The 49,600-nt window shown below is 70.2% G+C and carries 37 protein-coding genes (1 of these 37 running past the window's edge); 22 read left to right on the top strand and 15 right to left on the bottom strand.

Annotation, left to right across the window (positions count from 1 at the left end; translation table 11 throughout):
* From AB0F98_RS18480 to sodN, 3 genes are all read right to left on the bottom strand, one after another.
* Nucleotides 1-410 (bottom strand): thiamine pyrophosphate-dependent enzyme (locus AB0F98_RS18480; protein ID WP_357736584.1); only part of this gene is annotated, 410 nt, incomplete at its 3' end.
* Nucleotides 403-2,250 carry a 2-oxoacid:acceptor oxidoreductase subunit alpha gene (locus tag AB0F98_RS18475; RefSeq protein WP_357736581.1) on the bottom strand — a complete coding sequence of 616 codons (1,848 nt, stop codon included), beginning with the start codon at nt 2,248-2,250 and terminating at the stop codon, nt 403-405. The genes AB0F98_RS18480 and AB0F98_RS18475, both read right to left, overlap by 8 nt.
* A gap of 157 nt (nt 2,251-2,407) precedes the next feature.
* Entirely contained in the window at nt 2,408-2,812 is a 405-nt protein-coding gene (gene sodN / locus AB0F98_RS18470) for a superoxide dismutase, Ni (RefSeq protein ID WP_357736578.1), read from the bottom strand.
* A 349-nt stretch (nt 2,813-3,161) separates the two neighbouring features.
* On the opposite strand from sodN, the gene AB0F98_RS18465 reads away from it, so the two are divergent.
* Nucleotides 3,162-4,484, top strand: a complete 1,323-nt coding sequence (locus AB0F98_RS18465; protein WP_357736575.1) for a radical SAM protein — start codon at nt 3,162-3,164, stop codon at nt 4,482-4,484.
* Between the two features lie 115 nt (nt 4,485-4,599).
* Here the strand turns inward: AB0F98_RS18465 and AB0F98_RS18460 are convergent, their stop codons facing one another.
* A complete protein-coding gene (locus tag AB0F98_RS18460) occupies nt 4,600-5,298 on the bottom strand; it encodes a hypothetical protein (protein ID WP_357736572.1) in 699 nt (232 codons plus the stop codon).
* 264 nt (nt 5,299-5,562) lie between these two features.
* On the opposite strand from AB0F98_RS18460, the gene AB0F98_RS18455 reads away from it, so the two are divergent.
* From AB0F98_RS18455 to AB0F98_RS18440, 4 genes are all read left to right on the top strand, one after another.
* Nucleotides 5,563-6,678: an exo-alpha-sialidase gene (locus AB0F98_RS18455; protein WP_357736569.1), complete on the top strand. Its 1,116-nt coding sequence runs from the start codon at nt 5,563-5,565 to the stop codon at nt 6,676-6,678.
* Nucleotides 6,675-6,983, top strand: coding sequence for a MoaD/ThiS family protein (locus AB0F98_RS18450; protein WP_357736566.1), 309 nt, complete (start codon nt 6,675-6,677; stop codon nt 6,981-6,983). Before AB0F98_RS18455 ends, AB0F98_RS18450 begins: the two co-directional genes overlap by 4 nt.
* A 288-nt stretch (nt 6,984-7,271) precedes the next feature.
* Nucleotides 7,272-7,892, top strand: coding sequence for a TetR family transcriptional regulator (locus AB0F98_RS18445; RefSeq protein WP_357736563.1), 621 nt, complete (start codon nt 7,272-7,274; stop codon nt 7,890-7,892).
* A 176-nt stretch (nt 7,893-8,068) separates the two neighbouring features.
* Nucleotides 8,069-9,097 carry a phosphatase PAP2 family protein gene (locus tag AB0F98_RS18440; protein ID WP_357736560.1) on the top strand — a complete coding sequence of 343 codons (1,029 nt, stop codon included), beginning with the start codon at nt 8,069-8,071 and terminating at the stop codon, nt 9,095-9,097.
* 48 nt (nt 9,098-9,145) lie between these two features.
* Here AB0F98_RS18440 and AB0F98_RS18435 read toward each other — a convergent pair whose 3' ends face one another.
* Nucleotides 9,146-9,865, bottom strand: a complete 720-nt coding sequence (locus AB0F98_RS18435) for an SMI1/KNR4 family protein (protein WP_357736556.1) — start codon at nt 9,863-9,865, stop codon at nt 9,146-9,148.
* Between the two features lie 215 nt (nt 9,866-10,080).
* A complete protein-coding gene (locus AB0F98_RS18430; RefSeq protein ID WP_357736553.1) occupies nt 10,081-10,977 on the bottom strand; it encodes a LysR family transcriptional regulator in 897 nt (298 codons plus the stop codon).
* An 80-nt stretch (nt 10,978-11,057) separates the two neighbouring features.
* Between AB0F98_RS18430 and AB0F98_RS18425 the strand changes: the two genes are divergently transcribed.
* From AB0F98_RS18425 to AB0F98_RS18395, 7 genes are all read left to right on the top strand, one after another.
* Entirely contained in the window at nt 11,058-12,281 is a 1,224-nt protein-coding gene (locus AB0F98_RS18425) for an MFS transporter (protein WP_357736550.1), read from the top strand.
* 29 nt (nt 12,282-12,310) lie between these two features.
* Complete coding sequence (locus tag AB0F98_RS18420; RefSeq protein WP_357736547.1) at nt 12,311-13,684, top strand: amidohydrolase family protein; 1,374 nt, start codon at nt 12,311-12,313, stop codon at nt 13,682-13,684.
* 260 nt (nt 13,685-13,944) lie between these two features.
* Complete coding sequence (locus AB0F98_RS18415; protein ID WP_357736544.1) at nt 13,945-17,289, top strand: GH92 family glycosyl hydrolase; 3,345 nt, start codon at nt 13,945-13,947, stop codon at nt 17,287-17,289.
* A gap of 268 nt (nt 17,290-17,557) precedes the next feature.
* Nucleotides 17,558-17,860, top strand: a complete 303-nt coding sequence (locus AB0F98_RS18410) for a hypothetical protein (RefSeq protein ID WP_357736539.1) — start codon at nt 17,558-17,560, stop codon at nt 17,858-17,860.
* The gene (locus AB0F98_RS18405) at nt 17,857-19,494 is read left to right on the top strand and encodes an amidase (RefSeq protein ID WP_357736536.1); all 1,638 of its coding nucleotides are present in this window, start codon (nt 17,857-17,859) and stop codon (nt 19,492-19,494) included. The genes AB0F98_RS18410 and AB0F98_RS18405 overlap by 4 nt, the downstream gene beginning before the upstream one ends.
* A 272-nt stretch (nt 19,495-19,766) precedes the next feature.
* Complete coding sequence (locus AB0F98_RS18400; protein WP_357736533.1) at nt 19,767-22,355, top strand: M14 metallopeptidase family protein; 2,589 nt, start codon at nt 19,767-19,769, stop codon at nt 22,353-22,355.
* 108 nt (nt 22,356-22,463) lie between these two features.
* Nucleotides 22,464-23,420, top strand: a complete 957-nt coding sequence (locus AB0F98_RS18395; RefSeq protein WP_357736530.1) for a cation diffusion facilitator family transporter — start codon at nt 22,464-22,466, stop codon at nt 23,418-23,420.
* Between the two features lie 116 nt (nt 23,421-23,536).
* On the opposite strand, the gene AB0F98_RS18390 is transcribed toward AB0F98_RS18395, so the two are convergent.
* The 4 genes from AB0F98_RS18390 to AB0F98_RS18375 all read right to left on the bottom strand — a co-directional run bounded on the left by AB0F98_RS18390 (nt 23,537) and on the right by AB0F98_RS18375 (nt 28,549).
* Nucleotides 23,537-24,022, bottom strand: coding sequence for an Hsp20/alpha crystallin family protein (locus AB0F98_RS18390; protein ID WP_357736526.1), 486 nt, complete (start codon nt 24,020-24,022; stop codon nt 23,537-23,539).
* A 96-nt stretch (nt 24,023-24,118) separates the two neighbouring features.
* Nucleotides 24,119-25,597, bottom strand: a complete 1,479-nt coding sequence (locus tag AB0F98_RS18385) for a hypothetical protein (RefSeq protein ID WP_357736523.1) — start codon at nt 25,595-25,597, stop codon at nt 24,119-24,121.
* On the bottom strand, nt 25,594-26,112 hold the full coding sequence (locus AB0F98_RS18380) for a SigE family RNA polymerase sigma factor (protein WP_357736520.1): 519 nt from the start codon (nt 26,110-26,112) through the stop codon (nt 25,594-25,596). Before AB0F98_RS18380 ends, AB0F98_RS18385 begins: the two co-directional genes overlap by 4 nt.
* Nucleotides 26,113-26,512: 400 nt before the next feature.
* Nucleotides 26,513-28,549 (bottom strand): hypothetical protein, encoded by a 2,037-nt coding sequence (locus AB0F98_RS18375; protein ID WP_357736517.1) that lies wholly within the window; start codon nt 28,547-28,549, stop codon nt 26,513-26,515.
* Nucleotides 28,550-28,900: 351 nt separating this feature from the next.
* On the opposite strand from AB0F98_RS18375, the gene AB0F98_RS18370 reads away from it, so the two are divergent.
* The 4 genes from AB0F98_RS18370 to AB0F98_RS18355 all read left to right on the top strand — a co-directional run bounded on the left by AB0F98_RS18370 (nt 28,901) and on the right by AB0F98_RS18355 (nt 33,713).
* Nucleotides 28,901-30,961 carry a M6 family metalloprotease domain-containing protein gene (locus tag AB0F98_RS18370; protein WP_357736514.1) on the top strand — a complete coding sequence of 687 codons (2,061 nt, stop codon included), beginning with the start codon at nt 28,901-28,903 and terminating at the stop codon, nt 30,959-30,961.
* 124 nt (nt 30,962-31,085) lie between these two features.
* Nucleotides 31,086-31,517, top strand: a complete 432-nt coding sequence (locus AB0F98_RS18365) for a hypothetical protein (RefSeq protein WP_357736512.1) — start codon at nt 31,086-31,088, stop codon at nt 31,515-31,517.
* On the top strand, nt 31,514-32,113 hold the full coding sequence (locus tag AB0F98_RS18360) for a TlpA disulfide reductase family protein (RefSeq protein ID WP_357736509.1): 600 nt from the start codon (nt 31,514-31,516) through the stop codon (nt 32,111-32,113). The genes AB0F98_RS18365 and AB0F98_RS18360 overlap by 4 nt, the downstream gene beginning before the upstream one ends.
* A 424-nt stretch (nt 32,114-32,537) precedes the next feature.
* A complete protein-coding gene (locus AB0F98_RS18355) occupies nt 32,538-33,713 on the top strand; it encodes a glycoside hydrolase family 3 N-terminal domain-containing protein (RefSeq protein ID WP_357736506.1) in 1,176 nt (391 codons plus the stop codon).
* Between the two features lie 198 nt (nt 33,714-33,911).
* Here AB0F98_RS18355 and AB0F98_RS18350 read toward each other — a convergent pair whose 3' ends face one another.
* Nucleotides 33,912-34,415 (bottom strand): hypothetical protein, encoded by a 504-nt coding sequence (locus tag AB0F98_RS18350; RefSeq protein WP_357736502.1) that lies wholly within the window; start codon nt 34,413-34,415, stop codon nt 33,912-33,914.
* Nucleotides 34,416-34,616: 201 nt separating this feature from the next.
* Between AB0F98_RS18350 and AB0F98_RS18345 the strand changes: the two genes are divergently transcribed.
* Nucleotides 34,617-36,068, top strand: coding sequence for a hypothetical protein (locus AB0F98_RS18345; RefSeq protein ID WP_357736499.1), 1,452 nt, complete (start codon nt 34,617-34,619; stop codon nt 36,066-36,068).
* A gap of 168 nt (nt 36,069-36,236) precedes the next feature.
* Here the strand turns inward: AB0F98_RS18345 and AB0F98_RS18340 are convergent, their stop codons facing one another.
* Complete coding sequence (locus AB0F98_RS18340) at nt 36,237-37,490, bottom strand: RICIN domain-containing protein (protein ID WP_357736496.1); 1,254 nt, start codon at nt 37,488-37,490, stop codon at nt 36,237-36,239.
* Nucleotides 37,491-37,691: 201 nt separating this feature from the next.
* Here AB0F98_RS18340 and ggt point away from each other — a divergent pair, with 201 nt between their 5' ends.
* Nucleotides 37,692-39,497, top strand: a complete 1,806-nt coding sequence (gene ggt / locus AB0F98_RS18335) for a gamma-glutamyltransferase (protein ID WP_357736493.1) — start codon at nt 37,692-37,694, stop codon at nt 39,495-39,497.
* A 212-nt stretch (nt 39,498-39,709) separates the two neighbouring features.
* On the opposite strand, the gene AB0F98_RS18330 is transcribed toward ggt, so the two are convergent.
* The 3 genes from AB0F98_RS18330 to AB0F98_RS18320 all read right to left on the bottom strand — a co-directional run bounded on the left by AB0F98_RS18330 (nt 39,710) and on the right by AB0F98_RS18320 (nt 44,676).
* Entirely contained in the window at nt 39,710-41,110 is a 1,401-nt protein-coding gene (locus tag AB0F98_RS18330) for an aldehyde dehydrogenase family protein (RefSeq protein ID WP_357736490.1), read from the bottom strand.
* A 371-nt stretch (nt 41,111-41,481) separates the two neighbouring features.
* Nucleotides 41,482-44,175 carry an AAA family ATPase gene (locus tag AB0F98_RS18325; protein WP_357736487.1) on the bottom strand — a complete coding sequence of 898 codons (2,694 nt, stop codon included), beginning with the start codon at nt 44,173-44,175 and terminating at the stop codon, nt 41,482-41,484.
* Nucleotides 44,176-44,475: 300 nt separating this feature from the next.
* Nucleotides 44,476-44,676 carry a hypothetical protein gene (locus AB0F98_RS18320; protein ID WP_357736484.1) on the bottom strand — a complete coding sequence of 67 codons (201 nt, stop codon included), beginning with the start codon at nt 44,674-44,676 and terminating at the stop codon, nt 44,476-44,478.
* 343 nt (nt 44,677-45,019) lie between these two features.
* On the opposite strand from AB0F98_RS18320, the gene AB0F98_RS18315 reads away from it, so the two are divergent.
* The 4 genes in view from AB0F98_RS18315 to AB0F98_RS18300 are tightly spaced (at most 46 nt apart) and all read left to right on the top strand, a layout consistent with a single transcriptional unit that may run on beyond the window.
* The gene (locus AB0F98_RS18315) at nt 45,020-46,369 is read left to right on the top strand and encodes an alpha/beta fold hydrolase (RefSeq protein ID WP_357736482.1); all 1,350 of its coding nucleotides are present in this window, start codon (nt 45,020-45,022) and stop codon (nt 46,367-46,369) included.
* Nucleotides 46,362-47,690: an aminopeptidase P family protein gene (locus AB0F98_RS18310; protein WP_357736478.1), complete on the top strand. Its 1,329-nt coding sequence runs from the start codon at nt 46,362-46,364 to the stop codon at nt 47,688-47,690. Before AB0F98_RS18315 ends, AB0F98_RS18310 begins: the two co-directional genes overlap by 8 nt.
* Before the next feature lie 46 nt (nt 47,691-47,736).
* The gene (locus AB0F98_RS18305) at nt 47,737-48,642 is read left to right on the top strand and encodes a dihydrodipicolinate synthase family protein (RefSeq protein ID WP_357736475.1); all 906 of its coding nucleotides are present in this window, start codon (nt 47,737-47,739) and stop codon (nt 48,640-48,642) included.
* Nucleotides 48,639-49,600: the 5' portion of a proline racemase family protein gene (locus AB0F98_RS18300; RefSeq protein WP_357736472.1), read on the top strand. 40 nt of this gene lie beyond the right edge of the window; the window shows 962 of its 1,002 coding nt (coding positions 1-962); the start codon lies at nt 48,639-48,641; the stop codon falls past the right edge of the window. The genes AB0F98_RS18305 and AB0F98_RS18300 overlap by 4 nt, the downstream gene beginning before the upstream one ends.

Raw genomic sequence — 49,600 nt, 5'->3', positions numbered from 1 at the left:
TTGGTCAATCCGTAGATCCGGTTGTTGAACAGCAGGATCTTGAGGTTGACGTTCCGCCGGAGCGCGTGGATCAGGTGGTTACCACCGATCGAGAGGGCGTCGCCGTCGCCGGTGACGACCCAGACGGACAGGTCCGGGCGGGAGACGGACAGGCCCGTGGCGATGGCGGGCGCACGGCCATGGATTGAGTGCATCCCGTAGGTGTTCATGTAGTACGGGAAGCGGGACGAGCAGCCGATGCCGGAGACGAACACGGTCCGCTCGCGCGGGATGTTCAGCTCCGGCATGAACTGTTGGATGGCGGCCAGGATGGCGTAGTCACCGCAACCCGGGCACCAGCGCACCTCCTGGTCGGACTTGAAGTCCTTGCCGGTGAGCTTCACGGGCGTGACGGGAATCGAGCTAGACATTCTTGACCACGTCCTCGAGCAGGTTCTCCAGGGTCGCGGCCGTGAACGGCAGGCCGCTGACCTGGTTGAAGGGCACCGCGTCGACCAGATACCTCGCCCGGACCACACGGGCCAGCTGACCGAGATTCATCTCCGGGACGACCACCTTGTCGTACTGGGCCAGCACCTCGCCGAGGTTCGCCGGCAGCGGCGCGAGGTGTCGCAGGTGTGCCTGCGCGACCGGCAGTCCTCGCTCCCGCAGCGCCCGGCACGCGGCGCCGATCGGGCCGTACGTCGAGCCCCAGCCGAGCACCAGCACCCGCGCGTCGCCGTCCGGATCCTCGACCTCGACGTCCGGCACCACGATCGCGTCGATGCGCTCCTGGCGGGTACGGACCATGAAATCGTGGTTGGCCGGGTCGTACGAGATGTCGCCGGTCTTGTCGGCCTTCTCCAGCCCGCCGATCCGGTGCTCCAGACCGGGGGTGCCGGGGACGGCCCACGGCCGGGCGAGGGTCCGCGGGTCGCGGAGATAGGGCAGGAAGGTCTTCCCGTCCTCGCCGTTCGGTTCGGTGGCGAACTCGACCCGCAGGTCGGGCAGCTCGTCCACGGCCGGCAGCAGCCACGGCTCGGAGCCGTTGGCGACGTAGTTGTCCGACAGCAGGATCACCGGGGTGCGGTAGGTGAGCGCCATCCGGGCGGCTTCCAGGGCCGCGTAGAAGCAGTCCGACGGTGACTTCGGCGCGACCACCGCGAGCGGAGCTTCGCCGTGCCGGCCGTAGAGGGCCATGTTCAGGTCGGCCTGCTCGGTCTTCGTGGGCATGCCGGTCGACGGACCCGCGCGCTGCACGTCGACGATCACCAGGGGCAGCTCCAACGCCACCGCCAGGGAGATGGTCTCGCTCTTCAACGCCACCCCGGGCCCGGAGGTCGTGGTCACGCCCAGGGCGCCGCCGTACGACGCGCCGAGCGCCGCGCCGACCGCTGCGATCTCGTCCTCGGCCTGCATGGTGGTGACGCCGAACCTCTTGTGCTTGGCGAGTTCGTGCAGGATGTCCGAGGCCGGGGTGATCGGGTACGCGCCGAGGAAGACCGGTAGCTTCGACCGCACTCCGGCGGCGACCAGCCCGAGCGCGAGCGCCTGGTTGCCGGTGATGTTGCGGTACGTGCCGGGGCGCATCCGGGCCGGCTTCACCTCGTACCGCACCGCGAAGGCCTCAGTGGTCTCCCCGTAGTTCCAGCCGGCCCTGAACGCCGCCTTGTTCGCCCCGACCAGGTCCGGACGCCTGCCGAACTTGCGCTCCAGGAATCGCAGCGTCGACTCGTACGGCCGTGAGTACATCCAGCAGAGCAGCCCGAGCGCGAACATGTTCTTGGCCCGCTCGGCGTCCTTCTTCGCCACCCCGGCGTCGGCCAGCGCGCCGACCGTCATCGACGTGAGCGCCACCGGGTGCACCGAGTACCGGGCGAGCGAGCCGTCGTCGAGCGGACTGGTCGCATAGCCGACCTTGGCCAGACTGCGTTTGGTGAACTCATCGGTGTTCACGATGATGGCCGCCCCCGGTGGCAGGTCGGCCAGGTTCGCCTTCAACGCGGCCGGATTCATCGCCACCAACACGTTCGGCGCGTCACCGGGAGTCAGGACGTCATGGTCGGCGAAGTGCACCTGAAAGCTCGACACGCCCGGCAGCGTCCCGGCGGGCGCGCGGATCTCCGCCGGGAAGTTGGGCAACGTCGAGATGTCGTTGCCCAGTTGCGCCGTCTCCGACGTGAACCGGTCGCCGGTCAACTGCATGCCGTCACCGGAGTCACCGGCGAACCGGATGACCACCCGGTCGAGTTGACGGATCTGCTTGGTCACGTCGATGGACCCTTCTGGTCGAACGGGAGGGGTGGCATTCGCTGATGCGGTTCGCGGGTGAGGCACCGCACACGAGAGGGGACGGTGCCTCACCCACGGGTCGCCGCGGTGGCGGCTCGGGTGCGGCCGCGATGGCACGCCCCTGTCGCCACGCGGATCAGGCCTGCTTGGTCTCCCAGAAGATCTCCGAGATCTCGTTGATCTTCGCGAGCAGCCGGGTCGCGACCTCCGGATCCGCGGAGCCCTTCGCCCCGCCGGCACCGGCCAGCTTGGTGGCCTCGTTGAAGAGACCGTGCAGCTGCGGGTACTTCTCGAAATGCGGCGCCTTGAAGTAGTCGGTCCACAGCACCCAGAGGTGGTGCTTGACCAACTCGGCCCGCTGCTCCTTGATGATCAAGGCGCGGGTGCGGAATTCCGGGTCCTCGTTGGCCTGGTACTTCTCACAGATGGCCTTGATCGACTCGGCCTCGATCCGCGCCTGGGCCGGGTCGTAGACACCACACGGCAGATCGCAGTGAGCGCTCGCCGTGGTGCGGGGGGTGAAGAAACGTGCCAGTCGCATCCGACTCATTCTCCTTCCGGTGACGGTGCAGACGATGTCAGTTCCGGCAGCGGGCGATGCGCTCGGGGGTCGTGGTGGACGAGCCGCCCGCCGCTGCCTCGGACCGCGCGTCGACGTCGGTCCCGACACCGGTGAGCACACAGGCGTCAGCACCGGTAGGTGGTCGACGGCACGACGCTAAGACCTGAACCCCACTTCAGGTCAACCACTCGTGAACTGGCTCTCAACGCCGCAGGTGGCCGCGAGGGGAGTGCTACGGTTTGCCCCCTCGAATACCGGGCCGCCGGAAACCTGAAGTCCGCCGCACGAACCCGCTGGCGCATCCGTGCACGACGTACTGGGAGGGCGCATGTCGTCGCGTACCGATCTCATCGAAGACCTCATGGGACGCTTTCCTCACGTGCCGCGCGAGGCGGTCATCAAGGAGGACCTGCTGCGTGGCGGCCTGGCCTTCGACGACTCGGCGCTGACGGAGAACGAGGGCGGTGACGTCAAGCCGAAGTCGTACTTCATCTTCTCGTTCGACCACCGGACGCTCCCGGAGCTGGGTGCGGCCGCGCTGCGCCGCCCGCCGGAGGAGATCGTGCTCACCGGCGGCCCGTACGAGCTGCGCCGCACGGTCGTGTCGGTCCGCACCAACCCTGACTCGCCGTACCGGGTGAAGCCCGATGACGACGGGAGGCTGAAGCTCTTCCTCGACGGGCGCGCGATCGCCGAGGTGGGCCTTCCTCCGATGCCGGACTACTACCGGCACACGCTCGCCAACGGCAAGTCGGTGATGGAGGTCGCGCCGACGATCCAGTGGGGCTACCTCATCTACCTGACCGCCTTCCGGGTCTGCCAGTACTTCGGCGCGAAGGAGGAGTGCCAGTACTGCGACATCAATCACAACTGGCGCCAGCACAAGCAGGCCGGCCGCCCGTACACCGGGGTCAAGCCGGTCGACGAGGTCCTCGAAGCGCTGGCCATCATCGACAAGTACGACACGGCCCGCGCGTCGAAGGCGTACACGCTGACCGGCGGCAGCATCACCTCGAAGGTCGACGGGCTGGCCGAGGCCGACTTCTACGGCCGCTACGCCCAGGCGATCGAGGAGCGGTTCCCGGGCCGGTGGATCGGCAAGGTGGTCGCCCAGGCGCTGCCGCGGGCCGACGTGCAGCGCTTCCACGACTACGGGATCAGGATCTACCACCCGAACTACGAGGTGTGGGACAAGCGTCTCTTCGAGCTGTACTGCCCGGGCAAGGAGCGGTACGTGGGCCGGGAGGAGTGGCACCGGCGCATCCTCGAATCCGCCGAGGTCTTCGGGCCGCGTAACGTCATCCCGAACTTCGTCGCCGGAGTGGAGATGGCTGCCCCGCACGGCTTCACCAGTGTCGACGAGGCGATCGACTCGACCGCCGAGGGCCTGCAGTACTTCATGTCCCGTGGAATCACCCCCCGGTTCACCACCTGGTGCCCGGAGCCGACCACCCCGCTCGGCCGCAGCAACCCGCAGGGCGCGCCGCTCGAGTACCACATCCGGCTGCTGGAGATCTACCGCGCGACGATGGAGGCGAACGGCCTGTCCAGCCCGCCCGGATACGGCCCCGCCGGCCCCGGCCGGGCCGTCTTCTCGGTGAGCTCGTTCATGGACAGCCTGCCCGCCGAGCCGGCGGCGACCGAAGGCTGAGCCCGCCGAGTACGACTTCACCGGGTGGGGCTACACCCCACCCGGTGGCCGGGAGCCGCTCTCCTCGATCCCTCCGAACCCGACGCCGACTCTTCGGCAACGCGGCGGGATCGCGCTAAGGGGTGGTTCGGCTCGGCCCGGTGACCCCGCCGGTGTCGATGGCACCGGGACCGGCACCGTGGCCGGTGCTCTCCGCCGCCGCGGCTCGTTCCAGCCATTCCCGCCCACGCAGGTTGCCCAGGGCCAGGGCGCAGAAGATCAGGATCGTCACGGCAACCATGCGTGGAGCCGTCTCTGCCAGTTCACGGGGAGGCGTGCTGCCATGGTTGCGGGAAATTGCCACCACTGCGGGATGCAGCGCCAATGAGACAAGCGCTGGTATCACGGAAATCATCCCGAGCCATCGGAATGGTCTCCTGACGGTCAACCATGCCGCGGACAAGCGTCCCACTCCGACTACGAGAAGCAGGCTGACCGGCAACGCCACGGTTGTGGACAACCGCAGGTTGGTGGCGATGGCGTGATCAGGAGAACCGCCGGGGGGAATCACCGGCACGAACCCGGCGACGAGTCCGGCCACCAGGGACACGGCGATGTGGGTCAGGACGGCCAGCGCGAGCACGCGACGTGTCAGCTTCGAACGCGGTACGCGCTCCACTGCCTGCGCCGAACCGTTGCGCCCGGCGCGCCACAGCAGCAGTACGGCCGCCAAGGCCGCAGCCGTAGGCGCCCAGAACGCTGCACCGCTGTCGGATATGCCAGCTTGATTCAGGATGAAGTAGACGCTCAGCAGGAGAAACAGGGCTGGCCACACAGCCGCAGTATCGTGCGGGCATCCCGGCATCTCAATGCCTTCGTCGTGCCGGCCGCCCGCCTGCTGCGGAGTCCCGCCAGGCCGTGGTGGGGAAGACCGTGCTCACACCGGCGGGCCGCGCCGAACGTCTTCCGACACGCCGTCGGGCACATGGACACCAGTTCGTCGTACCCGGAGAGTACGACTGACGGTGACCGATGAGCTTCGGCGTGGTGACGGGTCCTCACCCGACGGCACCGCCGAACCGAACGGAAGGATTCGAGCATGACTGGCGTACGGGTGCTCGTGGGCACACGCAAGGGCGCGTTCGTGCTGACGTCGGACGGCGGGCGCGGCGACTGGACGGTCGAGGGGCCACACTTCGGTGGCTGGGAGATCTACCACCTGACCGGGTCTCCGGTCGATCCGAACCGGCTCTACGCCTCCCAGTCCGGCGGCTGGTTCGGTCAGTTGATCCAGCGCTCGGACGACGGCGGCAAGAGCTGGAACCCGGTCGGCAACGACTTCGCCTATGCGGGTGAGGTCGGTGAGCATCTCTGGTTCGACGGGACCCCACGTCCGTGGGAGTTCAAGCGCGTCTGGCACCTGGAGCCGTCCCGCGACGACCCCGACACGGTGTACGCGGGCGCCGAGGACGCGGCCCTCTACCTCTCCACCGATGGCGGCCTCAAGTGGACCGAGCTCACCGCGCTCCGCACCCACCCGACCGGGCCGTCGTGGCAGCCCGGCGCGGGCGGCCTGTGCCTGCACACGATCATCCTGGATCCGACGCGTCCGGGCCGGATCTACACCGCCATCTCGGCGGCGGGCGCGTTCCGCAGCGACGACGGCGGCGACAGTTGGCTGCCGATCAACAAGGGCCTGCGCTCCGGGGAGATCCCCGATCAGGACGCCGAGGTCGGGCACTGCGTGCACCACATCACCCAGCACCCGTCGCGGCCGGACACCCTGTTCATGCAGAAGCACTGGGACGTGATGCGCAGTGACGACGCGGGGGCGAACTGGCGCGAGGTCAGCGGCAACCTGCCGTCGGACTTCGGCTTCCCGATCGCCGTGCACCCGCACGAGCCGGAGACGATCTTCGTCGTACCGATCAAGAGCGACTCCGAGCACTACCCGCCGGAGGGCAAGCTGCGCGTCTACCGCAGCCGCACCGGCGGCGACGAGTGGGAGCCGCTGACCAAGGGGCTGCCGCAGTCCGACTGCTACGTCAACGTGCTGCGTGACGCGATGGCGGTCGACATGCTCGACCCGGGTGGGATCTACTTCGGCACCACCGGCGGCCAGGTCTACCACTCGGCCGACGGTGGCGACAGTTGGGCGTCGATCGTCCGGGACCTGCCGCCCGTGCTCTCCGTGGAAGCCCAGGTGCTGCCGTGATCCGGGTGCTCCTCCCGGCCCACCTGAAGAACCTGGCGCACGTCACCGGAGAGGTGCGTCTCGAGGGGGTGACCGGGCCGGCCGGCGCGGTCACCCAGCGTTCGGTGCTGGACGCTCTCGAGGCGCGGTACCCGATGCTGCTCGGGACCATCCGTGACCGGCACAGCGGCAAGCGCCGCGCGTTCGTCCGCTTCTACGCCTGCGAGGAGGACCTCTCCAACGAATCGCCCGACGCGCCGCTGCCCGAGGAGGTCGTCGCCGGCAAGGAGCCGTTCATCGTCCTCGGCGCGATGGCCGGGGGATAGCGCAGCCGACCTGCTCGGGCCGGGGCAGTCCCCGGCCCGACCGGGTTTCCCCGCGGCGTGGTGCCCCGGACGGGTGTCGACGTGGCGGGCGGGTCTCAGAGATCGTCGCAGGTGTGCCGCCGAGCGTTCCGTTCCGCGGCGGCATGCCACCAGCCCGGTGCGGTGGGCCCGCTGGCGTTCGCGATCAGGCCGGCGGCAGCGCGGTAGCGATCATGAGTGTGACTCATTGCACGATTTTTCCGACTTGGAAACTTTGCCGCCTGAGAAAGCCGCGCGGATAGTTGTCGCGTGACCTCGGATCTTGGCCTGCGTGAGCGGAAGAAGCTCGCGACCCGCATCGCGCTCAGCGATGCGGCGTGGTCGCTGATGACCGAGCGTGGGATCGAGGCGGTGACCGCCGAAGCTGTCGCCGCAGCGGTGGACGTCTCACCCCGGACCTTCCGCAACTACTTCGCGAGTCGCGAAGAGGCGATCCTCGACGGGATCCTGCTGCGCGCGAACTCGCTGGTCGAGGCGTTGCGCGCCCGACCCGCCGACGAGCCGGTGTGGGACTCGCTCGCGCACGTCCTGCCCGACATGATCATGAAAGTGCTCGGCGAGCGGGAGCGCGACGTCGCGACGCTGGTGCGCGTCTGCTCCGAGAACCCGGCGATGTCCGCGCAGCAACTGGCGGTGTTCGGTCGTGTCGAGCGGCTCATCGCCGAGGTCATCGCCGAGCGGACCGGCGCCGACATCGAGCGCGACCTCGCTCCGCACCTGCTGGCCACCGTTCCCGGCACGACCATGCGGGCGGTGCTCACGTTCTGGGCCGGCGGGGTCACCGAGGCCACCCTTCCCGACCTCGTCCGGACGAGCATCGCGCAGCTGCGCGACGGTCTTCCCCTCGGCCGTGCCGCACCGGTCGCCTGAGCCGGGCGGGGAGCGACCAGGCCGACGTGATCACACCACCTCGCCGGCTGCTCCAGACCGAGCCGAACGCCGTGAGCGCGTCCCCGCCTGACCAGCCCCCGACCGAAGGGCAGCCGCCGCTCACCGGCGAATCCGACCCTCTCCCTGCCCATCCCTCGTCGCGCGAAAGGAACACCGTGGGTGCCGACGACCGCGGGAAGCGACCGCACGCCCTCCGGGAACTGCTGCTCGTGGCCGCCCTGTTCCTGGCGTACAAGATCACCCGGCTGTTCGTCGTCGGGGACCTCTCCACGGCGTACGACAACGCCACGCACGTCTGGGCGTTCGAACGCGCGTTGCGACTGCCCGACGAGGCGTCGCTGCAGCGGGCCGTCCTGTCACACGGTGACCTGGTCCGCGCGGCGAACATGTTCTACGCCTCGGTGCACTTTCCGGCAACCGGGGCGCTGCTGCTGTACACGTACCTGTTCCGGCCCGCCGTGTACCGGTGGGCGCGGACAATCCTCGCGGCGCTGTGCGGCGCGGGGTTCGCCATCCAGGCGCTCGTACCCATGGCGCCACCGCGCCTGCTCTCCGCGACCGGCATGCTGGACACGGGACAGCTGATGGGACCGCGGGCGTACGGCGACCCCGCCACCGACACCCTCTCCAACCAGTACGCCGCCATGCCCTCCCTGCACGTCGGGTGGGCCACCGTGGTCGCGATCGTGCTGATCGCCGCCGGCCGCAGCCGGTGGCGCTGGCTCTGGCTGCTGCATCCGCTGGTGACCCTCACCGTCGTGGTGCTCACCGGGAACCACTACTGGCTCGACGCTGCGGCGGCGCTGGCCCTGCTCGGCGTGATCCTGCTGCTGGTGCCGCGACCGCAGGCAGCGTCTGTCGGCGTGGCCACGGCGAGAACGGTCGGAAGCCGCGTGCCGGCGGCGGCCGCTGTCCCTGTCGCGGGAACCCGGCTCCTGCCGGACGAGAACCTGCGTGGCGGCTTCTGGGTCACCTCACCCGCTCGGCAACCCGGGCGATGGCAGGGCAGCGACGGCCTGGTTGGCGGCGTGCGCGCAGATGATCGAGCTGCGCCGAGCATGGACCTACCGGCGCTCGCCGAACTCGTCCGTCGGGACGGCCTGCGGCGCGTCGACGCGCGGCACGGCGAACTGGTGCAGGACGTCGTCGCCGGAGAACCCGAGCACCGCCAGCGCCTCGGGTAGTGCGGTCGGCGCCCGAGTCGCGGGGACCGGCGGGTGGGCCTCAGGCCGTCAGAGGTGCGGATTACGGGCCTCAACGCCCTTTAGCCACGCGGGACGCGTTGCCCAGAGGTCGGACGTCATGCCCCATTCGCACGCCGGTCCGAGGCCCTGATCGATCGTGAGGGTCGACCTGCCGGGATCAGCCGCGAACAGTTCCAGATCCTCGGCGTAGCGGACGAGCAACTGCGCCCAGGACGGCGCCAGCACTTCCCACGAGGAGCATTCGATGTCGACCCGAACCACCTGTCCGGGCGTCCCTCCCGGCGCCGGATCGAAGTCGAGCAGCCAGTGCACGTCGCCGTTCATGTCGCCCACGACGACCGCGCCCGCCGTACCCACGATCGGTCGCACCGGCCCGTTGAGGTAGATCATCTCTTTGTCGACCAGGTACGCCCAGACCTGCGGATCGTCCCAGTCCGGCTCCGGATGATGGTTGTCGCGCCACATCCGGGTCCTCTCGATGATCCGTTCGGTGTCGTAGAGCCAGTTCAGCGGCACCGGGCTGGGCTGACCCGACCCGGGGTAGGTCCACGTGGTTCCGTTGTGAAGGCGGAGACTGGCGTGCAGATCCGGGGGCAGTGGCCGGGCCAGGGCGGCCTCCACCGCATTGATCTCCTCGACCTCGGCCGGTGCGGCAAGGTGCCGCAGGGAAGCCGGCAGCACGTCACGCAGACTGTCCTCGATCCGTTTCCACGCCTCGGTGACGCGTTCGGCCTCAGCTGCTGTCACGGCGCGAAGTCTAGACATCGTCGCCATTCTCGGGTGCCCTCTCCCGTTGCCGACGGGTCGCGCTCCATCGTCAGCAGTCCGGGCCGGTGGAGCGCGGGTATCGATGGTCGTGGCTCGGCTGCGGGCGGTGCTACCAACCGACCGGAACCGTCTGGAACCGGGTGGATCCGAGAGGAGTGTGCGGGCCGGGACGGTCGCGCCGACGGGCGGGACGCCTACGAGACCGGCCGGCCGCCGGTGATCGACTGAGCGATCCGCAGGAACTGCTGGGCGACCGGGCCGAGTGGGCGATCGGCGGCGGCGATCGCGATCTGGTACGTCGGCGGGTTGTGTCGCACCCGGAGGAACCGCAGGTCGGCGTTCTGATCGGCGACGGACGCCGGGACGAAGGCGACCCCGAGCCGGAGGCGTACCAGGTCGAGGATCGTCGACATGTCGTTCATCTGGATTGTGCTGCGGCGATTCACGCCCGCCGAGGCGAACGCCTGATCCACCGCACACCGGACGCCCCAGCCCGGCGGGAACTCGATGAACGACTCGTCGGCCAGGTCCGCGAGGTCGACGCCGTTGCGGCCGGTCAGAGGATGGTCGGGTGGGCAGGCCAGGACGACCTCCTCGGTCGAGAGCACCTGTCGGCGGATCCCCGGCTCCGAACCGGGGGTGATGACCACGGCCAGTTCCAGCGAACCGTCCCGGATGCGCTCCAGGTGATCGAGCGAGCCGCCGCCACCGGGGGCGGTCAACGAGATCTCCACGAGCGGGTACTCGGCGCGGAACGCGGCGATCGCCTCGCGGACCCGGCCTGGCGTGAGGCCGTGCAGGATGCCGAGGCGCAGGGTGCCGCGCAGCCCCTGCCCGACCTGGGCGACCAGCTCGCGGGCGGCCTCGACGGAGGCGAGGATCCGGGCGGCCTCGGGGCGCAGGGCTCGCCCGGCCTCGGTCAACTCGACCCGTTGGGTCGTCCGATCGAACAGCGGCGTACCGAGGTCCCGCTCCAGCGCGCGTACCGTGGTGGAGACGGCGGACTGGGCCACGCGCAGGCGCTCCGCGGCCCGGGTGAAGCTGCGCTCCTCGGCGACGGTCAGGAAGACCTCGAGCTTTCGGATGTCCACCCGACCATCATCTCAAATTCAGATAACCGGATCCGATATTGATATTGGATCCGGATGAGTGACCGGATCAGACTCGTCGCATGCCTCGCACCACCACCCACCGGGTCGGGTTCGCGCTGGTCGCCACCGCGTACGGCGCGACGATGGCGGCGGGCTCCGTGCCGACCCCGCTCTACGTTCTCTATCAGCACCGCGACCACTTCGGTACGGCGATGGTCAGCCTCGTCTTCGCCGTCTACGTCGTCGGTGTGGTGGCCGGACTGCTGCTCGCCGGAGCCCGCGCCGAACGCGTCGGACGCCGTCCGGTGCTCGCGGCCGCGCTGGCAGTGCAGCTGCTGGCCTGCGTCGTCTTCGTGATCTGGCCGGCGCTGCCGGGCATACTGCTCGGTCGGGTGCTGTCCGGCCTGTCGATCGGGCTGCTCTCCGGCCCCGCCACCGCCTATCTGATCGAACTGCACCGCCGGGCCCGACCCGAGGCGGCCGCGGCGAACGCCGAAGTCGTGGCGACCGCCGCCAACCTGGGCGGCATCGCGGCCGGTCCGCTGGTCTCCGGCGCGCTCGCCGAGTGGGCGCCGGCCCCGCTGGAGCTGCCCTACGTGATCACCGGCGTGGTGCTGGCACTGGCGGCGTTCCTGGTGGCCGTCGTACCGGAGACCAAACAGCCGGTGGTCCGGCCCTGGTCGCGGCCGCTCGCCCTGGCGTCCGAGCGGCGCCTGCTCTTCGTGGCCTCCTGCCTCGGCGGCCTGGTGGCGTTCGCGATGTTCGGTCTGTTCAGCGCGCTCAGTCCGTCGTTCCTCGCCGGCACCCTGGGACACCGGTCGCACGCCCTTGCCGGTCTCGTCGCCTTCATCGGGCTCGGCGCGGGCGCCGTCGCCCAACTCGGCCTGCGCCGGCTGGCGCCGCGCCCGGCGATGCGCGCCGTCGTTGTGGCGATGCCGGTCGGTCTCGGTCTCGTCGTCGCCGGGGTGTGGACGGCGCTGCTCATCCCCTTCGTCGTGGGCGGCGCGCTCACCGGCGCCGCCGCCGGGCTGCTCTTCCGGGCCTGCCTCACCACGGTCGTGCAGCTCAGTCCGGTGGACCGGCGAGCCGGCACCCTCGCTACCTTGTTCGTCACCAGTTACGCAGGTTTGTCCATCCCGGTCATCGGGCTCGGCGCCGCCAGCCAGCTCGCCGGAGCGCGCGGTGCCCTGGCCGGGTTCGCGGCGCTGGCGCTGGTCGGGCTCGCCGCCGTCGCCGCGGTCCGGCTGCGGCCGGAGCCACCGGCGCGCCCCTCAGCCGGCCTGGCGGCCGGCACCGCGCGATAGCACCCGCCCTTCACATCTGGAGTTCCTCCGTGTCCAGCATCCTCATCCGTAACGCCCACGTGATCAGCCTCGACGACGAGATCGGCGATCTGCCGCGTGCGGACATCCGAATCGACGACGGCGCCATCACCGCCATCGGTCTCGACCTCGACGCCACCGGCGCCACCGTCATCGACGCGGTCGGGAAGGTCGCCCTGCCCGGCCTCGTGGACTCCCACCGGCACGTCTGGCAGGGCGCCATCGGCGGCGCCGGCGGCAAGGTCTCCCTCGGCGGTTACTTCGGCATCGTCCTCGCCGGTCTGCTCGACAAGTACCAGCCCGACGACGTCTACGCGGGTGTCCTCTGGGGCGCGTTGCAGGCCCTCAACGCCGGCATCACGACGGTCGCCGACTGGTCCCACATCGGCACCACCCCCGCGCACGCCGACGAGAACGTCCGCGCGCTGCAGGATTCCGGCATCCGGGCGCTCTACCTCTACGGCCCGCCCGTCGGCCAGGGCGTGATGCGCTGGTTCCACGAGAGCACCGAACGGCACCCCGAGGACGTACGCCGGATGCGTGACCTGCTCGCCGACGACCGGGCCCGGGTCACCATGGGCCTGGCCCTGCGCGGACCGGAGTTCGCCACTCCGGAGACCACCGAGTACGACTTCAATCTGGCCCGGGACCTGGGTGTGCCGATCAGCATCCACTCCGGCATCCCCGGCTATCTGCGCAAGTACCGGACCATCGAGACCCTCGACGGTCTCGGGCTGCTCGGTCCGGACGTGCACCACGCGCACGGAGCGCAGTTCAGCGACGCCGACCTCGCCCGCATCTCCGCCACCGGCGGGGCCGTCACGCCCTGCCCGACCATCGACATGTCGATGGCGATGGGAACCTTTCCGCTCGTCGGCCGGGCACTCGAACACGGCCTGCTTCCCGCACTGGGCACCGACACCGTCGCCGGGGCCGGCACCGACCTGTTCAGCGAGATGCGGTTGGCGCTCGCCGCGGAGCGTGGGCGGGCGAACGCGGCGGCGCTGGCCCGCGACGAGCCGCCCGCGACGGTCGACCTCGACCAGCGGGACGTGCTGCGCTTCGCCACCGTCGCGGGCGCCGAGGCCTGGGGCTTGTCGGATCGCATCGGCACCCTCCGGCCCGGGAAGCGGGCGGACCTGATCCTCGTCGACGTGTCGCGGCCCCACCTCGGCCCGCTGAACGAGCCGGTCACCACGATCGTGCTCAACGCCGGTCCCAGTGACGTCGACACCGTGCTGGTCGACGGGGTGGTGGTGAAGCGCGGCGGTCGGCTCGTCGGCCCGGTCGCCGAGCGGGCGCGGCAGCTCATCGAGGAGTCCCGCCGCCGGGTGTTCGACCGGGCGAAGCTCGTCGACGTCCTGGGCCCCTCCTGGGCCGCCTGAGCCGGGGCGGTAACCGGGGCGCGGGCGGCACCGCCCACCGCCCCGGTGACCGCGTCCTCCGGCCGGCCTCGGCGACTGATTCACATTTCGGGTCGAAAGGATCTTGACACGTCGCCGGGAAAGGCAGAGCATCCTTCGTTGGCTTCCGACAACGTTGTCAGAACGGCGCGGGGCAGCCCTCCGGTGTGGACAGCGCACCGGCGCAGAGCTGTCTTCGTCGTGCTCACAGCGCGGGTCCGTCAACTGAAGGGCAAGCACAAGTGTCAGACCCACTGGCGCGTGCGGCGCAGACCGCAAGACGCCGAACCATCGCCGGGATCGCGACCGCGGCCGTAGCCGTACTGGCGACCGCCGCCGCGGGCACCCCCGCCGCGGCCGCCCCGGCCCCACACCTGGTCAACGACCCCGTCTCCTACGTCAACCCGCTGATCGGCTCCACGAACCTGGGCAACACCTACCCGGGCGCGGTACGTCCCTTCGGCATGCTGTCGTGGAGTCCGCAAACCACCCGCGGAAACCAGGTCTCCACTCCCGCACCCGGGGGCTACGAGTACGGCGCGACCCGGATTCGTGGCTTCAGCCTGACCCACCTCAACGGCGTCGGCTGCAACGGCGGTGCCGGCGACATCCCGATCATGCCGTACGTGGGTGACGTCGACTCGTCACCCACGATCGACACCTCCGACGCGAAGTACGCGAGCAACTTCTCGCACGCCAACGAGACGGCGCGGGCCGGCTACTACCGGGTGGCGCTCGACAGCGGCGCGTCTGCGGAACTGACCACCACCGACCGCACCGGATCGGGCCGGTTCGGGTTCCCGGCCGACCAGCCCGCCAGCATGCTGTTCCGCACCGCCAACTCGGAGACCGGCAGCACCGACGCCACCGTGCAGGTGGACGCGGAGGCCCGGACCGTCACCGGTTCGGTCACCGCGGGCAACTTCTGCGGCCCGCAGAGCCCGAACAACCGCAAGGGCACGTACACCCTGCACTTCACCGCGCACTTCGACCAGCCGTTCGCCCGGTTCGGCACCTGGCAGGACGGCACCGTGACGTCGGGCAGCTCCTCCGCCTCGGGTGGCACCGGTGTCACCAGCGGCTTCCCGACCGCGGGTAAGGGCTCCGGCGCCTACGTCACCTTCGCCGACGGTACGACTCAGGTCGGCGTCAAGGTGGCCGTCTCCTACGTCAGCCTGGACAACGCCGAGGCCAACCTGCGGGCGGAGAACCCGCAGGAGAAGACCTTCGACACGGTCCGCGCGGAGGCCACCAAGTCGTGGCAGCGGGAGCTGAACAAAATCAAGGTCGGTGGTGGCAGCGCCGACCAGCTCAGCAGCTTCTACACCGCGCTGTACCACTCCATGCTGGAGCCCACGATCGCCAGCGACGTCGACGGCCGTTACCTCGGCGCCGACGGCAAGCCCCACCAGTTGGCCAAGGGCCAGAAGGTGCAGTACGGCACCTTCTCCGGCTGGGACCAGTACCGCGCCCAGGTGCAGCTGATGACCCTGATCAACCCGAAGGCCGGCAGTGACTATGCCCAGTCGCTGTTCAACTACGCGTCGCAGCGCGACGGCGAGTGGGACCGCTGGCTGCTGATCAACGGCAAGACGGCCGTCATGTCGGGTGACCCGTCGGCTCCGGCGCTCGCCGGGATCTACGCCTTCGGTGGTCGGGACTTCGACGTCAAGGGCGCCCTTCGCTCGCTGATCACCGCCGCGACGGTGCCGACCGCGAACGACTCGGACAGCGCCGGCTGCAACGTCGCGTGTGTCGGGCAGCGTCCCGCCCTGGACAAGTACCTCGAGCTGGGCTACGTACCGGCCGACGGCTGCTCCTGCTGGGGTGGTGCGGCCGAGACGCTGGAGGACGCCGTCGCCGACTTCGGCCTGGCCGAACTGGCCGGACGCCTCGGCGACCACGCGAACCAGAAGGCGTTCCTCGACCGTTCGGGGAACTGGAGCAACGTGTTCGACCTGACCGCCACCCCGCAGGGCGGCTACCTGCGGGCCCGCAAGTCCGACGGCGCGTGGGCGGAGCAGTCGTTCAGCCCCGCCACCGAGAACGGGTTCGTCGAGGGCAGCAGCGCCCGCTACACGTGGATGGTGTACTCCGACGTGGCCGGTCTGGCCCGCGCGATGGGTGGGAACAAGGCAGCCGAGCAGCGGCTCGACTCCTTCTTCCGTACGCCGGACGGCAGCTTCGACTTCTCCGCCCGGGACCTCACGCGGTTCGACCCGACCAACGAGCCGGACATGAACGCGCCGTACGTCTACAACTACCTGGGCGTCCCGCACAAGACGCAGGAGACGGTCCGGGCGGTGCTCGACCAGCTCTGGGGCAACACCCCGGGCGGGATCCCCGGCAACGACGACGCCGGCACCATGTCGTCGTGGTACGTCTTCTCCGCGCTGGGCCTGTACCCGCAGAACCCCAGCCGCGCCGACCTGGTGCTCTCCGCGCCGCTCTTCACCCGCGCGGTGATCAACAGCGGACCCGGCCGGGACATCACCATCAACGCTCCCGCCGCCTCGGCGAAGAACATGTACATCCAGTCGGTGCGGGTCGACGGCAAGAAGTCGACCAAGACCTGGGTTCCCGCCTCGCTCGTCGAGAAGGGCGGCAAGGTGGACTTCGAGCTCGGTAGCAAGCCGAACCTCGCCTGGGGCACCTCGCCCGCGGACGCGCCGCCGTCGTTCGGGCACGGCCGTCCGTACCTGACCGGTATCAGCCCGCAGGCCATGAAGGTGGAGCCGGGCGGCAAGGCGGACACGACGTACCAGGTGCAGGCACTCACCGGCGACCGGACCGAGGTTCGCTGGCACGTGACCGCGCCCGCCGGGCTGAACGTGACGCCCGCCGACGGTGAAGTCGCGCTCTCCGGCGACGGCTCGGCCACCCGGGCGCTCACCGTCTCGCCCGACGCCGGCATGAAGCCCGGTGCCTACTCGATCTCGGTGACCGCCACCACCGCGTCCGGCGAGGCGCTGCCCGCGGTGACGCTTCCGATCACGGTTGCCGTACGGGACAGCGTGCTGTGGAACCTGAACAGCAACGGCATCTCGGCCGACGACACCAACCCGCAGGCCAACTTCGACACCGGCGGCTGGAGCTACTCGGCCACGGCGCTGGAGGCGGCCGGGGTGCGGCCCGGCTCCACCGTCTCGGTGAACGGGTTCGACTTCACCTGGCCGAACGTGGCTCCCGGCGACCCCGACAACATCGTCGTCGGCGGTGGCGGGCAGGTACTCAGCGTCATCCCGGCCGAGGGCGACACCAAGCTGAGCGTGCTGGGCAGCGCCGCTTTCGAGGCCACGAGCGGCACGGTGACGCTCACGTACACCGACGGCACCACCCAGCAGGCGGAGATCGGCTTCAGTGACTGGACGTTGGGCGGCGGCAGCCAGCAGCCCTCCTTCGGCAACCTGACGGCCGTGCGGACCGCGTACCGCGACTACATGGGCAGCGGCATCGACCCGGTGACCACGTACGTCTTCGCGACCGCGCCCATCGAGCTGCTGCCGGGCAAGCAACTGGCCAGCCTGACGCTCCCGGCCAACACCAACGGTGGCGTCATGCACGTCTTCGGCGTGGCGACGGCCTGACCGGAGTCGGAACGACAGGACGTCTGACTGTCGAACGGTGAGCACACGCCGGCGCTGCCCGGCAGGTGCCGCCGGTTGAGGCGAGGGCCTGTTCCGCCCCACGGGGTGGAGCAGGCCCTCGCGCGTCGGCGGGGGAGGGGAGCCGTCGAGCGGAGACTCAAATATTCCTCAATTTCCATGTCGACGGCGCTTCCAGATCATCGGGGCGGGCCTAGGTTCAGATCACTTCGCGCAACGGCAGATCGCCATGCATCACTTGGGAGAGCCAATGGCCCCTACGCCACCGACCGACGCAGAGCTCAACATCCTGATCAGGGCCCGGCTCGCCGCTCTCGGTATCGATCTGGACCAGCTTCCGTCAGGCACCACCCCCGATCCGGAGACCGGTTCACCGGGCCAGGACTCCGTGCTCGCGTCGCTGCGCTCGTTCCTGCGGGGCACCGTGGCCACGCTGGCCGCCTACCAGCTGCCCGTCCCCGGCGCCACCGATCCCGACGCCGCCAAGGCGCTGTCGCAGCAGCAGGTGCCCGTCCTGTACCCCTCGAACAGCACGGAATGGCGGAAGGCATGACTGGCGGACCACTCGACCGCTCGATCGACCGCAGGGCGTTCCTGGCCCGCGCCGCCGCGCTGGCAGCCGCCTCCGCCGCCGGCGTCACCGTCGCACTGCCGTCGGTGGCGACGGCAAGCGGCCCCCGGGCGACCGGCCCGGCGGCGGGGAAGGGGAGGCCGGCGCTGGACCGGCCCAACGCCTACGTGAAGCCCCGGCCGGAGGCGCTCGCCGACCCGACCGAATGCACGATCGCCGAAGCGGCCTGGCTCATCCGCGCCGGCAAGCTCACCCCGCAACGTCTGGTCGAGGCGATGCTGGAGCGCATCTCCACGTACGACGGCGTCTACCAGGCGTTCAACCTGGTACTCGCCGACGCGGCCATCGCCGCGGCGCGGGACGCCGCCCGGCGGCCCCGGCAGGGCGCGCTGCACGGCATCCCCCTGGCCATCAAGGACAACTACTACACCGAAGGGGTACGCACCACCGCGAACTCCTTCCTCTTCGAGAACTTCGTACCGCCCTACGACGCCACCGCGGTGACGCGCCTGAAGACGGGCGGCGCGATCCTGCTGGGCAAGACCCAGATGGGCCCACTGGCCACCACCCGGGCCACCACGCCGGCCGGTGTGATCACCACGGTGAACGCCTGGGCGCCGGCCAACCGCAACGTCGACCCCGGTGGGTCGTCCACGGGCACCGCCACGGCGGTCGCCGCCCGGATGGCCACCTCGGGAATCGGCACGCAGACCGGCGGCTCGATCACCTCACCCTCCAACGCCCAGAACCTGACCGGCCTCAAGCCGACCATGGGTCGCGTCTCGGCGGCCGGCATCATTCCGCTCACGTACACCCGTGACCATCCCGGTCCGCTGGCCCGCGACGCCAAGGACGCGGCCATCATGCTGACCGCGATGGCGGGGGAGGACCCGGCGGACCCGCGCAGCCAGGGCCTGCCCGACGTGCCCGATCTGATCGACGCGGCGACGCCGGTGTACCGGCGGAACCAGGTACGGCTGCGCTGGGAAACCCGGATCGGGGTGCTGCCCGGGTTCGCCAACGGCACGTCCGCCGCCGCGCTGGCCCGCCAGGCGTACCTGTCGCAGCTCGCCGCGATCCCCGGCGTCACGCTGGTGGAGGTGACGCTGCCGGAGGGGTGGAGTCAACTCACCGGCGGCACCTTCAACAACGTCCGGCTGCCCGAGCGTAGCGAGCCGTTCATGCCCTACCTGCGTACCGACCTGCGCGGCTTCGGTGTGTCGGTGACCAGCTGGTTGCAGGGCGCGTTGATGGGTGGCAACGAGTTCATCACGGGGCAGCGGGCCCGGCTGCTGCTGATGGAGCGGGTCCTGCACGAACTCTTCGACGAGTGCGACGTGGTGGTGCAGACCGATCCGGTGCCCTTCGACATCCTGGGCCTGCCCGAGATCGCCTTCCCCATCGGGTTCACCGCCGCCGGGGTGCCGATCGGCACCATCCTCGGCGGTCTCCCGTACGCCGAGGACCGGCTCCTGTCGGTGGTCGCCGCCTACCAGGCGACGACGGACTGGCACCTGCGGCGTCCCGCCGACCCGTCTGCGGCCGCGACGCGTACGCGAGCCGCCGCCGAGGCGCCCCGGTTGACGGCCGAGCAGGTCGCCGAACTCACCCAGTGAACCGGGTGGAGGGCGGGTTGGTGTGCCCGCCCTCCACCCGCGTCTCCGACAGTTCTCGACGCCCGCGGATTCGTCGCCTTCCAACGCGCACACTCCGCCTGGAACCGCCGCGTGGGCCGGTCCGGCCCCGCCTCGGCGAGGCTCAAGATTTGCTCTAGTGCGGCTGTGGCCGTTCCTGAAATCGATCGAAGCTTGTTGAATCGATCAGGTCCGATCTGGTGCGGCCGCCCCGCTCGGTCCCTTTTTCGTCGTTCCACGTGAAGGGATGTCAGGTGAAACGAAGACTGTCTCGTACCGCAGTTCCGATCGCGTGCGTACTCGCGATGATCGGCACGCCGGTGCTGACGTCCGGATCCGTCGCCACCGCTGACAAGCGCGTACCGAAGCCGGAGTCCGTCATCGGCTGGGTGCCGTGCGCCGACTACAAGGTGGCGACCTACGAGCAGATCGCCGACTACTACCGGAAGCTCGACAAGGCCAGCGACCGGATGAAGCTGGTCGAGATCGGCAAGACCAGCGAGGGCCGGCCGCAGCTGATGGCCATCGTCTCGTCGGAGAAGAACCTCAAGGACGGAAACCTGCGGCGCTACCAGGACATCTCGGTGCGGCTGTCCCAGGGGGACAAGCTGCCCGAGAAGGAGGCGCGTGAGCTGGCCAAGAACGGCAAGGCGGTCGCCTGGGTCGACTTCGGCATCCACTCCACCGAGGTGGCTGGACACCAGACCGCGCCGCAGTTCGCGTACGACCTGGTGACCAGCGAGACGCCGGAGGCCCGTGCGATCCGGGACAACGTCATCACGTTGCTGGTGCCGAACGTCAACCCGGACGGTGGCACGAAGGTGGCCGAGTGGTACCAGAAGAACCTCGGCGGCCCCTACCAGGACGCCAACTATCCGGAGCTTTACCAGAAGTACGCCGGGCACGACAACAACCGTGACTGGTACATGTTCAACCTGCAGGAGACCCAGAACATCGGGCGTCAGCTGTTCCACGAGTGGATCCCGCAGGTCATGCACAACGTGCACCAGACGGCGGTCTTCCCGGCCCGGATCAGCATCCCGCCCTACGAGGACCCGCTGAACCCGAACATCCACCCGCAGGTGGTCCGCGGTGTCAACCTCGTCGGTGACGCGATGGGCCAGCGGCTGGATCGCGAGGACAAGGTCGGCGCCCTGGCCCGCCAGTCGTACGACATCTGGTGGAACGGCGGCGCGCGGACCGCACCGTACTACCACAACCAGATCGGCATCCTGACCGAGACGGCGCACGCCTCGGCGACACCCCGGTACTACGACCCGGCGACCTTCCCGAAGACGTTCGCCGACGGCACCTCGACCAGCGAACCGTCGGTCTTCTACCCCAGTCCCTGGAAGGGCGGGGAGTGGCACCTGTCGCAGAGCTGCGACTACATCAAGACGGCGTCCTGGGCGATGCTGCGGGTCGCCAGTGACGACCGGGAGGCCCTGCTCGCCGGCGTGGCGAAGATGGCTCGCGACGGCGCCCAGAACGGTGCCAAGACCACCTACGTGATCCCTGCCGACCAGGCGGACTACCCGACCGCCACGAAGCTGGTGGACAAGCTGCGGTGGAACAACATCCGGGTCGAACGTGCGACGGAGTCGTTCATCGTGGGTGACCGCACCTACCCGGCCGGTAGCTACCTCGTGCGGGAGGCGCAGCCCTACCGGGCGGCGGTGCTCGACCTGCTCAACCCGCAGAAGTACCCGGACCGTCGGCTCTACCCCGGCGGCCCGCTGGAGCCGCCGTACGACATCACCGGCTACACCCTGTCGTTCCAGATGGGTGTGACCGTCGACAAGCTCGACCAGAAGGTGCGGGCCCGCACCGTCGACGTCGACTGGCCGAGCGTGCCCGAGGGCGTCGTGGCCGGCGCGCCGAAGCACGCGTACGCCCTCGACCCCCGGGTGAACGACAGTGCGGCTGCCGTGAACGCCCTGCTCGCTGCCGGGGACGAGGTCTCCCGCAGCAGCGGTGCGGTGAAGACCCGAACCGGCACACTGCCGGCCGGGACCTTCCTGGTCACGCCCGGAGCGGGCACCGACGAGCGGGTGACCGAGCTCGCCACCAGGTTGGGCCTGAGCATCGCGGCGGTGGACGCGAAGCCGAAGAAGGTGACCAAGCTCGTCGCGCCGCGGGTCGGTCTGTACGACGGGTTCAACAACTACGACGAGGGTTGGACCCGGCTCATCCTGGAGCAGTTCGGGTTCGGGTACGAGAAGGTGACGAACGCGACCGTCCGCGCCGGCGACCTGCGGGCGAAGTTCGACACGATCGTGCTGCCCGACGCCACGTACAACTCGATGCGCAACGGCCGGGCGGCTGGATCCCTGCCGCCGGAGTACACCGGTGGGATGACCGACGCCGGCGTGGCCAACCTCAAGGCGTTCGTCGAGGCCGGCGGCACGGTGGTGACCCTGAACCGGGCCGCTCAGCTGCCGATCCAGGCGTTCGACGTGCCGGTCCGGGACGTCACCGAAGGGACGGAGGAGACCGAGTACAACATCCCCGGGTCGGTGCTGAACCTGAACGTCGACGCCGCTGACCCGGTCGGCGCCGGATTCGGATCGACCGCCTCGGCGTTCGTCGCCGACGGGCCGGCGTTCGAGGTCGAGGAGGGTGCCGAGGGCGTCACGGTGGCGGCCACCTGGCCGAAGACGAACCTGCTGAAGAGCGGCTTCCTCCTCGGTGAGGACGTCATCGGCGGGAAGGCCGCCGTGGTGACCGCAAAGGTGGGTGACGGGCAGGTGGTGATGATCGGCTTCAAGCCGCAGCACCGGGCACAGTCGCACGGCACCTACCGCCTGCTGTTCAACGCGATGTACCTGGGCGGTCAGCGCTGACCTGACCCGGATCGGGGTGGCCGGGCGCTCTAGCGCCCGGCCACCCCTCGTCCACCGCGTCTGACCGACCGTCCGATCCGGCCACTCGCCGGGCAATAAGCTGCGGACATGTCCGAATCGCCGGAAGCCGGAGGGAATCTCCGGACCGTCATCCTGGCCGGCGCGGTCAACCTCGGTGTGGCGGTGACCAAGGGCCTCGTGGGGTTCGTCACCGGCTCGGCGGCCCTGCTGGCCGAGGCCCTGCACTCGCTGGCCGACACCACCACCGAGGTGCTGCTCTTCGTCGGTCTGCGCCGCGGTGCCCGGCCGCCCACCGAGGAGCGTCCCTTCGGGCACGACAGGGAGACGTACATCTGGGCGCTGCTCGCCGCCGTCGCCACGTTCCTGATCGGCGGTGGCCTCTCCATCGAGGAGGGCATCGAGGCGATCCGGTCACCCGAGCGACCGCAGCAGCCGCTCCTCGCGTACCTCGTGATCCTCGTCGCCGCGGTCCTCGAGTCCATCTCGCTGGTGCGGTCGGTCCGCCAGATCCGAGCCCGAGCCAGGCGGTTCGTCGTGCCGCCGCTCCTGCTGGTGCGTTACGGCTCCGACACCCCGACCAGGGCCGTCTTCTTCGAGGACGCCGCCGCCCTGGTCGGGCTCGCGCTGGCCGGCGCGGGGGTCGGCCTCACCGACGCGACGGGCAGCCCGCTCTGGGACGGCCTCGCGTCGATCGCCATCGGCCTCCTGCTCATCTGCGTGGCCGCTGTTCTGGGCTACAGCAACCTCACCCTGCTGATCGGCCGCGGCGTGCCGGAGCGTGGGCGGGACAGGATCAAACACGAACTGCTCGCGGTGCCCGCCGTGGAGCAGGTGCAGCAACTGCTCACCCTCTACCTCGGCCCGAACACCATCCTCGTCGCCGCGAAGATCGACTTTGTGTCGACGGCGAGCAGCACCGACGTCGAGGTCGCCGCCGACGAGGCCGAGCGGCGCCTGATCGCTCTCTTCCCGACGATCCGCTACGTCTTCCTCGACCCGACCGGAGGCGGCGGACCCAAGCCCAGTCCCACGTCGCCGGCCTGATCCGACCGAAACCCTTTACGGCACCGGCGGCTGATTCCGCGCCGTCACCTGCGGACACACGCCGGCCCGGTCCCCAAGGGGCGGGGGACCGGGCCGGCGTGGTCTCCGGTGTTCGGTCAGGCCGTCGGCTGCTCCGGCTGCTCGCTGCCCGCCTCAACGGCGGTCTGCTCGCCCGCCGAGCTGACCGGGATGCGCCTGGCACCGCGCCCGACGTACGCGTCCCCGACCCGTACGGTCAGCACGCCCGCGTCGTACGAGGCGCTGACCGCGTCGGCGGCCGTCTGCGTCGGCAGGCGGAAGGAGCGGCGGAACGACCCGTAGCGCACCTCTCGCAGGCTGCGCCCGTCGCGCTCGTCGGCCCGCTCGTCGCGCCGCTCACCCCGGACGACCAGCGTGTCCCGGTCGACCTCGACCGTGACGTCCTTCTCGGGATCCAACCCGGGCAGCTCCAGCCGCACCACCGCGTCGTCGCCGTCGCGGGTGACCTCAGCTGCCGGGACGAAGCCGGCCGGCCGGGTCACGACCGGCCCGAAAGCCTGCCGCACCAGGGCGTCGAACTCTGCGAACGGGTCCCGCCGGGTCCACAACGACACCGTGCTCATGTCGTTTCCTCCACGTTTCTCATGTCGGCCAACTGGCCGGCACCTCCTATAACTTGAGCCGACCCGACTCAATTCCCGTCTTCCGGGGTGGGCTTGCTACCACGCGGTGACCAGGGGTTCGTTGAAGATGCGCTTGCCGTGGGGCGGCTCGCGGAGAGGTGTCGACGCGAGGAGTACGCCGTTGCGGTCCAGCGCGCGCAGGGTGACCTTCGCGCCGACGTCGATCGTGAGTACGGCGGCACCGTTCCGGACGTTCCCGGTAACCCGCACGCTGTCGTCGGCGCCGACAGCGACGGCGTCGACACGGGCTGCTCCCGGCGGAGGAACGACCAGCAGTTGATCCGTCAGCACAGCGTGTCCGCCGGAGATGGCCGGCACCCGCACCGCGGCCAGCTTCGTCGAGGTGGCGATCGCCGTCGCGACCAGCCCGACCTCGGCATTGGCGGCGACATCTCCCGCGGTGTCGTCCGACGCTATGTCGCCGGCCCCGGCGAGCGCCAGCAGGGACCCCTTTGCTCCCACCTGCAGCAGGAGAGGGCCGGTGCCTGAGACCGAGCCGACGACGGCAGCCTCCGGATGGCCTCCGCTGTCCAGCCGCCCGGACCAGCGAACCACCGGGTCAGTCGTGGATGGCAGGCCGGTCGAGTCCATGAGCGCGCGGTAGGAGACGCCGCCCCACCGCTCGGCCCGCCACGCGTCCGTCCTTCTGTAGGTAGCTCCATCAGGCAGGGCATCGGCGAGTTCGGTCGGCTGGTACCGGCCGGCCTCACCACGGATGACGTCGATACGGTCGCCTACCGGACCCTCGACCCGGACCTCCCCCTCGCACTCGACCCGCCACCACCCGCGCACCCGCGACGCGTCCAGGACGATGTAGTCACCCGTGGGCGACGATTCCCACTGCCGGCGTACTACTCCGTCCGCGCCCACGACGGCCCTGTCGGCTACCGAGACAGCGCAGCCGGCCGGGGCGAGACCCAGGAAGCCCTGTTCCGCCGGCCCCTGCGGGTCCGAGGCATCGACGACGCTGAACGGGCTCAGCCGTCCGTTGACGAAGCCGGAGTGGTTGCGCAGTGACTGCTGAGGCGGCGTGCCCGTCGGCGACTTCTGCTCGACCAGGGCTGCTGCCGTGTCCGAGTGATAGACGACCAGCACCTGCCGGAACCCGGCCGACTCGTCGGCGTAGAGCACCTTGACCTCGGGCAGTGATGCGGACACCCACAGCTCAGCCCGGTTCCGGTCGAACAGCCTGGTCAACTCTTCGATGAGATCCCGATCTCCGGCCAGGCTCCCTCGCGTCGGTGAGTTGATCAGCCGCCACTCCCAGTCCGACGTGACCGGATAGCCCGTGGCCAGCCAGTCGTCTGACGCGTCTTGCCCTACCGATCCGGCACCGAGAGTGACCGGGCCGAGCAGCGCTGCGGCGAGCAGGGCGGCTATCGCTGCTCCCAGGCCGGCGAATCGTCGCCGCTTGCGCCGTCGGGCGTGGCGCAGCAGCTGGCCGTACGGGTCCTCGTCCGGCACCACCGATTCCGCGATCCGTGCCAGCCCGGCACGCAGTTCGTCCACGCTCATGCCCGATCCCCCATCAACTCGCCACCGACCGTCGGCGGAACAGGCGGGGTCGACCGCAGCACCGCACGCAACCGAGCCAGACCGCGCGCCGCCTGACTCTTCACCGTTCCGACGGCGCAGCCCATCGTCGCCGCGACGTCAGCCTCGGAAAGGTCTTCCCAGTACCGCAGTACCAGCACTGTCCGCATCCGTACGGGCAGCTGGTCCAGAGCCGCCAAAAGTTCGTCCCGAACAACGACCGCGTCGGTGGAATCCGGGCGAGACCGGTCCGGGACGGCTGCGGTGAGCAGCTCACGCACTCCGAGCCGCCGCCACCGACTTGTCCGCTCGTTGACCATCGACCGGCGCACGTACGCCATCGGGTCATCGATCGTGCGCCAACGCCGCATCGCCTTGAGCAGGGCTTCGTGCACCAGGTCCTGAGCCGTGTCGCGACTACCGGTCAACAGGTACGCCGTTCGAAGCAGATCGCCGTAGCGCACTTCGACGAACTCGCGAAAATCGAGGTCATCCACACGCTGCCCCCTCACCGTAACCGCCCATCCTGCCGCTCCCTCCCAATCGCACTGCCACCCGAGACGACGCGGAAGGAGGGCCGAAGGTTGAGAGGGTCGACGGGGACCGGTCGCACCGACCGGAGCCAGGACGGGTGTCGAAGTCCCTGGCCGGCCTGCGGCGCGCAGACGACGACCGGCGGTGTCGCGCTTCGTCCGGATACGACATCGATATCCGGACGAAGTGCCGCCTTGCCGGACCGCCGCCTAAACTCCGCCTCGGCTCGACCGAAGACTTCGACACCCGCCCTACGGCTCAGAGGTCAGGATGCGGTCGGTGGCTGGGCGTGTTGAAGCGCTCAGCCGTCTGCTCGTCGACGGACCGCCCGACGCGGCGCAGGCCACGTCGGGCGGGCACGCGTCAGGCGCAGGGTTCCCCGCCGCACACGTCGATGATCTTGCCGGTGAGCAGGAACGTCGCCTTCTGCTGTTGCGCTCCGGGTTGGGCGCGCGGGAACTCGTGCGGGTCGTCGCCGTACTCCGGACCCGCCGGGGCGAGGTTCGTCGTCGGGGGAGCGGAGGTCGCACCACTGTTCCAGATCACGATCGCCGAGCCGGTGTACGGGTATCTCGGAATCGGCCTGATTCCCCAGTACGGCTTCACGTCGAGCGACCAACCGTCCGCGATGGCGGGGGTGTGCAGGCGGGCGCCGATGGTGCGCGCCTGCACCTCGGCCGCTGCAGGGGAGACCTGGTGGTCGCCGAAGGCCACGTGCATCAGGACCTGATGTGCCGGGGTGCGCGGCAGTGGCCGGTCGGTCATGTGTTGGGCGTACCCGTTGGCCTCGGACCGGTCCCACAGCATCTGCAACAGGGCGAAGATCAGCTGCTGGTCCACCTTGTCCGGGTACGACCCGTCCATGATCGTTTGGAACGGGGCGAAGTCCACACTGCGCTGCAGCAGAGTGGAGTAGTTCATGGCCGGTACGCCGAGCACCGATCGGGTCCAGTCCTGGGCGATGGCGGTGAGCGCGCCGCCGTTGATCCCGCCCTGGCTGTTGCCGTCGTAGTGCAGTCCGCCCGCGACGTCGATGAGCGGTCGCCCGTCGGCGTCCTGGAACGCCGGGTCGGCGGCGAACCCGTTCCGATGGATCATCGCGCGACCCAGGAAGAGGAAGTTCAGGAAGCTCTGTTGTAGCCGGTCCACCACGGCGGGGAAGGCGCTGAGGTCGGCGAAGGTGCCGGACACGTACGGCACGTCGGCGGTGGCCATGCCGATCCAGCTGGTCGCGCAGAAGGTGAAGTCGTACGTGTCCGACATCGTCTTGACGTTGCCGGCGTTGATCTCGGTCGGCTTACCGAGCAGCCCGTGGCCGTAGAGCGACAGGTGCGCCGGGCGGGTCGCGGAGGCGCTACGCGGGATGTTGCACACGAAGTCCGCCTGCAGCGTCGTGCCGGACGGCGTGGGGAGGGCGTACCTGGAGGGCGGCGTGCCGTCGCCACGGGTCGGCCCGTAGTGCAGCCGCGAGCCTGGACCGCCGTCGCCGGTCAGATAGGACGGTACGCCGATGGTGCCGACCACCTGCCGGGCGATCCGTGGATCCTGCTGCGGCGTGTAGTCGGTCACCTGGTCGACGGTGACCTGCGGTGCCCCGGCGCCGAGATCGGCGAACGCGCCGTCGCGGATCGCCAGCATCCGCCCGGTCAGGCCCTGCCGGCTCGCCACCGTGAAGTCCCAGGCCAGATAGAGGCTGTGCCGCTTGACGCCGGCCCTGGTCAGGTCGGCGAGGACCCGCTTCATCTGCGGCACCCGGCGGTCCCCACGGCCGAGACCGGCCCCGGTGACGTACGCCTTGAACGCCTTCGGCGTCCGGATCAGTGCATTCTTCCGGTCCCGCATGCCGCGCAGGCCCACGACGTACCGGGCGCCCTCGGTGAGCGCCACCGCCGGCCGGATGATGAGCAGCTGCCGGTCGGGCTCGCCGGTGGCGTGCGCGTCGAGCTCCGCCCAGTACGGCGTGCGCTCGCCGGTGGCGCTGTTGAGCAGCACGATCGGCGCGTCCGGTGCGAGCGAACGGCCGACGTCGGTGACCGGGGCGATTCCGGTCGCCGTCGCGTCGAGGCCCGGCACGTGCACGAGGATCGGTGAGCCGGGGCTGAACCCGTCCTGCCGGTTCCACTCGGTCGGGTCGATCGGGACGCCCTGGAGGTTGGCGGGCATGGCGGCGGCCGGGAACTGCACCCGCTTGCCGGTGGGGCTGGCCGGGTCGGGCACGGTGAAGTAGTCGTTCGGGAAGGGCAGCAGGCAGGCCGTCGGGTCGATCGGGTCGCAGGTGCCGTGGGTGGCGGAGCTCGTCGGGGCCGTCGGTGGTGCCGCGGCGGCGGCCGTGCCGAGTAGCACGATGCCGGCGGTCACCGCCGCGGACACGGTGAAACGGAGCCGTCTGGGGCTGGTCACACGCATCTCCTTCGACGGTGGACTCTGTGGACGGAGACCCGGTGGGAAGGCCGGGCGTGGACACCATCCGGGTGTGGTGTGGTGTTCTTCCTACGCCCGGGATGGACCATCGGCAAGAGGTGATCATCCGGTCGGGGGCGCACGGCGGCGGGACGCGAGGTCGCGCCGATGACGGATGCGAAACCTTCTCCTACACCTGTCGAAGGCTGCCCCCGTGCACGTGCCGACATCTGCACAGTGACCACGGACGGGCCGACTCCTAGATTCGAAATCTGGAGTGATCATGTGGACGGAGAGCAACCTCGGCCACAGATCGCCCCGCTTTCCAACCCCCACCTGAGAGGTGATCCGATGCACCTTCTGCCCTCGAGGCGCACGGTGTGGCGCTCGGTACTGGCCGCCTCGGCCGCGACCGTTCTGGTCGCGACCGGCGCCGCCGGGCCGGCCACCGCTGCGCCGGGCGGCCACCCACCGGACGGGCCGGCCCCGTTCCAGGTGCTCGATCCGCAGAACTGGCAGAACCCGGACACGATGACCTGGGACGACTACAAGGCGGTGCCCAACAAGAACTGGGCCGACCCGAGCGTCCGGGGATCCGTCCGTAACTTCAACATCGCGCTGGTCACCCTGGACTACGTGGACCAGCCGTTCGTCATCACCCAGCCGGCGGGCTCGTCGGTGTTCGGCAACCCCCAGGCGAACGCCACCAACGTGCCGCGGGACCAGGTCGCGAAGTTCTACACCGACTTCCTCAACAAGCCGGGCGACCTGAACAAGGGACACACCCTGCACGAGTACTGGATGCAGGACTCCAACGGCCGCTACGGCGTCGACCTCACCGGTTTCGGCCCGTACAAGATGCCGTCGAAGTCCTACCAGTACGGCATCGACAACGGCTTCAACGCCGGTGCCTGCCCGGCCGGGGAGGCGTGCAGCCAGAACATCCGCACCGACGGGCTGGGCGCCTGGCGTGCCGCCGTCGGCGAGGAGGTGGCCGACAGCTTCGAGTTGGTCTTCATCCTCTCCGCCGGTCAGGACGAGTCCTCCACCTGGCAGGAATTCGGCCAGATGATGTTCCAGACCAAGGAGGACGTGCCCGACGCGTGGGGTCCCCCGGACCCCGCCCTGCCCAACTACGCGGCGACCCGGTACGTCCCCTGGACGTCCTGGAAGGCCGCCTCGACCATCTGGCCGAACGCGGGCGGCGGCTCGTCGACCCAGGCGGAGAGCTCGGGCCAGGGCACGTACGCCCACGAGCTGAGCCACCTGCTGAGCATCGGCGACAACTACAACAACCCGTACGGCACGCCGCTGCGCCGCGCGTACTCCGGCATCTGGAGCATGATGTCGCGCGGCTCCTTCAACGGCCCGGGCGGCCCGCACACCCGTTGGCAGATCCCCCCGGTCAACGGCGGCTCGATGGGTTCGCTGCACACGCTGCGGGACAAGCTGAAGATCGGGCTGCTCGGTGAGGAGCACGCGCTGCGACTGTCGCGCGAGGCGCTGGCCAGCTCCGGCATGGTCGTCGCCGACGTCACCGCTCGCGCGGTTGACGCCGGTGAGGGCGGGCTGACCGGCATCAACGTCGCGATGGACGCCGACCGCTCCCCGTCGTGCAGCACCAGCACCGACCCGCTTTGCGACGGCGGTGGATTCAACAACTACACCCTCGAGGTCGTCGACCGGATGGGCGCGGACTCGTTCACGCCGGACAACGGCGTGCTGATCAGCAAGACGAAGAACGCGGACCGCGCGCCGTTCGTCTGGGTCGTCGACGCCAACCCGCAGGACATCGACATGGTGGACTTCTACCAGCCGAACGGCACCCCGCAGAAGATCACCATGGGTGACTACCGGCAGCTGTCCGACGCGCTGTTCCACGCGGGCGCCAACTCCGGCAGCGAGTACGAGTACGTGGACGAGGCCAACCGGCTGCACTTCTACGTGCTCAACCTCCGCCGGGACGCCGACGGGGTGCTGTCGTACACGGTGGCGGTCCGCTCGCTGGACGGCGCCGGCCCGAGCCAGCACGGTGTGAAGCTGTCCAAGGGGCACCTCGCCGCCACGGGCAAGCCGAGCGGCAAGGGCGCGACCTGCACGTTCGACCTGAGCAACACCGGCAAGTACGTGGCCGGTGAGCAGCAGCACCCCGAGGACGCCAGCGCGTACCTGAAGTCCGACGTGTACCGGCTCTCGGCGAGCGTCGGAGGCAAGGGCTGGAAGGTGGAGCTGCCGAACGAGCTGGCCACTGCCGAGTTCGGCGCCTCCACCCCGGTCAACGTCTCGGTCGGCGCCAACGCCGGCGCGACGGCGACCACCCTGGTGACGCTCACCGCCACCTCGGAGAGCGACCCCAGCAAGACCGTGACCAGCCAGTGCCGGGTCGAGCGACCCCGCGCGCAGCTCGGCTGACCGCGTACGCCCGGGGCGGTGGGATGATCACCTGCCCACCGCCCCCGGGCCTGAGGGTGTTCGAGAAGGCTCACCCGTAGCCTTCTCGAACACCCTCTGAAACCCCTGACGATCTGGAGGACGAATGCGGCGTCTGCTGGCAGCGCTGTTGCTACCGTCGCTGGCCGCCGGCGCGTTGACCGCGTGCGACGACGCCGAGGAGGCCGGTTCGGCGATGACCGTGCGGGTGCTCGTCCGGGACATCAACATCCGGCCGGAGGGTGTGGAGTGCGCCGGCACCGGCCCCTACACCCACTTCCACAACCGGTCACCGTTCCAGGTGATCGACCCCGACGGTCGTACCCTCGCCGAGGGCGCGCTGCCGTCGGGCACGTCCGTGGCGACGTTCAAGGAGGACCTGGAGGTGACCCGCGTGCCCACGTACTGCGAATTCGCCGTTCCCGTCACGGTGGCCGACCGCAGCGCGTACCGGCTGGTGGTCGACGGTCACCCGCCGATCGCCCTCACCCGCAACGACAGCGAAGGACCGGCGCTGGTCGCGGTGGTGCCCTCATGACCCGGGGGTACGCCGCCCGCCTGGCCGCCGTGACGCTGGCGCTGTCGGTGGCACTCTCCACGGCCGCCTGTTCCGGCGGCGACGACCCGCCGGCGCGGCCGGAACCGGTCGCCGGTGGGGCCGCCGCACTGCCCGGTCCGGCGCCGGCGAACCTCGCGCTGCGTCCGCCCCCGTCCGGGCTGCCCGGCGCACCCGCCGTCACCGGCGCCCTGACCGACGGCAGCAGCGTCGCCTTCGCCGACCTGTGGGCCGAGCGTCCGGTCGTGCTGGTCTTCTTCAGCTCGTGGTGCACCGTCTGCGCTGAGCGGCAGGACGCCCTCAGCGAGCTGGCCCGCATCCACCGGGACAAGGTCGTCTTCGTCGGGGTGGCCGTCGAGGACACCACGCAGGATCTGCAGCAGTACCTGCGGGAACACCGGGTGGAGTACCCGGTCGTGGTCGACGACGACGGCATCATCTCGCAGTCGTACGCCGTCCGCGAGCCTCCGGGCGTGGTGATGATCGCCAAGGGCGGCACGCTGCTGCGCGGCTGGCCGGGCGGGGTGGACGCGGCCGCCGTCGACAGCAGGCTGCGCGAGCTGGTGCTGGCTTCGTAGCCGGGTGCGCCGATGAATGGTCGCCAGGTCACACGTGCGAGCCGGAGCGGCGGTGGAGGTGCAGGTGGCAGTTGGGTGGGAGGACCGGGCCCGCGTCGGCTGGGGCAGACCGGTGGACAGCCCAGCCTCAGCAGTGCAAGTCGCGGCATGCCCTGCCGGAAGTGCATCGGCGACCTGGTCGGTCTTCACCGGCGGTACCTGGGTAGCGGATCCGGCGTGCGTACCACTGGTGGTCCGGGCCGAGGAAAGGCAGGTTGAGATGCGCCTCGCGATAGGCGTGGCCTGCGAGGGAAGCTCACCCCGGTAGGCCGGACAGAAGCGGATGACGGCTGGCTGCGATCGCCCTGCCGGGGCCGCCGCATCGGATGGGTGAGACCTTCACGTTCTCCTGTCGTCGGGCCTGGCCGGCCCATAGCGTGCAGGTGTGGACAGAGTGCGTGTGCCGCGCCGGTTGCTGCTCGCGGGAGCCGGCTCCGCCGCCGTGGCCGCACTCACCGGCTGCCAGGCCAGCCAGTCCACCACGCCCCCCACACCGCGGCCGACCGGCCGGACCACGACGGGGAACCTGGACGAGGCGGCACTACGCCGGAAGATCGCAAGCCTGCTCGTGGTGGGTTTCCGCGGCGACGGGGTGGGCCGGAACGACTGGATCGTCAGGGCCATCCGCAACGGCCTCGGCGGCGTGATCCTCTTCGATCGCGATCTGCTGACGGACACCGAGCGCAACATCCGCTCGCCGCAGCAGGTCACCACCCTGATACGAGACCTGAAGAACGCCTCGCCAGGCCGCCGGCTGATCGTGTCGATCGACCAGGAAGGTGGCCGTACCGCCCGGCTGAAGCCGAGCAACGGCTTCCCCGCCACCAGATCGGAAGCCGAGATCGGTGCCGAGAACTCGCCGGCGGCGACGCGCGAGTGGGCGCGCGGACTGGTCGCGAGCCTCACCCGGATCGGGGTCAACCTCAACTACGCGCCGGTCGTGGACCTGAACGTCAACCCCGACAGCCGGGCGATCGGCAGGCTCGACCGCAGCTTCTCCGCGAACCCCGACGTCGTCGTCAGCAACGCCACCGAGGAGATCCACGCCCACCGCGCCGCCGGCGTCAAGACCTCACTCAAACACTTCCCGGGGATCGGCAGCGCCGCCGGAAACACCGACTTCGAGGTAGTCGACGTCAGCTCCACCTGGAAACCCGTCGAGCTCGAACCGTTCCGGCGACTGATCCGGGCCGGCTCGGCCGACTCGGTGCTGGTCGCCCATGTGCTCAACAAGAAGCTGGACCCGAACCTGCCCGCGTCGCTGTCGCCGGCGGTGGTCACGAAACTGCTGCGCGGCGAACTCGGCTGGCAGGGGCCGGTGGTCAGCGACGACATGCAGGCGGCAGCCATCACCCGCCGGCACGGCTCCGCCGACGCTGTCCGCCTGGCGTTGCAGGCCGGCGTCGACCTGCTCGTCTTCGCCAACCAGCAGGCGTTCGACCCGGGGATCGTCGACAAGACGCTCGACGTGGTGGTCGACCTGGTCCGCCGCGGGCAGCTCAGCGCCGAGCGTATCGACCAGTCCGTCGCCCGGGTCGACACGCTCCGCCCGAAGGGTTGAGGCGGAAGCCGGTCCGACCTCTGGTGCTCCTCCTCGACCACCTCCCCGGGGTCCAGCAGTCAGCGGCGGATCGCCGCCGCGACCCGCTCCGCGTCCATCCGTGCCCTCCGCTCTCGGCCCCTGTCCGAGCCGCCAGGTCACACCGACAGGCCGCCGCCTGCCGTCATCGGTCGTCGGGCTACCCGTACCGTGACGCCGTCAGCCGGACCGGCGGATGTCGGCCAGTCGCTGATGCACCTCGGGAGTGAACCGGGCCCGCAGCAGCGGTCCACGACGGATCGCGAAGTCGTCCCGGAACGGTCGCCGGTGGTCCTGATGGGCGCCGTGCAGGTGGACTCTCCGGTCCGGCGGACCGGTCAGCGCGCGCAGAATCGGGCCCTGCACCGAACTGCTCATCCCGCTGTGAGAGGCGAGCAGGGCGCAACGCGCCCCGGTCTCACTGAGCCGGGACTGCACCGCCGACGTCACCCAGCGGTGGAACTCGTCCGGGTAGCCGTGCTCGCGGGCCATCTGGTAGACATCGGTCGGTTCGACCTCGATGTCGTTGCTGCCGCTGTCCAGCGTCAGCCACAACACTGGCACGGAGAGCCTCGACTGCCAGCGCCTCGGCACCTCGGCCATCATCCGCTCCAGGACCCGCAGGTAGTCGGCGCGCACCTGATCCGGCGACCGTTCGAGGCTCTCCAGGTTCTCGTGATACACCGGCCAATCCTCGCGACTCATCGGCCAACCGTCGTCTGGCGGGGGGCGGTAGTCAAGCGACCGGGGCCGGTCGATGCGCCCTGCCCGGTGTACGCCGGATCGCGATGAACAGTATGAACGCAAAGATCACTTTGCCGCCGACTCCTCCTAGCCTTTCCGGCGAAGCACATCGATGCACCGGTGAGGACGAGGAGCCATGCCGTGATCACGTCGAGAACCACCACCAGATCCGCCCGCCCTATCCGCCGACTACTCGGACCGGCCATCCTGCTTGTCGGCGCGATGGCCGGCACCCTGACCACCGCACCCGCCGCTCAGGCGAGCGCACCACCTCCGGCGGTGACCGCGTGTCCCGCGAACCTGACCGGCAAGGCCACCTGCTACACCGGGCAGGACGCCAACGGGGCCTACTACGCGATTGCGCTCCCCAATCGGTGGAACCGGTCGCTGGTCGTGCACGCTCACGGCGGGCCGGACCTGGGCGACACGTCCGACCCGCAGCGCAGCGTCGACGACCTGGACCGCTGGGCAGTCATGGTGGACGAGGGTTACGCCTGGGCCGGCTCGTCCTACCGCCGAGGCGGCTACGGCACGCGGATGGCCGCCACCGACACCGAGAACCTCCGCCGCCTCTTCGTCAGCGAGTTCGGCAAGCCGAAGCGGACGTACGTGCACGGGCAGTCGTGGGGCGGCAACGTCGCCGCCAAGGTCGTGGAGACCTATGCCGGTGAGCACGGGCCGTACGACGGCGCCCTGCTCACCAGCGGCGTCCTCGGCGGAGGCTCCCGTGGCTACGACTACCGGGTCGACCTGCGCGTCGTCTACCAGTACTACTGCCAGAACCATCCGCGACCCAGCGAGCCCCAGTATCCGCTCTGGGAGGGCCTGCGGGCCGGCTCCACCATGACTACCACCGGGCTGCGCGCCCGACTGCAGGAGTGCACCGGCTACGCCTCCGCTCCGGCGGAGCGTACGGCGTTGCAGCAACGCAACCTCGACGACATCCTGGCCGTGACGGGCGTTCCGGAGCGCACCCTGGAGTCGCATCTGCGTTTCGCCACCTTCACCTTCCGCGACATCGTCCACGGCCGGCTCGGCGGGCGTAACCCGTTCAGCAATACGGGGGTCCGGTACACCGGCTCACACGACGACGCGGCGCTCAACGCGGGTGTGCAGCGCTTCTCGGCCGACCCGGCCGCCCGGCGCGACCTCTCCTACGACAGCGACCTCACCGGCAAGGTCTCCATTCCGGTGCTGACCCTGCACGCGATCGATGACCCGACGGCGTTCGTGGAGCACGAGGCCGCCTACCGCGCCAGCCTTCAGGGCGCCCACCGGGACGAGCACCTGGTGCAGACCTTCACCCGGGAGTCCGAGCACAGCGCGTTGAGCAACGCGGAGTACGCGAACTCGATCTCCGCGCTCGATACGTGGGTGCGTACCGGGCGGAAGCCGACGCCCGCGTCGATCGCGGCCACCTGTGCCGGATTCGACCGAACCTACGGCACCGGCTGCTTCTACGAACCGCAGTTCCGTCCCGCCCCCTACGCCGAACGAGTCAACCCACGGCCGGGCGGTCTGCGCTGGCCGAGCATGACAGCTGTCCAGGAGCGGGTCTGGAGTCGGATCGACGACGTCGGAATCGCCCCCTGACCGTCCCGGCGGGCCACGTCGCGTTGCCCGGTGGTGCCGATAGCGCCACGAGGGCCCGGGGCTTCGCCCCGGGCCCTCGTTCACGGAAAGAGTGGCTATCCCAGCGGAGATAGCCACTCTTTCCGTGAACGAGGGGGCGCTATACCCGGGGGCGTGGGTTACGAGGGCCTAGCGCTGCACGAGACGGAACGACTGGGCGGCAGTGCCGTTGCAGGAGTACTGCACCAGCTGGACGCTGTCGGCGGTGGAGCCGCCGGGCACGTCGAGGCACTTGCCGCTGTGCCGGTTGACGAGCCGGTAGTAGCCGCCGGTCTCCGGCACGGCCTGCCACTGCTGGTTGTTGCCGCCGCTGTACGTCCAGAGCTGGATCGGCGCGTTGTCGGCGGTGGACACGTTCGTCACGTCGAGGACGCGGCTGCTGTTGTTGCGGTTGTTCACCCGTACGTGGCCGCCGCTGGTCGGCTGGAACTGGTACTGCTGGGCGAAGGTGGCGTTGCACGCGTACTGCTGGACGGCCGTGCCGTTCGCGGTGGCGGCGGCACGGGCATCCACACACTTGCCGCTGCCTTTGTTGACGACGCTGTACCAGGCCGTGGGGGAGATCGGATCGGAAGGCGGGGGAGTGGCGCCGCCGCCGAGCCACAGCAGGCCGTCGATGAGGAAGCGGTTCTGCACCTCGCTGGCGAACGTGGACGACAGCGGCACGTCCCGGTCGTAGTCCATGGCGTTGTGGCCGAAGTTCGCGTACAGCATCTTGTAGTTGGTGTTCGTCCACAGGATCGGGTAGTAGCCGCCGTACCAGGTCTGGTTCGGGTCGGTGCCGAGCGGGAAGCTGCTGGGGTCGACCGAGGCCAGGATGTCGATCGCCGGGTTGGTGCGTAGGTCGCGGCTCCAGCTGTACCACTCGCTCACCGACGAGGTGAAGGTGGCGGGCAGCCGGGACGTGGACGGGTGGGTGCCGTCCTCGACCCGGAGTACCGCGGTGGTCGGCCCCCAGGTGTTGGACTGGAACGCGCCACTGCCGAGGAACTGGTTGTGGTACCAGTCCCACCCGCCCGGGTTGTCGGTCCACGCGGAGACGTGGAAGCCGAGCCAGGCGCCCCCGGCACGCATGTACTGCTCGAAGGCCGGACGCTGGGCGGCGGGCGGCAGGTCGTCCAGGAAGATCACCACTTGGTACTGGGCGAGGTCGTTCGCGTTGAGCCGGCTCCAGTCGTTGGTGGCGGTGTAGGAGAAGTCGTACTGCGCGGCGATCTGCGGGAACCACTGGTTGGCTTCACGGACGAAGCTGATGTGCGCCGGATCCCAGGTGCCGTTGTAGAAGGCGATCACGTTGAAGGCCGGGGCCGCGTTGCGTGCCGCACCGGCGGCGGGCGCCGCGACCGTCACGAGTGCCAGGCAGAGCGCGAGGAATTGAGCCACTCTTCGGATCACGGGTCGGCGAGTACGGGCGATCATGGCGCGTCCTCTCGGTCGTCGTCGCGCTGCGTGGCTCGGGGAACGGGGGCCTAATCAATCGATAACAGGCTATGTCCGAAGGAATCTCATGTCAAAGGGCGGGTTGCCGAGTCCCGTCCCGAGCGGTAGGCAGAAGGTCAACCTATGCCGATCTATGGAGGCCACATGAGACGTCGGGCCCTGTTCACCGCGACCATCGCCCTGGTCACACTGGCGGCCGGAACCGCCGTACCCGCGCAGGCGGCGAAACCGGCCGGGCCGCCGAAGCAGCCAGTCGCCGTCGGCTACGGCGGTGCCGTCTCCACCGTCGACGAGACCGCGACCGCCGTCGGATTGGACGTGCTGCGCCGCGGCGGCAACGCGGTCGACGCGGCGGTCGCGGCGGCGGCCACGCTCGGTGTCACCGAACCCTTCTCCGCCGGCGTCGGCGGCGGTGGCTTCTTCGTCTACTACGACGCCAGGACCGGACGGGTGCACACCATCGACGGCCGCGAGGCGGCACCGGCCTCGATGACCGCGACCAGCCTCGTCAACCCGGCCACCGGGCAGCCGTACGCGTTCGACGAGGCCCGGATCAGCGGGTTGTCGGTCGGCGTCCCCGGCACGCTGCTCACCTGGCGGGACGCGCTCGCCCGCTGGGGCACCCGGTCGCTCGCGCAGATGCTGGCCCCCGCCGCCCGAGTGGCCGAGGACGGCTTCACCGTCGACGAGACCTTCGCCGGTCAGATCGCGGCGAACCGGGCCGCGTTCGGCCAGTTCAGCTCCACCAGCGCGCTGTACCTGCCTGGCGGCCAGCCGCCGGCGGTCGGCGGCACCTTCCGCAACCGCGACCTCGCCGACACCTACCGGCTGATCGCCAAGCGTGGCACCGACGTGTTCTACCGGGGTGAGATCGGCCGCGACGTGGCTGCCACCGTGCAGCACCCGCCGGTGGCGAAGCGGCCGATCGGGTCGTGGCCGTACCCGATCCGCCCGGCCGGCATGACCACGGCGGACCTGGCCGGCTACCGCACCCACTCTCCCGCGCCGACCCGGTCGCAGTACCGCGGCCTCGAGGTGTACGGCATGTCCACTCCCTCCAGTGGCGGCGTCGCGGTGGGCGAGGCGCTCAACATCCTCGAGCAGTACGACCTGCGGTCGATGTCGGCGGCCCAGGCGATGCACCACTACCTGGAGGCCAGCGCGCTCGCGTTCGCCGACCGCAACCGCTACGTCGGCGACCACACCCCGGACGACGTCCTGCGCGAGCTGCTGCGCGACGGGTACGCCAAGGAACGGGCGTGCCAGATCGACGCCGCGGCGGCGCTGCCCAAGCCGGTCGCGCCGGGCGTGCCCGACGGCGCGTACGGCGGATGCTCGGCCGCGGCGGCCGCCGACACCCGGGACGACCGCAAGAGCACCACGAACCTGACCGTGGCCGACCGGTGGGGCAACGTCGTCGAGTACACCCTGACGATCGAGGCGACCGGCGGCAACGGGATGGTCGTACCCGGCCGAGGGTTCCTGCTCAACAACGAGCTGACCGACTTCAACTTCGCGCCGACCCAGGGCACCGCGCCCGATCCGAACCTGCCGGCGCCGGGCAAGCGCCCGCGCAGTTCCATGTCACCCACCATCGTGCTGGCCGACGGACGACCGTTCCTGGCCGTCGGCACCCCCGGCGGCGCGACGATCATCACCACCGTCCTGCAGATGCTGGTCAACCGGATCGACCTCGGCATGACCCTGCCGGAGGCGCTCGCCGCGCCGCGGGCGTCGCAGCGCAACGGCGCCAGCACCCAGGCCGAGCCGGACTTCATCACCGCGTACGCCGGTAGCCTGCCACCGGGGCACGTCTTCTCCTCGACGGCCGAGATCGGCTCCGCGACCGGCATCGAGTTCCTGAAGAACGGCCGACTGCTCGCCGCGGCAGAGCCGGTCCGCCGTGGCGGGGGCGCGGCGGCTGTCGTCGGCCGCTGGCCGCGCCACTGACGGTGGGGACCACGGCGACGGCTCAGATTTCGTCTGAGCCGTCGCCGTGCTCTCGCCACCGGGTTCGGGAATCGCCGCTCAGACGGCTGGGCTGGAGCCAACTTGGAGCAGAGGAACAGAACGGCCACCGCGAACCGATCGGATCGCTGCCCCAGGCGGTGCCGCCGAACGTGCCGGTCGGCCGATCGTCAGCGGGCACGACGACGTGTCCGTCAGGCTATGAGCCTGATCCAACGGGATTCGGTGAAGAACTCCGTATCGTGGGCGCCGGTGAGGTGACCGCACCCGCCGGCGTGGATCCCGCCGATCAGGGCTGGCAGCTCTTCCGTGACCGAGTGGGAGTTGATGTCTACGCAGCTGTGCCGCAGCCGCCGCGCCACCGCCACCCCGCGGGCCTCGTTCCCGGTGTAGACGGCGCTCGACAGGACGCGCTCGGTGTCGTTGGCCAGCGCCACCGCCTCGCTCTCCGAGTCCACCGTGTAGATGGTCGCCACCGGCCCGAGAATCTCCTCCGAGTGGATTCGCATGTCGGCGGTGATACCGGTGAGAACCGTGGCCGGATAGCGTGATCCTCGGGCACGGCCACCGCCGTACAGAACTTGCGCGCCCTTGGCGACCGCATCGGCGACGAGCCCGGCGACGCGATCGGCTGCCTGCGCGTGGATCAACGGCCCGACGAGAGTGTCCAGTGATGCCGGGTCGCCCTCGCCGTACGTTGCGACGTGCGCGAGGAACCTCTCGGTGAACCGCGCGGCGACAGACCGGTCGACGATGATCCGGTCCACCGAGAGGCAGAGCTGGCCGGAGTTCATGAACCGGGCCCGGGCGACCTGCTCGGCGGCGAGATCCACGTCCGCATCGTCGAGGACGAGAATCGGGTTTTTGCCACCTAGTGCGAGCATGACCCGCTTGAGATGCTCGCCGGCCACGCGCGCGATGATTCGACCGCTCGGCGCGGAACCGGTGAAGCTGACCCTGCGGACCCGGGGATCCGTGATCAACGCTTCGGCCACCTCCCGCGCGTCGATCCAGTTGTTCGTGACCACATTGACGACCCCGGCGGGGAATCCCGCTTCCGCCAGTACGTCGGCGAGGAACAGCCCGGCGGTGACCGGCGCCTGCTCACTGGGGCGGATGACCACCGTGTTGCCGACTGCCAGCGGCAGGGCGACCGACCGGGCGCACAGGAACAGCGGCCCGCTCCACGGCACGAACGCCGCGACGACCCCGGCGGGCTCTCGGACCGCGAGCGACCACACCCCGTCCACGTCGCGAGCAGCGGCCTCGCCGGTTCGCCAGGTCGCCGTCGTGGCAGCCTCGCGGAACAGCATCGCGCTCAGCCGTATGTTGACCTTGGCCCATCCGCGGGTGCCTGCCGTCTCCCGGATCATGATCTCGACGAACTCGTCTGCGCGTTCCTCCAGCAGCTCCGCTGCCCGGTTGAGCAGGACGCGACGACCGGGCGGCGATGTTGCGGCCCAGCCGGGAAATGCGGTGTGGGCCGCGTCGACCGCCCTCCGGGCGTCGCTGCTGTCCGCTGCGGCCACCTTCACGTACACCTGGCCAGTGACCGGGTCGAGATCATCGGTGGTGCGGCCGGAGGTGGCCGGCACCTGCGCGCCGCCGATGAGCAGGCCACATGTGGCGCGAGCCCCCTCGGATCTGGCTGGCCGCGGATCAAGCAACGACAACGTGACCCCCTTACTGTCGGGTGGAGAATGGAGCTGGCCAGAAGACGTTGCGGTCGCGACAGCGACGCCCACTATCACTCCACTGCTGGTCGACCGCTTCGGCGGAGCGTCAGCCCACCTCGGCTTGGACGACCTGGCGCCGGCGGTGGCGGCAAAGCCTCCGCGTTGGGTGCCGGGCACACACGACCGGTCAGCGCGGACTACGCCGCGCGCCGACGCACCGTGCGTCGCCTTCCGTCCCCAACCAGGTCAGTGCTTAGCAAGGTACGAGCGGCGGTGGGCGGGAGCCTGCGTCAGGTGACGTAACTACGGGCCATCACGGCGGCGAGTTGGGTACGGGAGCCAACACCCACCTTCGGGTAAATCCGGTACAGGTGGCTGCCGACGGTCCGGGGGGACAGGAAGAGCCTGCTGGCGATCTCCCGGTTGGTCAGGCCCTGCGCCGCCAGTCGGGCGACCTGCAGCTCCTGCGACGTGAGCTCGTAGATCCCGTCGGCAGGGCGTCGCCGGGTCTCGCCGGAGGCCCGCAGTTCACGTTGTGCCCGTTCGGCCCAGGGGCGGACGCCGAGTCCGCCGAACGTGTCGGCGGCCGCGCGCAGCACCGACCGGGCTGCGGCCGGCTGCCGCCGCCGGAGCCGGGTGCCGTAGGCGAGTTGGAGGCGGGATCGTTCGAAGGGCCATGCGGTGAGGCCGCTCTCAAGCGCCGCCCGCAGGGCCCCCTCCGCCTGGTCGTCGGGGGCCACCAGAGCCCGCGCGCAGTGTAGGCCCACGCGCAGCAACGGCGACGGGCCGGCCGCATCGATCGGCTCCAGCTCGCGGATCCGGGCCGTCACCTGTTCGCGCCGGCCGCAGTGCGCGCCCGCCTCGGCGAGGTGGGCGATGGTCGAAAACCGCACGTACGGGTGGTACGACGCAGAGGATGGATCGAAGATGGCATCCAACTCCTCATGAGCTTCGTCGTACCGTCCGTCGGCCAGGGCGGCGATGCCGCGTATGACCCGGACCAGGGCGAGCATGGTGTGCGCGCCACTTGACAGCAGGGCCCGCTCGCATTCGTCCGCTATGGCGCGGGCGGTGTCGCCGTTGCCGAACAGCGCCTCCGCATGCCCGTGGTTGAGCCTGTTGGGCACCAGGTAGTTGAGTTGGCGGGTCTCGGCCGTGAGCCCGTCGGCCTCGGCCGCTGCGGCGCGGGCGAGGAAGGCGTCGCCGAGCGAGTTGGCATTCCACGCCTGGTAGGCCAGCGCCCAGGTGAGCGAGATCAAGTTCCCTTGCTGGCGGTTCAGCGCGACCGCCTCGGCGGCTAGCCGGGTGGCTGCCTCGGGCGCCCCGACGGCGAGCGCACCTGCCGCGAGTTCCGTCAGATCGGTACCGGTGAGGTTGGGGTGATCGAGTAAAGCGGTCAACCGCTCGACGACGGCGGCACCGCGTTCGACCGGCGCGATCAGGCCGAGCGTGGCGACCAGCCGAGGGGTCAGTTCGTGCAGGTCGAGGCGTTCGAGCAGGGCGACCCACTCGTTTCGCAGCTCCTGGTCGGGATTCGAGAAGAACCCGCGTACCGCAACGCGGAACAGGACGTAAAGGGCGCGGTCGTCGTGGCCGGAGCGGCTCAGCCCTTCGGCTGCGGCGAGATGGGCAGACAGTCGCGTGACGCCCGACCAGCCGCCGTCCGCGACCTCGCGCAACCATTGCAGCACCACCTGGTCCTCGGTCGGCAGGTCGTCGGGAACGATCGCTCGCAGGAGCCGGGCGGCGCCCTCGTGGTCCGCGACCTCCAGCCTCATCTCGAGGGCCCGCAACAGCAGACTCGCGCGCCGACGGAGGTCGCCGGTCAGCTGCGCGGCCCGCGCCCACAGCGGCGCTGCCGCACCGGCCGCGCCACGTTGACGTAGCCGGGTGGCGAGTTGGTCCACCTCGTCGGCGACCTGTTCGTCGGTGCCGACGGTGGCCGCCGCGCGATGCCGGACCGCGCGCTCCGGGTCGCTCGTCGCCCGGGCGAGCGCGGCGTGCGCCTGCTGCGCTTGAAAGCGGGTCGCCCCATGCTTGATGGCGGACCGCACAAGGGGGTGACGGAATCGGAGCTGGAAACTGTCGTCGACGTCGACCAGGCGGGCGGCGATGGCTGGTTCCACGTCCTCGACGGTTAGCGGCACGCCCGCTACCAGGGTGGCAGCGCCCATGATTTCGTCGAGCCGGTCGCCGTCGTCGAGCGCGGCGACCAGCAGCAGTGTGCGGGTCGGGACCGGCATCTCGGCGATCAATGGGCCGAACGTCCGTTCCAGGCGGGTCGTCAGTGGCAACGATGAGGGCGGCAGCCCGGCCTCGCCGGCACGCGTGACGGCCGCGGCCAGCTCGCCCAGGGCGAGCGGATTGCCAGCTGCCTCGGCCAGAATCCTTGCGCGCAGTCGGGGATCCAGGCCCGGGGCCCGCTCGTCCAGCAGGGCCGCCGAGTGCCCCTCCGACAGCGGACCCACGTGTAGTTCGGCGACCGACATCCGGGCCAGCCGAGTCTCCGTCCCTGGGCCGTCGCGCATCGCCAGGATCAGCGCGACCGGGTCGGTGGCCAGGCGCCGGCCGACGAAGGCGAGGGCGTCCCAGCTCGGTCTGTCCAGCCATTGCGCGTCGTCCACCAGGATGAGCAGCGGTCGGTGCGCGGAGCGGGTGGTCAGCGCGTTGAGCAGCGCCAGTGAGAGCTGGAACTGGTAATGGTCCAGGCTGCCGCCCACGTCCGGCGGCTCGCCGACGCCGAGCAGCCCGAGCAGCGTGTGCGCGGCCGCGAACGGCAGGCGCCACTCCGCCTGCACACCGACCAGCGTCACCGTCTCGATCTCGCGGCTCGCCGCCTCCTCCGCGACCGCGGAGAGCAGCGATGACTTGCCGATCCCCGCCCCGCCGCGCACGACGAGCACGCCGCCGCCGTCGGGCAGCCTTGTCACGAGCCGCCGGAGATCGTCGAGCTCCGACTCGCGGCCCCAGATCACCTGCAGCATTGCAAGAAGATTAAGGATGTGTCTCGGCCCTGGCTCGCTCCGTTCGCTGCGAAGTATCACCCGTCACTTTCGGAAACCGGCATGCCTTGTAAAGGTGCGCCTAACCGGATATTCACGAACTGCCGGTTGCCCAGTGTGGGATCGGCGTGTCGGCTGCCTAGCATCCGGTGCCCAGCGAGGCCGCCTCGGGCCGATGGCGAAGCTCTGGTCCGATTCGGCCACGTGCGCCTCGCGCGTCGAGTGATGCAGGTCATACCTCCCAGGGTGCGGGGCCATCGCGCACGACCGGCGCGGACACCGTCATTGTTCAACCACTCCACCGGCGGCGGCGAGGTCAACCGGCACTTGGCGCGACACGGCACCTCGCGGGTCGCCAAGGCGATGCTGGTAGGCGCCGTCACGCCACTGATACTGCAGACTGACGCGAACCCCGAAGGCGCGCCGACCAATGCCGTCGACGAGCATGTAGGCCGGCTTGCAGGCGGCGGTGGACTGCGTCAAGCAGCTCTCCCAGACCGACTTCACCGAGCATCTTCGGCAGATCGACGTACCCGCCCCGCTGGCACACGGGGACGACGACCAGGTCGCGCCGATTCGGGCGGCGGCGCTCAAAGCCGCCGGACGCGACAGCCGACACGTCCAACATCGAGCGACGATCGCTCTTGGCAGACACTCGCTCTCACATTAGGGTTCAGTGCAATGGCACACCCTACTGCGGCGTCTGCCGGCGTCGCGGTGGTGCGAGTAGGGCCCGTGTGACCAGGTCGGCGAGGCGTCGCAGACTGTTCGGGTGCTGCGCCGAGCCCGATCCACGCTCGACCAGCACGGCGAAAGAGGAACTTCGATGACCGTCGCCGCGACTTACACGATCCCCGGCATGCGCGTCCGGGACCACGTCAGTGACGTGCCGCTGGACTGGTCCGACCCGACGCGCGGCACCATCCAGCTCTTCGCCCGTGAGATCGTCGACCCGGTACGCGACGGCGACGACCTGCCGTGCCTGGTCTACCTGCAGGGCGGACCCGGCGGCAAGGGGCCCCGCCCGCTCAACCGGTCCGGGTGGCTCGACCGGGCACTGCGCGAGCACCGCGTCGTCCTCGTCGACCAACGCGGCACCGGCCGCAGCACCCGCATCGACGGCCGCCGGATGGGCGCCTTCGCGACCACCGAGGAAGCCGCCGCCTACCTCGCCTGCTTCCGGGCCGACTCGATCGTGGCCGACCACGAGTACCTGCGGAAGACCGTCTTCGGGGGCGGACGATGGTCCACCCTCGGGCAGTCGTACGGCGGCTTCATCACCCTGACGTACCTGTCGAGGGCCCCGGAGGGCTTGACCGCCTGCTACGTCACCGGCGGCCTGCCCGGCCTCGACCCGTCGGCGGCAGAGGTCTACCGGCGCACCTACCCCCGCGTCGAGGCCAAGAACCGGCAGTTCTACCGGCGGTACCCGCACCAGATCGCCCAGGTGGCCCGGATCGCCGACCGGCTGGCCGAGGGCGACGTGCTGCTGCCCGACGGCGATGTGCTCAGCGTCCGCCGGTTCCAGTCGCTCGGCATGGACCTCGGCATGAAGCCCGGGTACGAACGGCTGCACTGGCTGCTCGACGAGGCGTTCTCCGGAGACGAACTGTCCGCGACCTTCCGGCACGAAGTGCTGACCAGGACGTCGTACGCCGACAACCCCCTGTTCGCGGCCCTGCACGAGAGCATCTACGGGCACGGCGCCGCGGCCACCGGTTGGGCGGCACAGGCCGAACGGGACAGACATCCGCAGTTCGCCGAGAAAGCCAGGCCGCTGCTGTTCACCGGAGAGATGATCTACCCCTGGATGTTCGAGGAGATCGCCGAGCTACGCCCGTTCCGCAGCGCCGTCGAGCTGCTGGCCACCCGGCCGGAGTGGCCGCCGCTCTACGACCCGGACCGGCTGGCCGCCAACGAGGTGCCGGTGGCCGCCGCCGTCTACCACGACGACATGTACGTCGACGCGGGACTGCAACTCGACACCGCCAACCGGGTCGGCAACCTCCAGACCTGGATCACCAACGAGTACGAACACGACGGCGTCCGCGAGGACGACCGGGTCTTCGCCCGGCTGACCCAGCTGGTCCGGGAGACCGGCGGAGGCATCGACGACCAGCGGAAGATCACGCGAGGCCCACGCGACCCCCGGCAGGAAGGAACTTCCGATGCGTGACGGCAGGCCCCCGAAGCTGTCCGAGATCCCGGCATTCACCCAGTACATGGCGACGGGCTGGGACGTGCCCGACCGCACCCCGCCGGTCGTCGCCGGCGCCGCCGAAGCCGCCGCCGTCCACCGGGCCCGGCTCGCCGAGGCGCTGCCCGGCCGCACCATCGTGCTGACCGCGGGCGAGGCGCCCGTACGCAGCAACGACACGGCGTACGACTTCCGTCCGGACAGCGACTTCTTCTGGACCACCGGCTGCGCCGTCGAGAACGCCACCGTCGTACTCCGCGACGGTCACCCCACCCTCTACCTGCCGCCGCCCGCCTACCCCGGCGACCCCGGGTTCTTCGCCGACGCCCGATACGGGGAGCTGTGGGTCGGTGCCGCCCCGGGCCTGGACGACTGGGCGCGGGCGCTCGGCGTCGACGTCCGCCCGCTCGCGGAGCTCACCGAGGAGGTGACCCGCGACGAGGAGGTCGCCCGTACCCTCGACGAGCTGCGCATGTACAAGGACGAGTGGGAGATCGGCCAGCTCCGGGAGGCGGTGGACCGCACGGTCGAGGGCTTCGCCGCGGTCGTGCGCGAGCTCCCCACCGCGATCCAGGGACCGGGGGAGCGGTGGCTGCAGGGCACCTTCGACCGGTACGCCCGGGCGTACGGCAACGGTCCCGGCTACGCCACGATCGTCGGCAGCGGCCGGCACGCGCCCACGCTGCACTGGGTGCGCGCCGACGGTCCGGTGCTGCCGGACGAGCTGCTCCTGCTCGACATGGGCGTCGAGGTGAACAGCTACTACACCGCCGACGTCACCCGCACGTTCCCCGCCTCCGGACGCTTCTCGTCCGCCCAACGGCAGGTGCACGACCTTGTGGAACGGGCCCACCGGGCCGGACTGGCGGCAGTGGGCACCGGCCGCCGGTTCAGCGAGTTCCACCACGCGTCGATGGAGGTGATCGCCCGCGGGCTGGCGGACTGGGGGCTGTTGCCGGTCTCCGTGGACGAGGCGCTGTCCGACACCGGGCAGCAGCACCGGCGCTATCTGGTGTGCGGCATCGGCCACCACCTCGGGCTGGACGTGCACGACTGCGCCCGGGTCTCGCGGGAGGCGTACCAGGACGCGGTCATGGCGCCCGGCATGGTGCTCACGGTCGAGCCCGGCCTGTACTTCCACGCGCACGACCTGACCGTGCCCCCGGAACTGCGCGGGATCGGCGTGCGCATCGAGGACGACATCCTGGTCACGCCGGAGGGCTCGGAGGTGCTGTCCCGCGCGCTCCCGCTGGCGGCCGACGGGCTGGAGAAGTGGATGGCAGCCGCCCAGCAGGTGTGACACCGCACGACCCCGCGTTCCCCCTACGACGCTGAGGAGAGCCAGCATGACCACCCCCGCAAAGCCGTGGCGCGGCGTACACGTCGCGACGGCACTTCCCTTCCACGACGACCTCTCCGTCGACCACGACGCGTACGCCGAGCACGTCCGGTTCCTCGCCGTCGGCGGCTGCGACGGGGTGACCCCCAACGGCTCCCTCGGTGAGTACCAGACCCTGACCCCGCAGGAGCGGGCCCGCGTCGTCGAGACGGCCGTGCAGGCCGCCCCCGCCGGATTCGGCGTCATGCCCGGCGTCGCCGCGTACGGCGCGCTCGAGGCCCGCCGCTGGGCGGAGCAGGCCGCCGAGGCCGGAGCCACCTCCGTCCTGCTGCTGCCGCCGAACGCGTACCGCGCCGACCACCGGGCGGTCGTCGAGCACTACCGGGAGGTCGCTCGTGCCGGGCTGCCGGTCGTCGCCTACAACAACCCGATCGACACGAAGGTGGATCTGACCCCCGCGCTGCTCGCCGAGCTGTTCAACGAGGGCCTGGTCGTCGGCGTGAAGGAGTTCAGCGGCGATGTCCGCAGGGCGTACGAGATCGCCGAACTCGCCCCCGGCCTGGACCTGCTGGTCGGTGCGGACGACGTACTGCTCGAACTCGGGGTGGCCGGCGCGGTCGGCTGGATCGCCGGGTATCCGAACGCGATCCCGGAGAGCACGGTGGAGCTCTACCGGCTGGTCACCTCGGGCGACCCCGCCGACATCGCCAAGGCGCTGCCCATCTACCGGGACCTGCACCCGCTGCTGCGCTGGGACTCGAAGACCGAGTTCGTCCAGTCGATCAAGCTGTCGATGGATATCGCCGGCCGCAAGGGCGGCGCCTGCCGCCCGCCCCGCCTGGCGCTGCCCGCGGAGCTGGTCGAACGGATCACCGCCGACACCGAGGCCGTGCTGGCCAAGGGCTACAAATGAGGTCCCGCCGCACCTTCCACGCCGTCGACTCGCACACCGAGGGCATGCCCACCCGGGTCATCGTCGGCGGCATGGGCACGATTCCCGGTGCCACGATGGCCGAGCGGCGACTGTGGTTCATGGACAACAGCGACGACGTCCGCACCCTGCTGATGTACGAACCACGGGGCCACGCCGCGATGAGCGGTGCGATCCTTCAGCCGCCGACCCGCCCCGACGCCGACTACGGTGTGCTCTTCATCGAGGTCTCCGGCCTGCTGCCGATGTGCGGGCACGGCACCATCGGCGTCGCGACCGTCCTCGTCGAGACCGGGATGGTGCCCGTCGTCGAGCCGGTGACCACGATCCGGCTGGACACCCCCGCCGGGCTGGTCGTCGCGTCCGTGGCGGTGCGCAACGGTGCGGCGGAATCGGTCACCATCCAGAACGTCCCGTCGTTCGCCTACGCGTTGGACCGCAAGGTCGAGGTCCCCGGCTTCGGCACCGTCGAATACGACATGGCCTTCGGCGGGAACTTCTACGCGGTCGTCGACCTGACGGCGCTGGAACTGCCCTTCGACCGCTCTCACGCGGACGAACTGCTGGCCGCCGGCCTGGCGATCATGGAGGCGGTGAACGAGCAGGACCGTCCGGTCCACCCCGAGCGTGCCGACATCAACGGCTGCCACCACGTCTACCTGAAGGCCCCCGGCTCGACCGCGAAGCTGTCCCGGCACGCCATGGCCATCCACCCGGGCTGGTTCGACCGCTCGCCCTGCGGCACCGGCACCAGCGCCCGGATGGCGCAGCTGCACGCGCGGGGTGAGCTGGGCATCGGCGACGACTTCGTCAACGAGTCGTTCATCGGTACCCGCTTCACCGGGCGGCTGCTCGGCGAGACCACGGTCGGGCCGCTCCCCGCGGTCCTGCCGTCGATCACCGGCCGGGCCTGGGTCACCGCGACGTCCCAGTTCCACGT

This window comes from Micromonospora sp. NPDC023737 (assembly GCF_040639715.1).
Taxonomy (GTDB): Bacteria; Actinomycetota; Actinomycetes; order Mycobacteriales; family Micromonosporaceae; genus Micromonospora.
Note: the sequence above shows the minus strand (reverse complement) of the source record. Positions and strands in the feature narration are given on the sequence as shown.

Excerpts from the sequence above, each read along its gene's own strand:
- sodN (WP_357736578.1), bottom strand. The coding sequence starts at position 2,812 with ATGCGACTGGCACGTTTCTTCACCCCCCGCACCACGGCGAGCGCTCAC.
- AB0F98_RS18465 (WP_357736575.1), top strand. The coding sequence starts at position 3,162 with ATGTCGTCGCGTACCGATCTCATCGAAGACCTCATGGGACGCTTTCCT.
- AB0F98_RS18455 (WP_357736569.1), top strand. The coding sequence starts at position 5,563 with ATGACTGGCGTACGGGTGCTCGTGGGCACACGCAAGGGCGCGTTCGTG.
- AB0F98_RS18425 (WP_357736550.1), top strand. The coding sequence starts at position 11,058 with ATGCCTCGCACCACCACCCACCGGGTCGGGTTCGCGCTGGTCGCCACC.
- AB0F98_RS18410 (WP_357736539.1), top strand. The coding sequence starts at position 17,558 with ATGGCCCCTACGCCACCGACCGACGCAGAGCTCAACATCCTGATCAGG.
- AB0F98_RS18405 (WP_357736536.1), top strand. The coding sequence starts at position 17,857 with ATGACTGGCGGACCACTCGACCGCTCGATCGACCGCAGGGCGTTCCTG.
- AB0F98_RS18395 (WP_357736530.1), top strand. The coding sequence starts at position 22,464 with ATGTCCGAATCGCCGGAAGCCGGAGGGAATCTCCGGACCGTCATCCTG.
- AB0F98_RS18390 (WP_357736526.1), bottom strand. The coding sequence starts at position 24,022 with ATGAGCACGGTGTCGTTGTGGACCCGGCGGGACCCGTTCGCAGAGTTC.
- AB0F98_RS18385 (WP_357736523.1), bottom strand. The coding sequence starts at position 25,597 with ATGAGCGTGGACGAACTGCGTGCCGGGCTGGCACGGATCGCGGAATCG.
- AB0F98_RS18370 (WP_357736514.1), top strand. The coding sequence starts at position 28,901 with ATGCACCTTCTGCCCTCGAGGCGCACGGTGTGGCGCTCGGTACTGGCC.
- AB0F98_RS18365 (WP_357736512.1), top strand. The coding sequence starts at position 31,086 with ATGCGGCGTCTGCTGGCAGCGCTGTTGCTACCGTCGCTGGCCGCCGGC.
- AB0F98_RS18360 (WP_357736509.1), top strand. The coding sequence starts at position 31,514 with ATGACCCGGGGGTACGCCGCCCGCCTGGCCGCCGTGACGCTGGCGCTG.
- ggt (WP_357736493.1), top strand. The coding sequence starts at position 37,692 with ATGAGACGTCGGGCCCTGTTCACCGCGACCATCGCCCTGGTCACACTG.
- AB0F98_RS18325 (WP_357736487.1), bottom strand. The coding sequence starts at position 44,175 with ATGCTGCAGGTGATCTGGGGCCGCGAGTCGGAGCTCGACGATCTCCGG.
- AB0F98_RS18315 (WP_357736482.1), top strand. The coding sequence starts at position 45,020 with ATGACCGTCGCCGCGACTTACACGATCCCCGGCATGCGCGTCCGGGAC.
- AB0F98_RS18310 (WP_357736478.1), top strand. The coding sequence starts at position 46,362 with ATGCGTGACGGCAGGCCCCCGAAGCTGTCCGAGATCCCGGCATTCACC.
- AB0F98_RS18305 (WP_357736475.1), top strand. The coding sequence starts at position 47,737 with ATGACCACCCCCGCAAAGCCGTGGCGCGGCGTACACGTCGCGACGGCA.